Origin of the sequence: Leptolyngbya sp. AN02str, assembly GCF_050565595.1 — a bacterium.
Lineage (GTDB): Bacteria > Cyanobacteriota > Cyanobacteriia > Elainellales > Elainellaceae > Kaiparowitsia.
This window is the reverse complement of record NZ_JBNXVR010000028.1, coordinates 1-57,671: the sequence shown is the minus strand read 5'-3', so window position 1 is coordinate 57,671 and position 57,671 is coordinate 1. Positions and strand designations below refer to the sequence as shown.

The 57,671-nt window shown below is 52.8% G+C and carries 45 protein-coding genes and 2 tRNA genes (1 of these 47 running past the window's edge); 16 read left to right on the top strand and 31 right to left on the bottom strand.

From position 1 onward, the window contains the following. Positions 1–554 carry the 5' portion of a DUF4126 domain-containing protein gene (locus tag ACQ4M4_RS19280; protein WP_430686083.1) on the bottom strand. It extends 16 nt beyond the left edge of the window, so 554 of the gene's 570 nt are visible here — the first part of the coding sequence; the start codon lies at positions 552–554; its stop codon lies beyond the left edge, outside the window. 24 nt (positions 555–578) lie between these two features. Then, positions 579–872, bottom strand: coding sequence for a hypothetical protein (locus ACQ4M4_RS19275; RefSeq protein ID WP_430686082.1), 294 nt, complete (start codon positions 870–872; stop codon positions 579–581). A 9-nt stretch (positions 873–881) separates the two neighbouring features. On the opposite strand from ACQ4M4_RS19275, the gene ACQ4M4_RS19270 reads away from it, so the two are divergent. The 3 genes from ACQ4M4_RS19270 (at position 882) to ACQ4M4_RS19260 (ending at position 5,633) form a co-directional block, all read left to right on the top strand. Beyond that, positions 882–2,462: an adenylate/guanylate cyclase domain-containing protein gene (locus ACQ4M4_RS19270; RefSeq protein WP_430686081.1), complete on the top strand. Its 1,581-nt coding sequence runs from the start codon at positions 882–884 to the stop codon at positions 2,460–2,462. A gap of 255 nt (positions 2,463–2,717) precedes the next feature. Then, on the top strand, positions 2,718–3,356 hold the full coding sequence (locus tag ACQ4M4_RS19265; RefSeq protein WP_430686080.1) for a hypothetical protein: 639 nt from the start codon (positions 2,718–2,720) through the stop codon (positions 3,354–3,356). Positions 3,357–3,476: 120 nt separating this feature from the next. Then, positions 3,477–5,633 carry a thioredoxin domain-containing protein gene (locus ACQ4M4_RS19260; RefSeq protein ID WP_430686079.1) on the top strand — a complete coding sequence of 719 codons (2,157 nt, stop codon included), beginning with the start codon at positions 3,477–3,479 and terminating at the stop codon, positions 5,631–5,633. A gap of 220 nt (positions 5,634–5,853) precedes the next feature. Here the strand turns inward: ACQ4M4_RS19260 and ACQ4M4_RS19255 are convergent, their stop codons facing one another. The 9 genes from ACQ4M4_RS19255 to ACQ4M4_RS19215 all read right to left on the bottom strand — a co-directional run bounded on the left by ACQ4M4_RS19255 (position 5,854) and on the right by ACQ4M4_RS19215 (position 12,027). Next, a complete protein-coding gene (locus tag ACQ4M4_RS19255) occupies positions 5,854–7,500 on the bottom strand; it encodes an acetolactate synthase large subunit (protein WP_430686078.1) in 1,647 nt (548 codons plus the stop codon). 98 nt (positions 7,501–7,598) lie between these two features. Next, positions 7,599–8,990, bottom strand: a complete 1,392-nt coding sequence (locus tag ACQ4M4_RS19250) for an NAD-dependent succinate-semialdehyde dehydrogenase (protein WP_430686077.1) — start codon at positions 8,988–8,990, stop codon at positions 7,599–7,601. A 106-nt stretch (positions 8,991–9,096) separates the two neighbouring features. Then, positions 9,097–9,264: a hypothetical protein gene (locus ACQ4M4_RS19245; RefSeq protein WP_430686076.1), complete on the bottom strand. Its 168-nt coding sequence runs from the start codon at positions 9,262–9,264 to the stop codon at positions 9,097–9,099. A gap of 135 nt (positions 9,265–9,399) precedes the next feature. Next, positions 9,400–9,525, bottom strand: a complete 126-nt coding sequence (locus ACQ4M4_RS19240) for a hypothetical protein (RefSeq protein WP_430686075.1) — start codon at positions 9,523–9,525, stop codon at positions 9,400–9,402. Then, positions 9,501–9,572, bottom strand: a tRNA-Thr gene (locus ACQ4M4_RS19235). The genes ACQ4M4_RS19240 and ACQ4M4_RS19235 overlap by 25 nt, the downstream gene beginning before the upstream one ends. An 85-nt stretch (positions 9,573–9,657) precedes the next feature. Further along, positions 9,658–9,739 (bottom strand) — tRNA-Tyr (locus ACQ4M4_RS19230). A gap of 41 nt (positions 9,740–9,780) precedes the next feature. Next, positions 9,781–11,058 carry an aspartate aminotransferase family protein gene (locus ACQ4M4_RS19225; protein ID WP_430686074.1) on the bottom strand — a complete coding sequence of 426 codons (1,278 nt, stop codon included), beginning with the start codon at positions 11,056–11,058 and terminating at the stop codon, positions 9,781–9,783. Between the two features lie 313 nt (positions 11,059–11,371). After that, positions 11,372–11,560, bottom strand: coding sequence for a 30S ribosomal protein S21 (gene rpsU, locus ACQ4M4_RS19220; protein WP_430686073.1), 189 nt, complete (start codon positions 11,558–11,560; stop codon positions 11,372–11,374). A 143-nt stretch (positions 11,561–11,703) separates the two neighbouring features. After that, positions 11,704–12,027: an RNA recognition motif domain-containing protein gene (locus tag ACQ4M4_RS19215; RefSeq protein ID WP_430686072.1), complete on the bottom strand. Its 324-nt coding sequence runs from the start codon at positions 12,025–12,027 to the stop codon at positions 11,704–11,706. A gap of 447 nt (positions 12,028–12,474) precedes the next feature. Between ACQ4M4_RS19215 and ACQ4M4_RS19210 the strand changes: the two genes are divergently transcribed. Continuing rightward, positions 12,475–12,954, top strand: coding sequence for an SRPBCC family protein (locus ACQ4M4_RS19210; protein WP_430686071.1), 480 nt, complete (start codon positions 12,475–12,477; stop codon positions 12,952–12,954). Between the two features lie 32 nt (positions 12,955–12,986). Here ACQ4M4_RS19210 and ACQ4M4_RS19205 read toward each other — a convergent pair whose 3' ends face one another. Beyond that, on the bottom strand, positions 12,987–13,859 hold the full coding sequence (locus ACQ4M4_RS19205) for an S-methyl-5'-thioadenosine phosphorylase (RefSeq protein ID WP_430686070.1): 873 nt from the start codon (positions 13,857–13,859) through the stop codon (positions 12,987–12,989). A gap of 643 nt (positions 13,860–14,502) precedes the next feature. On the opposite strand from ACQ4M4_RS19205, the gene ACQ4M4_RS19200 reads away from it, so the two are divergent. Continuing rightward, entirely contained in the window at positions 14,503–14,967 is a 465-nt protein-coding gene (locus ACQ4M4_RS19200) for a phycobilisome protein (RefSeq protein ID WP_430686069.1), read from the top strand. Between the two features lie 419 nt (positions 14,968–15,386). Here ACQ4M4_RS19200 and ACQ4M4_RS19195 read toward each other — a convergent pair whose 3' ends face one another. From ACQ4M4_RS19195 to ACQ4M4_RS19180, 4 genes are all read right to left on the bottom strand, one after another. Next, complete coding sequence (locus tag ACQ4M4_RS19195; RefSeq protein ID WP_430686068.1) at positions 15,387–16,523, bottom strand: DegT/DnrJ/EryC1/StrS family aminotransferase; 1,137 nt, start codon at positions 16,521–16,523, stop codon at positions 15,387–15,389. Between the two features lie 244 nt (positions 16,524–16,767). Continuing rightward, positions 16,768–22,596 carry a PAS domain S-box protein gene (locus ACQ4M4_RS19190; RefSeq protein ID WP_430686067.1) on the bottom strand — a complete coding sequence of 1,943 codons (5,829 nt, stop codon included), beginning with the start codon at positions 22,594–22,596 and terminating at the stop codon, positions 16,768–16,770. 341 nt (positions 22,597–22,937) lie between these two features. Next, positions 22,938–23,573, bottom strand: a complete 636-nt coding sequence (locus tag ACQ4M4_RS19185; RefSeq protein WP_430686066.1) for a chorismate lyase — start codon at positions 23,571–23,573, stop codon at positions 22,938–22,940. Between the two features lie 79 nt (positions 23,574–23,652). After that, positions 23,653–24,615 carry an amino acid ABC transporter substrate-binding protein gene (locus ACQ4M4_RS19180; protein ID WP_430686065.1) on the bottom strand — a complete coding sequence of 321 codons (963 nt, stop codon included), beginning with the start codon at positions 24,613–24,615 and terminating at the stop codon, positions 23,653–23,655. 282 nt (positions 24,616–24,897) lie between these two features. Here ACQ4M4_RS19180 and ACQ4M4_RS19175 point away from each other — a divergent pair, with 282 nt between their 5' ends. Together ACQ4M4_RS19175 and ACQ4M4_RS19170 are read left to right on the top strand one after the other, a co-directional pair. Continuing rightward, positions 24,898–25,110 (top strand): hypothetical protein, encoded by a 213-nt coding sequence (locus tag ACQ4M4_RS19175; protein ID WP_430686064.1) that lies wholly within the window; start codon positions 24,898–24,900, stop codon positions 25,108–25,110. Positions 25,111–25,859: 749 nt separating this feature from the next. Continuing rightward, positions 25,860–26,795, top strand: coding sequence for an isopenicillin N synthase family dioxygenase (locus tag ACQ4M4_RS19170; protein WP_430686063.1), 936 nt, complete (start codon positions 25,860–25,862; stop codon positions 26,793–26,795). Between the two features lie 97 nt (positions 26,796–26,892). Here ACQ4M4_RS19170 and groL read toward each other — a convergent pair whose 3' ends face one another. From groL to mutS, 3 genes are all read right to left on the bottom strand, one after another. Continuing rightward, a complete protein-coding gene (gene groL / locus ACQ4M4_RS19165) occupies positions 26,893–28,530 on the bottom strand; it encodes a chaperonin GroEL (protein ID WP_430686062.1) in 1,638 nt (545 codons plus the stop codon). 113 nt (positions 28,531–28,643) lie between these two features. Beyond that, positions 28,644–28,955, bottom strand: a complete 312-nt coding sequence (gene groES / locus ACQ4M4_RS19160; protein WP_430686061.1) for a co-chaperone GroES — start codon at positions 28,953–28,955, stop codon at positions 28,644–28,646. Positions 28,956–29,359: 404 nt separating this feature from the next. Further along, the gene (gene mutS, locus ACQ4M4_RS19155) at positions 29,360–32,155 is read right to left on the bottom strand and encodes a DNA mismatch repair protein MutS (protein ID WP_430686060.1); all 2,796 of its coding nucleotides are present in this window, start codon (positions 32,153–32,155) and stop codon (positions 29,360–29,362) included. A 429-nt stretch (positions 32,156–32,584) separates the two neighbouring features. Between mutS and bicA the strand changes: the two genes are divergently transcribed. After that, positions 32,585–34,291, top strand: a complete 1,707-nt coding sequence (gene bicA, locus ACQ4M4_RS19150) for a bicarbonate transporter BicA (protein ID WP_430686059.1) — start codon at positions 32,585–32,587, stop codon at positions 34,289–34,291. A 170-nt stretch (positions 34,292–34,461) separates the two neighbouring features. On the opposite strand, the gene ACQ4M4_RS19145 is transcribed toward bicA, so the two are convergent. The 4 genes from ACQ4M4_RS19145 to ACQ4M4_RS19130 form a co-directional block, all read right to left on the bottom strand. After that, positions 34,462–35,139: an aminotransferase class IV gene (locus ACQ4M4_RS19145; protein ID WP_430686058.1), complete on the bottom strand. Its 678-nt coding sequence runs from the start codon at positions 35,137–35,139 to the stop codon at positions 34,462–34,464. Continuing rightward, positions 35,109–36,230, bottom strand: coding sequence for an aminodeoxychorismate synthase component I (gene pabB, locus ACQ4M4_RS19140; protein WP_430686057.1), 1,122 nt, complete (start codon positions 36,228–36,230; stop codon positions 35,109–35,111). Before pabB ends, ACQ4M4_RS19145 begins: the two co-directional genes overlap by 31 nt. 549 nt (positions 36,231–36,779) lie before the next feature. After that, positions 36,780–38,429, bottom strand: coding sequence for a Ppx/GppA phosphatase family protein (locus ACQ4M4_RS19135; RefSeq protein ID WP_430686056.1), 1,650 nt, complete (start codon positions 38,427–38,429; stop codon positions 36,780–36,782). A gap of 385 nt (positions 38,430–38,814) precedes the next feature. Then, positions 38,815–38,949 (bottom strand): hypothetical protein, encoded by a 135-nt coding sequence (locus ACQ4M4_RS19130; protein ID WP_430686055.1) that lies wholly within the window; start codon positions 38,947–38,949, stop codon positions 38,815–38,817. Between ACQ4M4_RS19130 and hslO the strand changes: the two genes are divergently transcribed. From hslO to ACQ4M4_RS19115, 3 genes are all read left to right on the top strand, one after another. Then, a complete protein-coding gene (hslO, locus tag ACQ4M4_RS19125) occupies positions 38,948–39,847 on the top strand; it encodes an Hsp33 family molecular chaperone HslO (RefSeq protein ID WP_430686054.1) in 900 nt (299 codons plus the stop codon). The genes ACQ4M4_RS19130 and hslO overlap by 2 nt on opposite strands. A 490-nt stretch (positions 39,848–40,337) precedes the next feature. Further along, the gene (locus ACQ4M4_RS19120; RefSeq protein ID WP_430686053.1) at positions 40,338–42,458 is read left to right on the top strand and encodes a hypothetical protein; all 2,121 of its coding nucleotides are present in this window, start codon (positions 40,338–40,340) and stop codon (positions 42,456–42,458) included. 18 nt (positions 42,459–42,476) lie between these two features. Next, complete coding sequence (locus tag ACQ4M4_RS19115) at positions 42,477–43,319, top strand: Tab2/Atab2 family RNA-binding protein (protein ID WP_430686052.1); 843 nt, start codon at positions 42,477–42,479, stop codon at positions 43,317–43,319. A gap of 133 nt (positions 43,320–43,452) precedes the next feature. Here the strand turns inward: ACQ4M4_RS19115 and ACQ4M4_RS19110 are convergent, their stop codons facing one another. The 3 genes from ACQ4M4_RS19110 to ACQ4M4_RS19100 all read right to left on the bottom strand — a co-directional run bounded on the left by ACQ4M4_RS19110 (position 43,453) and on the right by ACQ4M4_RS19100 (position 47,821). Further along, positions 43,453–45,630, bottom strand: coding sequence for a CHASE2 domain-containing protein (locus ACQ4M4_RS19110; RefSeq protein WP_430686051.1), 2,178 nt, complete (start codon positions 45,628–45,630; stop codon positions 43,453–43,455). 748 nt (positions 45,631–46,378) lie between these two features. Next, entirely contained in the window at positions 46,379–47,182 is an 804-nt protein-coding gene (locus tag ACQ4M4_RS19105) for a PD-(D/E)XK nuclease family protein (protein ID WP_430686050.1), read from the bottom strand. Between the two features lie 54 nt (positions 47,183–47,236). After that, positions 47,237–47,821 (bottom strand): PAP/fibrillin family protein, encoded by a 585-nt coding sequence (locus ACQ4M4_RS19100; protein WP_430686049.1) that lies wholly within the window; start codon positions 47,819–47,821, stop codon positions 47,237–47,239. Between the two features lie 312 nt (positions 47,822–48,133). Between ACQ4M4_RS19100 and ACQ4M4_RS19095 the strand changes: the two genes are divergently transcribed. Beyond that, the gene (locus tag ACQ4M4_RS19095; protein ID WP_430686048.1) at positions 48,134–48,367 is read left to right on the top strand and encodes a DUF3134 domain-containing protein; all 234 of its coding nucleotides are present in this window, start codon (positions 48,134–48,136) and stop codon (positions 48,365–48,367) included. A 301-nt stretch (positions 48,368–48,668) separates the two neighbouring features. After that, positions 48,669–49,766, top strand: coding sequence for a phospho-N-acetylmuramoyl-pentapeptide-transferase (mraY, locus tag ACQ4M4_RS19090; protein WP_430686047.1), 1,098 nt, complete (start codon positions 48,669–48,671; stop codon positions 49,764–49,766). A 651-nt stretch (positions 49,767–50,417) separates the two neighbouring features. Here the strand turns inward: mraY and rpsN are convergent. From rpsN to ACQ4M4_RS19070, 4 genes are all read right to left on the bottom strand, one after another. Continuing rightward, positions 50,418–50,720 carry a 30S ribosomal protein S14 gene (gene rpsN / locus ACQ4M4_RS19085; RefSeq protein ID WP_430686046.1) on the bottom strand — a complete coding sequence of 101 codons (303 nt, stop codon included), beginning with the start codon at positions 50,718–50,720 and terminating at the stop codon, positions 50,418–50,420. 99 nt (positions 50,721–50,819) lie between these two features. Then, positions 50,820–51,815 (bottom strand): heme o synthase, encoded by a 996-nt coding sequence (locus tag ACQ4M4_RS19080; protein WP_430686045.1) that lies wholly within the window; start codon positions 51,813–51,815, stop codon positions 50,820–50,822. Between the two features lie 73 nt (positions 51,816–51,888). After that, on the bottom strand, positions 51,889–52,869 hold the full coding sequence (locus ACQ4M4_RS19075; protein WP_430686044.1) for a COX15/CtaA family protein: 981 nt from the start codon (positions 52,867–52,869) through the stop codon (positions 51,889–51,891). Positions 52,870–53,321: 452 nt separating this feature from the next. Further along, complete coding sequence (locus ACQ4M4_RS19070) at positions 53,322–53,924, bottom strand: HD domain-containing protein (RefSeq protein WP_430686043.1); 603 nt, start codon at positions 53,922–53,924, stop codon at positions 53,322–53,324. A gap of 39 nt (positions 53,925–53,963) precedes the next feature. Between ACQ4M4_RS19070 and ACQ4M4_RS19065 the strand changes: the two genes are divergently transcribed. Further along, positions 53,964–54,392, top strand: a complete 429-nt coding sequence (locus ACQ4M4_RS19065; protein WP_430686042.1) for a DUF2358 domain-containing protein — start codon at positions 53,964–53,966, stop codon at positions 54,390–54,392. A gap of 604 nt (positions 54,393–54,996) precedes the next feature. Beyond that, entirely contained in the window at positions 54,997–55,320 is a 324-nt protein-coding gene (locus ACQ4M4_RS19060; protein WP_430686041.1) for an STAS domain-containing protein, read from the top strand. 366 nt (positions 55,321–55,686) lie between these two features. Here the strand turns inward: ACQ4M4_RS19060 and ACQ4M4_RS19055 are convergent, their stop codons facing one another. After that, positions 55,687–56,817, bottom strand: coding sequence for a PP2C family protein-serine/threonine phosphatase (locus ACQ4M4_RS19055; protein WP_430686040.1), 1,131 nt, complete (start codon positions 56,815–56,817; stop codon positions 55,687–55,689). Between the two features lie 140 nt (positions 56,818–56,957). On the opposite strand from ACQ4M4_RS19055, the gene ACQ4M4_RS19050 reads away from it, so the two are divergent. After that, positions 56,958–57,386, top strand: a complete 429-nt coding sequence (locus ACQ4M4_RS19050; protein ID WP_430686039.1) for an ATP-binding protein — start codon at positions 56,958–56,960, stop codon at positions 57,384–57,386. Positions 57,387–57,671 lie beyond the last annotated feature (285 nt).

Here is a 57,671-nt window from a genome sequence, read left to right as displayed (position 1 = left end):
CGCCGTCGCATGAGCTTGAGGATGAGCGATATGGCGTAGAAGAGAATGCCGATTACTAGAATTCCAGTGAGAATGGGGAGGGCGATCGCCAGCACCGACAGCACAACGGATGACAGCAACTCCATGGTAGATAGCAGTGGGTTGCCCAGCCCTCCGGTGGTGGCCGTGGAGGTGAGGCGAGCGGCATCGGTCATGCCCTGCACCAGCCCGGCAGCGGTTCCTCCTGCCAAGATGGAAGCGGTCCAATGGAGTAGGGGGCTCATTTCTCCGGTGACGGAGTAGGTGGTAATCACGCCTGCAATGACGGCGATCGGAGTGGCGATAATGTCGAGCAGTTCGTCAACCCATGGAATGTAGTAGGCGGCAACTTCAATGAGGGTGGCGGCACTAAACATGAAGAGGGCTGTTGGGGTGCCAATCCAAGCAAAGCTGGGAGCCAGTTCTAGGTTGCCGCTGCTGGCAGCGAGGCTCATCACCAAAAAGGGAACAAAGATGCGAAAGCCTACTGCTGCGCTAAGGCTAACGCCAAGCAACAAACTGAGCAAATTTTCCACGGGTTGTCCTCTAGCTGGTGAGCTTCATTGTATAGCGGGTGGTGTTTCAAATGTGTGGTTATTGGTTGTGGAAGGGGTGCGATGCACCCCTTCCACAACCAATAACCACACGTCTAGAACATCACCGAATCGGGAAATGGTAGGCTCGGTATAGGCTGAGCGATCGCGACTGATAAACGTTTCTCCTGTAGTAGCCACGGTGGTGTGAGTTGTGGGCTTGTTTTGCATGATTCGCATGACCGATACAATAGCCTCAGCTTCGCGTAAGCGTTTCTCAATCCAGATCGCTTCATTCCAGCGTTGTGCGCTCTTTGTCAACCTACTGCAATGACCCCTGTTTTTTCGACCCAAACGACTAGAGACGCACTCATCAACATTGAGCCTAAGTTGCGCCAGCTGTTGCCTGCCGAACTCTATGCTCGCGTGTGGGTACAGCCCCAACCCGAAACCCTGATGCAGGTTTTTCGGCACCTGTCTACGCTGCAACGCGCCCTTCAAGATTATGTGCCCCGCCAGGTTGCCGAGTCGCTGCCTCAAGCAGGCAGAATGCGCTTTTCGTGGCGAGAGGGGGCACTGCTGTTTACCGACCTGGCTGGGTTTACGCCTCTGCTTGAAGCCAATGCCTCCTATGGGAACCGAGGCGCGATCGCCTTGTTAAACGTTTTGAACCGCTACTTTTCCGACATGTTGGAAATTGTGAGTAAGTCGGGTGGCGAGCTGTTGGAATTTACCGGCGATGCCATGCTGGTGCAATTTTTGGCCGATGGACAGGATGGAGATGTGATTCAGGCGGTGCGAGCGGGGTTGCGAATGCAGCGCGCGATGGACCGCTTTCGCCATATTGATACGCCTCATGGCACCCTCTCTCTAGCAATGCGGGTTGGCATTCATGCAGGGCGATATTTGACGGGAGACGTAGGTTCTCCAAAACGCATGGCTCATATTTTATTGGGGAAAACGGTACAGCAAGCCAAACAAGCAGAGAGTTTGGCACTGGTTGGGCAGGTGTGCGTCACGCAACTGGTGGGCGATCGCCTGCGGTGCCAATTTGACCTAGAGCCCAGCCACAATGGCTACGCATTGGTTAAAGACAACTTAACCGCCGATGAACTCGGCGAGTACGACATTGCCCTACCTCGGCGGCGAACCTTTACTCCAGTTTTGTTTGACCGCAGCGTTACCGGGCTCATTAACGAAATTCAGTCTGCGCTGAACCACGCAGAAGTCTTGGCGAGCTATCTTCCCCGTCCTATTCTCAACTTGTTGATTGAAAGCACCGCATCTCGCAGCATCCCGCCCGAGTTTCCAGAGCCAGTGATTGTGTTTGTGAACTTGATGGGCATTCCTGAGGCCATTGATACAGCGATAGGCGACGAGGTGGAAGCCCTCGTTAGTTGTTTTTCGGATGCGTTTGCCCTGATTGATGCGATCGCCGAAGCCCAAGGTGCAATTCTGCAAAAGGTGACTTACCACTCGGTGGGATCAGATATGTTGCTGTACTTTGGGGCACTTAGCCAACGGCAAGACGATCCGATTCGAGCGGCGGAGGTGGCCCTTGCCATTCGCCAAGTTGTCTACCAGCTCACACCTCCGGTGGTGGATGGGCAACCCATTACGTTGGCCTGCCGAATTGGCATTGCGTCAGGAGCCGTCTTTAGTGCCGAAATTGGCGAACCACGGGGGCGGCGAGAGTTCAACATTTTGGGAGACCCGGTCAATACGGCGGCAAGGCTGATGACCCACGCTCAACCCAACGAGATTTTGCTCGCAGAGCCGATCTACCACGCGATCGCCCCCCAGTATGACTGCACAGCGCACGGGCCTGTTAGTTTGAAGGGCAAAGCGCGATCGCTCACCCTATTTGCCTTGGAACGTCGTCGTGTTGCTCCCTCCCAATCAAAGTCATAAGCCGTTCTACAAGCTCTATCAATATTTGCCCAAACCCACCTCAAAAACTCGCCCAGTTATCCGGAAAAGTTGCGTCAGAGTTTGCTATTGATAGAGAACAGAGGTCACTGAAGTAACATTTGCTGATCTCTCATCCCCGACAGAACTGACGCGCTTCGGGCAGGTCCTCGGGGATTTAGATAGTTTTTGTGACTTGCTCACGAACAATTATCGAATTGCGCCAGTCCTAAGCTAGTTTGAACATTGGTAGAAGCTGTGAAGAAAGTCATTATCTTGATTGGTTGGGTGATTGTGGGCGGAGTTGTGGGTGGCATGGCCGCCGCCGCTCTATCGGTTCGGCAAGCTACACGGGTGCCCAACTGGTACACCAGCCAAACCGAACAAACCAGCAGCCAACCCAATGCCGCAGAACTCGCCCCTTCGGCGATCGCCCTCGACAGCAGCCAAATTCAGGATATTGTGTCGAACGTGGTGACCAATAGCCCCATCAGTCCTGAGCTGCGCCAAACGGCAGAGCGCATTACCACCCGCATTGAAGATGGGCAGTTAAAGACAGGAACCGTCATCAATGTGTCGAGTCTGCCCCTTGAGCAGCTACAACCCGCCGAGCGTGAACGGGTTGAGCAAGTCCTCAGTCTGGTACCAGGCTTGGCCAATCGAGATGTATTTATTGGCATAGAGGGCAGCCCCAAGATCCAAAACGGGCAGGTGCAGCTCGATCGCGACATGGTGATCAAAGTTGGGAATTTGAGTCTGCCGCTGGCTATGGTGGCTCGACAGTTGGGGATGTCGATTGAGCAGCTAGAACAGCTGGTCAACCAAGAATTGCAGGCGCAAGGGTTGGATGTTGGCACCGTCGAAATTGTGGGCGATCGCCTGGTTATCCAGCAATAATTTCTCATCGTTCTACACCCCAATCTCAGTCCGTTTGGCCAAACGTCTTCCTCCTTTGGCCTTTCGCCTTTCTTAGAGCAAGACGGTAGACTCGAAACAAGTTGAGCTACCCCTAGCCCTATGACCAATCGTCTTGCCCATTCCCAAAGCCTGTACTTACAAAAGCACGCCGAAAATCCAATCGATTGGTGGCCATGGTGTGACGAGGCGATCGCCAAGGCTCGTACTGAGAATAAACCGATCTTTCTCTCGATTGGCTACTCTAGCTGCCACTGGTGCACCGTCATGGAGGGCGAGGCGTTTTCGGACGGGGCGATCGCTGAGTATATGAACGCCCAGTACATCCCCATTAAAGTGGATCGCGAAGAAAGACCCGATATTGACAGCATCTACATGCAGGCACTGCAGCTCATGACGGGGCAGGGAGGCTGGCCGCTCAACGTCTTTTTGGAACCCCAAGAGCTTGTGCCTTTCTACGGTGGCACCTACTTTCCCCAAGAGCCCCGCTATGGACGGCCAGGTTTTTTGCAGGTACTACAAGCACTCCGGCATTTTTACGATACCGAACGCGACAAACTGCAATCGGTTACGGGCGAAATTATGGAGCGGCTGCAGCAATCGGGCTCGGCACAGGATGACATAGAACTATCCGCCGAGCTCCTGCGAGGGGGGCTGGAATACAGCGCTGGCATTCTGTCAGCCAAGGCAGGTGGCCCCAGTTTTCCCATGATTCCCTACGCCAATGCAGCGGCCCACGGCATGCGGTTTGCGACCGAAGGCTCCCAGTTTGATGCAGTAGAGGCCAGTCGCCAGCGGGGGCTGAATCTGGCCTTGGGTGGCATTTTTGACCATGTGGCCGGAGGATTCCACCGCTACACGGTTGATCCGAGCTGGACAGTGCCCCATTTCGAGAAAATGCTCTATGACAACGGGCAAATTGTGGAGTTTTTAGCCAATCTGTGGGGTACAGGCATGGAGGAACCTGCTTTTCAACGAGCGATCGCCCAAACGGTACACTGGCTCACGCGCGAAATGATCGCAAAGGATGGCTACTTCTACGCCGCCCAGGATGCCGACAGCTTTGTCACCCCAGAGGATGCCGAACCCGAGGAAGGCGCATTCTACGTTTGGACTTATGCGGAACTCCAGAATTTGCTCAATCCCGACGAACTGGCCGAACTAGAAGCCCACTTCACGATTTCACAGGTAGGCAATTTTGAAGGGAAAAACGTGCTGCAACGGCGCAACGCAGGCGAATTGAGCGATCGCACCGAAGCCATCATTCGCAAATTATTTAAGGCACGCTACGGACTCCCCGATTTAGACACCTTTCCTCCAGCCCACAACAACGAAGTCGCCAAAAATTACAAATGGACAGGGCGCATTCCCGCCGTGACCGACACCAAAATGATTGTGGCGTGGAACAGCCTCATGATTTCGGGCTTGGCCCGCGCAGCCATGGCCCTACAAGAACGGAGTTACCTGAAACTGGCGATCGCCGCCGCCAACTTTATCTTGAACCATCAACAAGTCGATGGCCGCTTGCACCGACTCAACTACAACGGTCAAGCCAGTGTCATTGCCCAGTCCGAAGACTATGCCCTGTTGATCAAAGCGCTGCTGGATCTGCATCAAGCTTGCCTGATCGACAACATTGGTGCTTCTACCGACCACGATGCCGATGGCATTATCGGTCAAACCACCGATAGTCCCTATCTGGTCACCGCCCCCATCCACCCGCGCATTACCGCCAACTTTGCCTCATCGGCTTACTGGCTTAGCCACGCCATCAAGCTCCAAACCGAGTTCGACAAGCATTTGTGGAGCGCAGATCTGGGTGGCTACTTCAACACTGATGCCCGCGACGACCTGATGGTACGAGAACGCAGCGTCGATGATAACGCCCTCCCCTCCGCCAATGGAGTGGCGATCGCCAACCTGGTGCGCCTCTTCCTCCTCACCGAAGACCTAGACTACTTTGACCAAGCCGAGCAAGCCCTACAAGCCTTTAGTAGCGTGATGGCGCAATCACCTTCTACCTGCCCCAGCCTATTTACCGCCCTCGACTGGTTTCGCAACGCTACCCTCGTTCGCTCCACCCCCGAACACCTAGCGCCGCTGATCGGCCAGCACCTGCCCACCGCCATGCTCCGCCTAGACTTCAGTTTGCCAGAGGGCGCGATCGCCCTCGTCTGCCAGGGTCTAAGCTGCAAAGCCCCCGCCACCACCCCCGAGCACATGTTCCAACAAATCGAACAAAGCTGGCACCGCGCCTAAACATGATTTGTTTGAGCAGTGTGTAATACCAATTCTTCAAAATCAAACAACAGACTTGAATGAGGCATATCGCCCTCACCTCCCCAACCCTCCTCTCCCAAATCTGGGAGAGGAGAGATTCTGGGGGTCTGGGGGAGTCGAGTCCCCCAGAAAGCGGGGGACCGGGGGGAAGTCCCCCGGACAGAGTTTTGGTTAGAGACCGTTTTTTGAATAAGCAACCCTAGATCGCGCAGCTCAAATCCCCAGCCCGCTTACTAAACCGCAGGTTTTCGCTATAATCCACCGGACAATCAATCACCGCAGGCACCTCATCCAACAACGCTTGCTTCAAAATCGGCACAAAATCCGTACTCGACGTCACCCGATACCCCTTCAGTCCCATCGCCTCCGCCAGCTTCACAAAATCTGGATTGCTGAACTTAATAAACGACGACTCCTGAAACTGATTCATCTGCTTCCACTCAATCAAGCCATAGCCACCATCATTGAAAATGATGGTGACAAACGGCGTCCCAATTCGTAATGCCGTCTCCAACTCCTGATTGTTCATCATGAAGCCGCCATCGCCCGTAACCGCCACCACCTTACGATTCGGGGCCACCAGTTTCGCCGCGATCGCCCCCGGAATCGCAATTCCCATCGCCGCAAACCCATTCGAGATAATGCAGGTATTGGGGCGATCGCAGTGATAGTGCCGTGCCATCCACATCTTGTGAGCGCCCACGTCGGAAATCACAATATCCTCCGGCCCCATCACCTGTCGCAAATCGTAAATCAGCTTTTGCGGCTTAATCGGAAACCCATCATCGTGCGCATGCTCCTCATAATCAGTCTGGATATCCGCCCGCAAATGAATTGCGTAGGGATCAGACTTACCCTGGCGATCGCACCGCTGCAAAATTTCCGCCAGCGAATCCGAAATATCGCCCACCACCTCCGCCAAGGGAATGTAGCTACTATCCACCTCCGCCGGAGTCGCACTCACATGCACAATTGGAATGTCACCCGTAGGATTCCAGCGCTTAGGCGAATACTCAATCAAGTCATACCCAATCGCAATCACCAAATCCGTATGGTCAAACCCGCAGCTAATGTAATCCCGCTGCTGTAGCCCCACCGTCCACAGCGCCAGCGGATGCTGATAGGGAATCACCCCCTTGCCCATAAACGTATTCGCCACGGGAATATTCAGCGTCTCCGCAAACTGGGTCAACGCCTCACTGGCATGGGCACGAATTGCCCCATTTCCCACTAGAATGATCGGGCTCTTGGCCTGATTAATCGCTGCTGCCGCCCGCTCAATACTTTGGAACGACGCATACACCCGCTCCCGCGTATCCAACCGAAGAGGGCTTCCCTCCACCTTCATCGCCGCAATGTTTTCCGGCAGATCGATATGCACCGCACCCGGCTTTTCGCTTTGGGAAATTTTGAACGCCTTGCGCACAATTTCCGCCGTGTTGCTGGGGCGCACAATCTGCGCATTCCACTTGGTGACTGGGGCAAACATCGCCACCAAATCCAAATACTGGTGCGACTCAATATGCATGCGATCCGTGCCCACCTGGCCTGTAATGGCAACCAATGGTGCGCGATCGAGATTGGCATCCGCCACGCCCGTCATCAGGTTAGTCGCACCCGGCCCCAAGGTCGATAGACACACGCCTGCCTTGCCAGTCAGCCGACCATACACATCCGCCATAAAGGCCGCACCCTGCTCGTGCCGTGTGGTGATGAACTGGATGGAGGAGTGCTTGAGCGCTTGCAGCACATGCAGGTTTTCTTCACCCGGCAGCCCAAATACATACTCCACACCTTCATTTTCCAAACACTGCACCAGGAGTTGCGCCGTATTCAAATCACTCATACCCATACCTTTTTTGTTTGTACAGAAAGGAACCGGAAGCCATTGACTCTTGATCAGCTCTAGCCTTTAAGACTGGTTGAAGCGAACGCTGGAACCCGCTACTGAATCCACACGGTTTTGATGTTGACAAACTCGTGGATGCCTTCCTTGCCAAGTTCACGACCATAGCCCGATCGCTTGATGCCACCAAAGGGCAACCGGGGATCGGATTTGACCATGCTGTTAATGAACACACACCCTGCTTCCAAGTCGCGAATGAAGCGATCGCGCTCAGCATCCTCCCGAGTCCACGCACAGGAACCCAGGCCAAAAGGAATGTGGTTGGCAACGCGAATCGCCTCATCCACATCCGCTACTCGAAACAGCATAGCCACCGGGCCAAACAGCTCCTCTTGGGCGATCGGAGCCTCAAGGGGAATCTCCGCCACAATCGTTGGGGGATAGAAGTTACCCGCTTGCAAATTCGACGGCAGCGTTTGCTTCAATGCGTCCACATCACCGCCAATCAAGATCTTGCCGCCTGCGTCTACACAAGCCTGCACCTGCGGCTGGAGATCTTGCAGGATGGTAGGCGTCGCCAACGGCCCGATCTTCACCTCGGGATCGAGCGGATCGCCCACCTTCAGCGCGGCATACTTAGCCACCAGCTTTTGGGCAAACGCATCAAAGATGGAGTCCTGCACAATGAATCGCTTCGCCGCAATGCAAGACTGGCCGTTGTTGATCATGCGGGCAGTCGCCGCCATATTCACAGCCGCCTCCAGGTCGGCGCTCTCCATCACAATGAAGGGATCGCTACCGCCGAGCTCCAACACCGTTTTCTTGATGACAGAACCCGCCGTAGATGCCAAACTGGCTCCCGCAGGTTCGCTTCCCGTCAGCGTGGCCGCCTTCACCCGGTCATCCGTCAAAATTTGCTTCACCTTATCGGCTCCCACCAGCAGAGTCTGGAATGCTCCTTTTGGGAATCCGGCTTTTTCAAAGACCTCTGCGATCGCCAACGCACTCTGCGGCACATTCGACGCATGCTTCAGCAGGCCCACATTGCCTACCATCAGCGCTGGAGCCGCAAACCGAAACACCTGCCAGAACGGAAAGTTCCACGGCATCACCGCCAGCACAATCCCCAACGGTTGATAGCTCACATAGCTATGGCTTGCGTCGGTTTCCACCGTGGCCGGGGCCAGAAACTCCTCCGCATGTTCGGCATAGTAGCGGCACACCCAGGCCGACTTTTCCACCTCGGCGATCGCCGCTTGAATGGGTTTTCCCATTTCCACCGTCATCATGCGGCCATAGGCGTCTTTATTCGTCTCCAGCACATCGGCAGCGGCACTCAGCCATTGCGATCGCTGCGCCAACGGAATCGTACGGTAGGTTTCGTAAGTATGCTGCGACAGCTCAATAGTTTGGGCGATCGCAGCATCCGATAAAGGTTCAAAAGTTTGAATCGTTTCACCAGTTGCCGGGTTAATCGTCGCAATCCCCATATCAACACTCCTTGTTAAATCGACTGAGCTGCTGCGCAAAAGCCCCTCCACACCACGCCCAACAGCCACATCAGCCGTCGTGATCAACGTCCTCAATCGAGCCTCGTTACAAAACCACCATCAAACTCAACGCGGGCAGCACAGTCACATTTTGCAAATGGCCCAGAGTTGATGACGCAATACTGAACGGCACCGACGCTTGAGGACAACGGAACGGGTTGATGGCAACTGCATCTGGCACTGTAGATCTGGCACTGTAGAGACGCAGCAGCATACCATCCACTCTTTCTCAGTCTTCCAAGAAAAATCGGGTGCGGCTTGAGAACGTTGGAAATGTTGATAAAACGTGATGAATGGCAGAACTTAGGAAGTGTAGCCCAGCAATCTATCTTTCGCAGAATAAAGCTTCCTAAGCATCGTGCTTGATTGGCCGTGTGATGAAGCGCGATCGCCACAAAACAATGGGGCCAACGATGAACGCCAACCCCACAACATCGAATATTTTGAAAAAGCCCGTGATGAGGATTGAACTCATGACCTCACCCTTACCAAGGGTGTGCTCTACCACTGAGCTACACGGGCAAACGGTTTAGGGTTGCAATTTTAGACAAGAGTTAGACGAATCTAAAGCAGTCTAAAATTGCCGTAACCTAACCAATCGCGTGGATGGGCCGGGCTGGATTCGAACCAGCGTAGGCGTAGCCAGCGGATTTACAGTCCGCCCCCATTAACCACTCGGGCACCGACCCGTCCTTTCCACGATTATCAATCGTATCACAAGTGTCAGGATTTACAAGGACTTTTCCAAAGAAATTTGTTCTACTGCTTTGCGAACCGATGCCAGAGCTTGATTAACCTCGGCTTCCGTCACGATTAGAGGAGGCACAAACCGCACCACCTTAGGCCCAGCAGGCACCAGCAGCACACCTTCCGCCATTGCCGCTTTCACAATTTCGGGAGCCGTAATGTCCACATCGGCGCTCAGCTCCAAACCGTTGATCAAGCCCCAACCGCGCACATCCTGCACCAGTTTAGGATGATCCTGAGCGATCGCCCACAGTCCTTCACGCAGTTGCTCACCCCGGGCCTGCACATTCGCCAAAAACTCTGGTTGCTCGATCGTGCAGCATACGGCTAAGGCTACGCCACAGGCAAAGGGATTGCCACCATACGTACTGGCGTGATCGCCCGGTTCAAACACATCGCACTTGGCCTTGCACAGCATGGCCCCAATGGGAATGCCACCGCCCAGCCCCTTAGCCGAGGTGAAAATATCTGGCTCAATGCCCAGGTTCTCGTAGCCCCAAATTTTGCCGGAGCGGCCCATGCCCACCTGCACCTCGTCCATGATCAGCAGAATGCCTTTCTCGTCACAGATCTGCCGCACCCGCTGGAAATAGTCGCGATCGCCAGGACGAACGCCCCCCTCACCCTGCAAGCCTTCCAGCATAATGGCGGCAACCTGGCGCGTAGGAGCATCCAATGTGGCGATCGCTTCCTCTAGAGCGGCGATGTCGTTGTAGGGCACATATTGAAAGCCAGGAACCAACGGGCTAAACCCTTTTTGATACTTAGGCTGCCCCGTTGCCGTAATCGTCGCCAGGGTACGTCCATGAAAGCTAGCGTTGGCCGTGATGATAACCGGATGGTCAATCCCCAGCACAGTATGGCCGTACTTTCGCGCCAGCTTAATGGCTCCTTCGTTGGCCTCGGCTCCTGAGTTGCAGAAAAAGGCCTTATCCGCACAGGAATGCTCCACCAGCCATTGCGCCAGTTCGCCCTGTTCGCGGGTGTAGTACAGGTTAGATACGTGGTGCAGCTTGTTGATGTGCCGCGTCACCGCTTCGGCCATGACCGGGTGGGCGTGCCCCAAGGTGCAGGTGGCAATTCCCGCTACAAAATCCAGATACTCGCGCCCATTGCTATCCCACACGCGGCTGCCTTCGCCTCGCTCCAGCATTAGCGGAAAGCGCGCATAACTATGTACCACGTACGCATCAAACTCAGCCGAGGTAAACGATGGGGCATCCGTCGCCGTTGGGATTTGAACAAGCGTGTCTGGACTCACAGTAGCTCCTCAAAAAAATCATGAATTGGAAATCAGTTGAGTTGTCCGGCAATGCGATCGCGCATGATTGACCGCTTGGTTCCACGATCACCAAGCTCATTGTTGAGTGAATCACCAGGTACGGGAACCCTCAACCGGGTCAATTTTTGATGTGTTTTGATCTTAGGGCAGATTTTTGAGAGCAGCCCCTACTTCCGTCAAGAAACCACAACATGGCAAGACCAAACCTGCTTTTCACCCTGTAAAAAAGTGGGTCCAGCACATCATGCTGAACCCACTTTTCCAAATATTCCAACACATAGGGCGTTAAAAATTATTGGCTACTACGAAAACGACGCTTCTTACGCCGGGCGATCGCTTTCCGCTTTTCTTTTTGCAGAGGAGTTTCGAAATGACGATTTTTCTTCATATCAGCAAAAATATCAGCCCGTGCCACCTGACGCTTAAAGCGACGCAGCGCCGATTCAATTCCTTCGTTTTCGCCCAAAATCACTTGAGTCATGGCTTACTCCTTACTTACAAATGGCAACGCACAGTCTCGCATCCGCACTGTACACAAAATAAATGCAAAGGAGCTTTTAGCAGAGCAAGGCAGTTCCTCGATCTGCTAAAAGCTCCTATCTTTCAATCGGTTTCAGTGAAGCCTTAGAAGCGGCGATCGCGACCACCGCCACCACCATTGCCACCGCGACGATTGCCACCCCAACCGCCAGAAGCGGGGCGCTCTTCCCGTGGCTTGGCCTTGTTCACTCGCAGGTCACGACCCATCCACTCTGCGCCATCTAGCGCTTCAATCGCAGCAGATTCTTCTTCATCAGAGGACATTTCAATAAAGCCAAATCCACGCGGACGCCCTGTTTCGCGATCGGTTGGCAACTGAACACGCTTGACTGTGCCGTATTCAGAAAAGATATCCGTGATATCTTCAGCTGTCGCCTCATACGACAGGTTCCCAATGTAAATTGACATGGACAACTCCACCATTAAACGTTGTTCGAGAATCAATCGGGAGAGTTGTCTATCAACCAAGGGCAAGCGCAACTAAACACCGAATATGAAGTCTCAGGATTCTAATATAGCCCGGAATGAAGAGCAACGCAAAAAAACACAGCCCAAAACAAACCGTATGGAAACCTTACGGTTCACTACATCCTAACTCGTGATTTCACGGATGCCTGTGGGCAGGCTCAACCACGTCTAGCAATAAGGGGTGACGTTCTAGACGTGTGGTTGGTTGTGGAAGGGGGGCGATGCCCCCCTTCCACAACCAACCACACATTTGAAACACGATCCAATAAGGCTGCATTTAGATTTTCGAATGTTGAAGCCGTTGCCACCCACTGTCTCCACAAATTCATTGTGGTAATGCAGTATAGATCCTGCCCCTAAGATTTGCTGATAAACATAGGCATAGATATGTTTCATTTTGAGACAAATTGGATCTTTGCGGCATCGGCCGAGCGGTTATGGCAAGAACTCGTTGACCTGCCTAATTGGCCAACCTGGCTAGCAGATTTTAGAAGCGTGCAGGTGATTGAATCTCCAGTTGGTGCTGGATCTGGTATAGATTCTGAGATGAATGTTGGCACTCGTTATGCCATTACGTATCGAGGTAGCTTGCCTTACTCGTTTCGATTTGTGCTAGAGGCCACCTCATTCGAGGCGCCACACCGCATTGAACTGCGATCGACCGGAGATTTAATTGGAATGGGCACTTGGCAGATTGCCCGTACAGCAGAGGGCTGTACGGCAACATACATCTGGCAGGTTACGGTCGCCAATCTTTTCTTTCAGCGACTGATGGTTGTGCCCTGGTTGCGATCGCTTGCAGAGCAAAATCACCACCGCACAATGGATCGGGCCTACACGGCCCTCAAGCGGCGGCTTCAGGGCTAACCGTCTGGCTATCTCTCTCCATAGATGTGTCTCTACAGATACTTTTGCAGTAGCAGCGAGAGTTTTTCTTTGGTCGCGGTGGGAGCGTGGGCTAACGGGGTAAGAATGGCATACTTAAGTGCGCTATGGGCCTCCGATGGGGGTGGATTTTGGCTAAGGCGGCGCACCGTCTCGCGAATGACCCGCTGAGCATTCACCGCATTCTTCTGCAAGTTGCCAATCACCATTTCCACCGTCACGTTGTCGTGATCGGGATGCCAGCAGTCGTAGTCGGTCACGAGGGCTAGCGTGGCGTAGGCGATTTCGGCTTCGCGCGCCAGTTTTGCTTCAGGCAAGTTGGTCATGCCAATAATGGTGGCATCCCAGCTGCGGTACAAGTTAGACTCGGCCTTGGTGGAAAATGCAGGGCCTTCCATACAAACATAGGTACCGCCCCGATGCAGGGTTACATCGGGCAGGTCCAAAGAAGCGATCGCCTCTTCAAGGACAGCCGCCAAGTTTTTGCAAACGGGATCACCAAAGGCAATGTGAGCCACAATGCCTTCGCCAAAAAAGGTAGAGATGCGGTTTTTGGTGCGATCGATAAACTGATCGGGAACAACCATATCCAACGGCTTGGCTTCTGCCTTGAGCGAACCCACCGCCGACGCCGAGATTAGGTATTCCACCCCCAAACGCTTCATGGCGTAAATATTGGCTCGAAAGGGTAGCTCCGATGGCAAGTAGGTATGGTTTCGCCCATGGCGTGCCAAAAATGCAACGCGTGTTCCATCTAAGGTGCCCACGATCAGAGCATCAGAAGGCTTGCCAAAGGGAGTATCGACAACGATTTCCTCAATATCTGTCAGAGCATCCATTTTATAGAGGCCGCTGCCTCCGATAATGCCTATCTTGACTGCTGTCATGCTACGTCTGCGTGATGTGACGCCAGAATTTTACACCTACTAGCAAGTGCCACGTTGGTTTGATCCCGCATTTTTTGACAACCCGTGTCACTCAGGGGTTTACCCACACGAGAATTATCAATTTATATAGTGAGCGCTCTAACAGCCAGGAAACTAATGCCATGCCAGTCGTGACTGGCCAAGTCGTGGCTGAACAAATCGTGACTAGCCAAGCTTGTGATGATCCCTGCGTCAGCAATTTGAAGCTGACGCAATCCAACATTTTTTAACGTGAGTGATGGATAGGCAGAAGTGCCCATTTTTGCGTGCGCGTTGCGCACGCAAAAATGGGCACTTCTGAGTTTTTTTAGGGTTTTAGCCCGCAACAAGTCATCCAAACATCTCAGGGTTCTGCTTGACGTACGTGAGTTCTGGCAGCTCACGCACCAGCAACTAGGAAATATTTAAGTCTGGTAAGCGCTTTTGGGGCTGTCAAAATGTTGCGTTTTGTTACCAAAAATTTCCGCAGGTTTAGGGAGGCGACTCGACAGACAGCGGCTCCTAGGGCAAATTTCCTTAGTCCTACGGAGTGGTTGTATAAATGCTAACGCCTAATTTGTAGAAGTGTGTTACCCGCAATTTGTCAGGCTTCGGAGTTTTTTTGATGAACAGACTGCTAGAAGAGAGTATTCGCAACGCAGATGGGCGATATCTGAGCGATCGCGAACTTAGTCCGTTGGAGCATTACGCCCACAGTTATCACAATCGGCTGAACACCTATACATTGCTTCACCAAAATGCCGATCAGCTTGTGACGCGATCGCTCCAGCAAATGGGCGTTTCCGATCCCTACGTGACCCAGCATAAAACCACCTGCTTCCGCGACATGAGCTATGTGGTGCGCATGGTCGCGATCGCCCTGCTACGCGATGACGAAGATGGCTTTAAGCAAGAATTTGTCTTATGGATGCAAAACATTTTGGCTGCTCTCCATAAAGACGCACAATCGGCTAAAGCTTATCGCATTTTGCAAATCACCATTGCCAACGAGTTGCCCAGCGACAACGCCAAACTGGTGAACCACTACCTTAGCGAGTTTATTGCGGCTCTCAGCACGAACCGTCCTTAATCTCACCTCAGCAAACTCCCTTTCTCCCAAACTGCATCGTGAACCGGCTGCATGTGGACCTGACAGTTGGCCCTCGAGCCTGACACTCTTGGGCATGGCAGGTTCCACTGCACCCAATGCACAGATGGGAAATCAAGAGTTCGAATGCTGAGCCCTAGCCCCTTGAATTCCCGAATACATTTCCGAAACCCTGAGAAGCGAATGTTCTCAGGTGATCCCGAATCTGATTCACGTCAGATTCGGGAAAGGGCTGTGATGAAGGTGGCACGTCACAACCTTCATCACAGCCCTTGTTTGCATTTGCATTGTGCGTGCAAACAGGGGTATTTCGACTGATCCAGAACGCCTGGTGATGCCTCTTGGGGCAGTTCCCATGGTTGGGTTGAATCCGGCGAGGGGCGATCGCCAAGGGTGACGGGTTAATGGACGAGGCTGTCTTTAAGCGCGTAGAACACCTGCTCTTGCTGCTGAGCCGACAGCTCAGGGAACATGGGTAACGACAACACCTCGTAGGCCAACTGCTCCGCGACTGGAAACCTTCCTGCTGCATAGCCCAGCGACTGATACACGGATTGCAAATGCAGCGGAATCGGGTAATACACCATCGAGCTAACGCCCTGCTCTTGAAGTTTTTGACGAATGCGATCGCGCCATTCTCCTGAGCTGGTGCCCTCTGGCTGCGTAAGGCGAATGGTGTACTGGTTCCACACAGAAGTGCCCCCCGGCAAAGGTTTGGGGGTTACAACACCCGGCACCCGATTTAACAACTGTTGGTAGCGATCGGCCACGGCTTGGCGTTGGGCATTCCATGTATCTAGATACCGCAGCTTAATTTGCAAGATTGCGGCCTGCACCGCATCCAAGCGGCTGTTCATGCCAATTTCTTCGTGGTAGTAGCGAACACGGCTGCCATGTTCGCGCAAGATTCGAATCCGCGTGGCGATCGCAGCATCGTTTATGGTAACCGCCCCACCGTCACCACAAGCGCCCAAGTTCTTAGTCGGAAAGAAGCTAAAGCATCCCACATGACCAATGCTGCCCACCTTGGCATCCTTCCATTGGGCTCCGGTCGATTGGGCGCAGTCCTCAATGACCAGCAGGTTGTGCGCCTGGGCGATCGCCATCAATTGCGTCATATCCACCGGCTGGCCAAACAGGTGGACGGGCATAATCGCTCGGGTGCGAGGAGTAATTGCCGCCTGAACTTGTGCCAAATCCAGGTTGAACGTCTCCGGATCAACATCCACAAACACAGGAGTAGCCCGCACCATGCTGATGACTTCTGCCGTTGCGATGAAGGTAAACGGAGTAGTGATCACCTCATCGCCTTCGCCAATGTCATAAGCCCGCAGCGCTAAATACAGCGCATCTGTACCTGAATTGCACACCACACATTCAGACGTTCCAATGTAGTGGGCAAATGCTTGCTCAAACTGCTGATTGAGGGGACCGTTAATATACTGTCCTGAAGCCAACACAGCACAAACCGCTGCATTCACTTCGTCACCAATCGTTTGGAACTGTTGGGTTAAATCAAGAGGGGGAATCACGTTCACTCGCTTACACCGGAAAAATGAAAAGGGATGGGACCAAGAGACGCATGAGAGTGATCGCCAGCCAATTTATCAACGTTCACCCAATCCGATTGGGTTTGCAAAAACCAAGCAGAGTGGTGGCTGGCTACACTGTGTTCTATCTTCGCCTAAGTCTATGAAATGATGGAACCCTTATGACCGTTTAAGAAACGTTTGGGTCGCAAAATCACGCTGCCCTCAAGTCCCAGATCAAACCAGCGATCGCCTAACAATCGCGCTGTTCTAACAACTGAGTGGCCTCTTGAGCCGTCAATGGTTGGCTAAACAGATAGCCCTGCATTTCCTCACACTGGAGCGATCGCAACAGTTGCAGCTGATCCTCAGTCTCCACACCCTCAGCCACCACATTCAAGTTCAGGCCATGCCCCAGCGCCACAATGGCGGTAATGATCGCCATATCATCCGAATGCATCTTCAAATCTTGGACAAAAGAGCGATCGATCTTCAAAGCGTGCAAGGGAAACGTTTTGAGATAGCCCAAAGACGAATAACCTGTGCCAAAATCATCCATCGCAATGCGCACACCCATACTCCGCAAGTCTCGCAGCATTTGGGTCGTGAACTCGATATCTTTCATCGCTGCCGTTTCGGTAATTTCTAGCTCTAGGTGCTGGGGCAACATACCAGTTTTCTGCAAAATCGCCATAACTTGCTCCACCAGATCAGGCTGCTGAAACTGGCGGGCCGATAGGTTCACAGCAATACGCTGCGGAGCAATGCCCTGGCTCAGCCAATGCTGGTATTGCCAACAGGCGGTTTCTAGCACCCACTCACCAATGGGCACGATCAACCCGTTTTCTTCTGCCAAAGCAATAAATTCACTCGGCGGCACCAGGCCCAAGATGGGATGCTGCCAGCGAATGAGCGCCTCCATTTGGGTAATTTCGTTCGTTGTCATGTTGAACTGCGGCTGGTAGTGCAGCACAAACTCGTGATGCTCTAGCGCTTCGTGCAGACTGCTGTCGAGGGTAAGCCGCTCCGAAGCACGTTGATTCAGCACTGCGGTATAGAACTGGTAATTATTACGACCCTGATCTTTCGCCCGGTACAGGGCTGCATCGGCATTTTTCAGCAGCGTTTGGGCATCTTTGCCACTGTAGGGATAAATGGCAATGCCAATGCTACAGCTCACCCGCAAATCATGCCCTTCCAGATTGAACACTGGCTTCAGGGCAGCAGCAATGCGCTGAGCCACCTTAGCCGCATCCTCTGGCACTTTGAGCGAAGGCAGCAGCAGCGTAAACTCATCGCCACCCCAGCGAGCAATGGTGTCTTCTTCTCGCAGGCATTGATTCATCCGCTGGGTCGCCTGACGCAGCAGTTGGTCACCGACGGCATGGCCCAACGTATCATTAATGGTTTTAAAGTGGTCCAGATCCAGAAACAGCACAGCAAACATGTCGCTGCTGCGCTGCGCTTGGGCCAGAGTTTGGTTGAGGCGACAGTTGTACATCACCCGGTTGGGCAACCCCGTTAGCGAGTCGTGGTACGCCTGATGCCGCATTTTTTCTTCGGTTTGCTGGCGTTTAATTGCGCCACCCAGGCTAGCCGCACTGACAACAAGGATCGATTCTTCGCTGGCGGTCCAGGCGCGAGCGTGGGTGCAATCATCAAATCCAATAAAGCCCCACAGGTTCCCTTCCACAAAGATGGGCACCATAATGATGGACTGAATGCCATCCCGACTGAGCAGCTCTTGTTCTCGCGGGGGCATCTCCTGCACCACACTGCGAATTGATTGCCCCGTTTGAAAAGCTTGGTACCATCGCTTCAGGCCAAAGGCACTGTAGGGCTGATTTTGCCAGTGGGTTTGGGGAAGCGATGGGGCGACTCCGGCACGCACCCACTCGTACTTCATGCTCATGGCCATTTCCCGCGTGACGTGATGCGGATGGTTGGCATAGATGTACACGCGATCCACTTCGGCGGTTTCGCCCAAAATGGCCAGGGCTTTGGGAATCGCGGCATCTAATTCGGGGATGGTGAGCAGACAGTTGGTTGCAGAGGCGACTCCTTGGAGCAAGTTGTCGCGTTTGATTAATTCCGCTTCATCTTGCTTGCGGCGGGTAATGTCTTCAACGGTCCCTTCGTAGCCAATGAGCTGACCTTCGGGAGAGTAAAGCGCTCGCGCACACTCCGAAATCCAGATGATGCTGCCATCTTTGCGATAAATTTCGGATTCAAATCCCAGGACGGAGCCTTGATTTTGCATGAGCTGCACAAAGTCGAGGCGGCGTTGAGGATTGACATACAGTTGGTTTTGAATGTTTGTGAGGCTGTTAATCAGCTCATTGGGAGAATCGTAGCCATAAATGCGGGCCAGCATCGGGTTCACGATGAGATAGTGACCATCCACCGTGCTTTGGAAAATGCCCTCAACGGCGTTTTCAAAAATACCGCGATACTTGGCTTCAGCTTTTTGCAAGGCTTCTTCGGCGAGCTTTTGCTCAATGGCGATCGCAGCCAATCGAGTCGTCATATCGATCAGCTGGAAATCGGCTTCGACTGGAGTACGGCACTCTGGGCTGTACAGCGTCACACACCCCAACACCCGCCCCTGGGACGACAGGATAGGAGACGACCAGCATGCCCGCAAGCCTGATTGCAGCACGTGATTTCTAAAATGGTTGCATCGCGGATCGGTAGAAACATCGGAACAAATGATGGGCTGTGCATAGTACATCGCAGCGGCACAGGGACCACCATTGGGACCTAGCCTCAACTCATTAACAGATTGAAGGATGGCTGGAGACAAATTGGGAGCTGCCCCCAAGCGAATATGTACCCCATCGGCATCGAGCAATAGCACCGAGCCAATCATGCCTTCCCGTTGTGCTTCGATTGTGAGAATCAGCGCATTGAGCGTTTCGGACAGGGCACAGTCGCGGGCGATCATTTCCAGCACGGTGCGCTGTCCTGCTAGCAAATCGTCCGATCGCTTGCGCTCTGTTACATCTCGCGACACGGCAATAATTTCCGATACGGTGGAGTCGGCCATGTGGACGGCTTTACCCCGTGTTTCTAGCCAAATGTACTGCCCATTGCTGCGGCGAATACGATAGGTGAACAGCGCAAACTCGACTTCGGGCTGAGCCATGATGGCGGCGTGAGCCTGGCGCACCGATCGCAAATCATGGGGATGAACCAACTCTTCCGTAAAGCGTCCAATTAGGGCTTCGGGAGCATAGCCCAAGAGCGATCGCGACGCTGGCGACACATACAGGTATTCCCCATTGGGTTTGTAGCGAGAGATCAGATCAGTTGCATGCTCGGCCAATAGGCGATAGCGGCTTTCACTATGGCGCAGCGCCTCCATTGCCCGTTGGCGCTCCAGCGCAATGGAAATCGCCGCTGCCGCCGCCCGTAGCAAATCGATTTCAAACTGTTCCCAGGTGCGCGCTTCGATACAGTTATCAAAGCCAATAAATCCGTAAACCTCGTCATGCACCGACAGGGGCAACACCAAAATGGCTTGAATCCCATGGGATTGCAAAATGGCCTGCTCCGCCGTCGAAAGATCCGAAACTTTGCCCCCGTAAACCTCTCGCCGGGTCAGCGCAGCTTCCATCACCGGAGACGCAGTCGTTTCCAACAGGAGGTGAAAGGGAGACGGCTGCGGCTGCGGCTCCATCCCCACTGCACACCACGCCTGTCTACAGACAGTGAACACCTGCCCCACATCATCTCGGGTGTTTTCAAACAGATAGACGTGGCTGGCTCTCGCAACCTGGCCCAAGGCCGCCAGCACTTGGGGATAGACCATCGCCCACTGTTCAACGGTGAGCAGCCGTTGCTGCAAATCGACCAACACGCCTAAATACTCTTCTCGGCGGGCCAGGGCAGCCTCCGCACGACGACGCTCGGTAATATCTTCGTAGGTGCCCAATACGCCAATAACATTGCCATCCGTATCGTGAATGGGCACTTTGCTCACATCCTGCCAAACGTTACTGCCGTCGGGAAGCGCCTTTTCGCGCAGGAGGTGAAGTAGGGGTTGTTGGGTATCCATCACAAAGCGATCGCTCTCCTGGTAGCGTGCAGCCAGCGTTGCACCCCACAGGTCATAATCCGTTTTCCCCACAATTTGACTGGGATCGCTCAGCCCCGCGTTATTGGTCAGCAGACGATTGGCCCCTTGATAGACCAAATTCGTATCTTTCCAGAAAATGTATTGCGGAATGTTGTCCAAAATGAGGCGCAAAAACGCTTCTTTTTCTTGTAGAGCGCGTTCGTTTTCTTTGCGCTCGGTCATGTTGCGCACGCTCACAATAAAGGTGTCATTACTACAGGGGGCAATCCGGGCCTCGTAGTACTGCGATCGTTCTGCAACAATTAGTCGGTATTCAATAGTTTGAGCACGTTTGGTTTGGTAGGCTTTGGCCATGGCCTGTCGAGTTTCTGAGGCGATCGCTTCCGGCAGAACCGCTTCGATGGGTTGGCCAATAATATCGTGGGTGGGCAGCGGCAAGTCCGATTCTTGCTCTGCCTGAACATAGAGATAAACCCCGTTATCATCAACCAAAAACAGTAAATCCGGGATGGCTCGAAGAATATCCCGGTTGCGGGCCTCGCTTTGGCGCAGGGCGTCTTCGGTCTGCTTGCGTTCGGTAATGTCTTCCACCATGCCAAACGACGCCACAGCCTGATGATTGGCATCGCGAATGGCAGAGACCGTTAGGTGAGCCCACACCCATCGCCGATCCTTATGAATAAATCGCTTTTCGAGATGGAAAAAGTCTCGCTGCCCCGTCAACAGCTCTTGCATGAGTTGTTGGTCGGCTTGCATGTCGTCGGGATGGGTAACATCCATTACCGTGAGCGATCGCAACTCTGCCTGAGAGTATCCCAGCATGCGGCAAAACGATGGATTGCACTCCGTAAAATGGCCATCAACCGCCGTGAAGCCAATTCCCATGGCGGAATTTTGAAACAGGGTGCGAAACTGCACTTCGCTTGCCTGTAGGGCATCTTCCACCCGCTTGCGCTCGGTAATGTCGGTGATAAAGCCTTCTAGCCCTTCAATCTGGCCCGTCTCATCGTAAATGCCGTAGCCTTTCTCCCACATCCATTTGATCTCACCCTGCTTGGTGGTGATGCGGTACTCGGCCACATAGGGGCGGTGTTGGGCGATCGCCTCGTTAATCGCCGCCAACACCTGGGGCAAATCGTCGGGATGGGTAATGCTGGTGTAAGACTGCTGGCGATCGGGGCCAATCAACTCATGGCTGTGGTATCCCGTCAGGCTATAGCACCCCTGGCTTAAATACCGCATAGCCCAATCTTCTGTATTTGAGCCAATGAAGACAATACCGGGCATCGAATCGAGCAGGTTGGCCAGCCGCAGTTGCCCTTGCCACAGCGTGTGTTGCACCTGCTTAAGCTGGATGACCAAGCCTAAATGCGGGGCGATCGCCATCAGCACCTCAACCCAATGCGCCGCATCAACGGTTGGCCCATCCACCCCAAACATCAGCACCGCTACACAGGGCGTCTGCTGCATTTCCGGCGATTGTGCCGCCGTAGAAACCGCAGAGGAACTCACCACCGGGAGACCCACCACCGAACCCCGCTGCGCATCTCCCCCTGCCAGTTGGGCACTCGTTGGACCACTCGTTGGACAATCGGTTGAACAACCGGCAGGCACCCAAATCGGCTGCCCTAGCATCCACACCGTTTCGGCCAACTCTTGATGGCTAGCCCCTTCTGCGGAGATGGCGATCGCATCCGACTCTGGGTTCCCATCGCACCGACAGGACACCAGCCGTTGCAGTTGCGGCACAGAATCCTCCGATGGCAGCCACACTTCACCGCTCGTCCATTGGGTAAGTTGGCAAATCCGCTCAATCAACGTCGTCAACGACGCGACAAAGCTATCCGACTCTCCAAACGAGGCCATCAACCACTCCAGCGCATGCGCCGCCTGTGGGCTCAATCCATGGTACTGAGAACAATTTGGCAAATCTGCCAATGGCAAAGAAGCTGCAGCCGGATTGGCAGACAAGGCATACGGATCTGGACGGAAGGCTTCGGGCATCACACACGCAAGACTCGGTTCATTAGGTTATTCACAAAACAGCAATACACCCTGGTTAATCAGCAATCTGATTCATCTCGCTTAACCACGGCTTTTCATCGACCACAGCTCATCATGCTTGCATCGTTCAGCAGCATGGGTGTGCAGTCAAGTGCCCATCGCCCTGGCTAATCGTTTCTATCAGCCGCTTTTGATACTAATGAAAATCTCCAGGTCAGCCTGTATAAATTTTGGCTAACCTAATGCGTATTTCCCAAATATGTATAAAGTATAAAGCGTCAGTTTAAAGCTTCAGTCGGCAAATAGCCGAGCCGTTGACGAGTAGAGAAAGGGACTCTGCTCTAAATATTCCCGCTCTCATCTTGCTGTGTAACAGCAATCGGGCCGAGATATCGGGCTAAGTAGGGAGAGAAGACTTCGTAGATGAGCGTAATCGGACGGCCATGATGCCAAAACAGGTAGTGACGCCCCCAAAATGGGCCTGACTGGGCAAATGCCTGTTCCAAAACCCGATTGTGCCCGTGGTAAATTCCCTGCACATCGCGGTATAGCTCAGTTCGGAGGCGGGTGAGGTTGAGCCAAATGGGCAGCGATCGGTTTTGCAAATACTCATCAACATGGCTCGCTTCCCACCAAGAGGTGGCATAGGCCAAGCGTTGTCCCGAACCGGTACGCAACCATACCTGGCGGCGCAATCGCGGGCCTGGAACCACATCGAGCTGTTTAGGGGCATTATCGGCATGCATGCCAATCAATGACATATCGATAACATCGACCTCAGTCGGCTCACCCGTGAGGAGCTGCAAATGGCGGGTGGGAGAACCATCGCCTAGCAGCAACATTTGCCAAGCCGGAGCAAGCTGGTGATGGGGCAACCCCTGCTGCACCGCTACATCATTGCCTTGCCAAATGGGATTGAGAGCATGCCAAGTGGTTGACTTGTTTGCGAACTCGATGTTGCGAATAACTGAAGTCAATGGCGTTACAAAACTTTAACTGCTATTACTTAGCATGATATAGCAAAAGGCAAAGGTACGGGAGAGAACCAACCGCGCACTAGGGAGACGATTGCGGCACTGGATCTGGCTGCTGGGCTTGCCGAGCGGCCCTGGCAATCTGCTGCTGATAAAGCTCAAAAACGGGGCTGGGTTCGATGGGGACGTTCCCTTGCTGACCAAACCATTGGTCAAACAGGGGGCGGTGGGTGGCGTTGTTGTCGACGACTCCCTGCATGAGTTCTAGTAGGGTTTGGTTGACGAGCGATTGAAAATCGGGATCGTGTTTGGGCAGCAAGCAGGCATATTCTTCTCGGCTGTAGGGGGTTGTGGGAAAGACGCTGAATTCGCCGGAGTTGGGGAGCGATCGCCGCAGCCCTTCCAACAACACCCCATCACTAGCAAACGCATCAATTCGGCCTGAGTTCAACGCATTCACCCCAGCCATGAGGTTGGGCATTGAGACCAAACGAGCAAGGGGCAAACGCAAGCGCACAATGTCGGCATTGGTAGAGCCCGGAACTAACCCAACTCGAATATTAGGAGGGGATGAGGTCTGTCCCTGCTTCACTAAAAACTGGGTTCCTGTGACAAAGTAGCTTAGAGAAAAGGTGGCATATACCTGCCGGGTCGATGTGGCGCTAATTGCATCACATACGATATCGATTTGGCCTTCTTGTAACCGACGCATGCGATCGCGGCTTGAAGCTTCGGCAATTTCTAGGCGTACATTTTGCCCAGTTGTTTGAGCAAGGCGATCGCGAACAAGGTGCAAAATATCAATTGAATATCCCACCCAATTACCCTCTGCATCTTGGCTGGCAAAAGGCCCAGCACTGCTCGACGAGCCAGCCGTAAGAACTCCCGTTCTGCTAACTCGCTCCAATACCGATTCTGCATAGGCTGAGCTTGTTCCAGTTCCCAGCAACAGCATGACCCAAATCCAAAGATCAGGCCGAATCAAAAGCTTGCTCCATCTCCATCGAACACGCTTCATTTGGTTTAATTCTTGAACGATAACCATGCAGCAATTCCTGGCTTCAACATTTCTAACCTGTCGTATTGTGCCCTTCTTTCAGGCTCTTATAAAAACTTGATAAACCTGACCCAAGCCAGCATTGACCAACCCCGCTGAATGGAGGAGTCCTTCTGTTGCCTTCAACAAAGAACATCACCCTTTGTCTGAACAATTCGGCTGGATAGAAAAGTACTCCTTACGGTTCAACGCTATCCTAACTTCTGGAAGAGGAATTTAATAGCAGCAATCCGTAAGCTTATGTTTATAAGGAATTCTGGAGTTTACGAAATGACTACTCAGGATAACGACAATAAGCGTCAGGATCAGCAGAGCAAAGAAAGTACTGCAACATCCGGTGGGTATCAAACGCCAGTTGATGAAGCAATTCGCCAAACTGGGCCTGCTATCAAGGACGATGCACGACCCACTGCACGACCCGAGTCTCCCAGCAGTGATGATGGAGTCCCAGGTAGCCCCAATCAAGGCACTGAATCACGCTAGTTTGAGACTTCGCTTTGAGATGTGACAGAAACAGTGAACACCTAGCAAGTGAACCTGTCAAACTACTGTCGAACAATAGATGTCTTAACCCTTGAGTCGCATTCAGATTGATTTATGCTTTGGCCTATGTACACCGAAACAGTGTGCGTGGGCTTTTTTCAATGGAAAAACCTTCTATTCTTATGTCATTATTCGCCTCTATTGACAACAACAGCCGTTTTGGCTGAGGACGGCTTTAAAAGTGGCAAAGTCACGTTCAAAATTGCGCCTATCTTAACAACGTTAGCGACAGCTATATCTAACCAACTTAAACCAATTCAGTCTAGTAAATCTCTGTAAACTCATCGCCTAAATTCGCAGATTTCATAAACGTTAATTCATAGAGCCAAATAAATTAGAATAAATTAATTGAATAAGCAAAGCAGAATAGATAAATCGAATCTTTCAACGATAAGGCTTATTCTTACTTGCTCTTAGTCAAGGTTGAAATTGCTTTTCAGAAAATTTTCCAGAAATCATTAAACCTTTGAACGAGTTGTGGTACGTACCTTAAAATCATTAAAAATCAGGCTCTAAAATCCTGTACCGTCTGCTGTGCAGCTGGCAAAGGATTTTAGCAATTTATGTTTCATGAGGGTTGATTTCTTAAAGAGTGAAATACTATGAATGTGTTTTTGAATAACCTCAAAATTGGGATCTAAATCCTCTTAGCAGATTCTGCGATCGCCCCGTTTATATGGCCTAAGCTTATGGTGACTCAAACCATCCCTGTACTGGATTTGCAAGATTTTTTTAGTCTCTCCAAGACTCGTCAAGATACTTTTGTGTTGGAGTTGGGAAATGCTTTGCGCGATATTGGCTTTTTTGCTCTGACCAACCATTCAGTAGATAGCAGTGTGATTCAGGCTGCGTATACAGTAGCAACTCAATTTTTTGAGTTACCCGATGCTGTGAAACTTCGATATGAAGGCACAAAAACGCGTGGACAACGAGGCTACACTTGCTTTGGCAAGGAGCACGCCAAAGACCACCCGGTTCCAGATTTGAAGGAGTTTTGGCATTTGGGTCGGGCTGGTGCTGCTGAGCGCGATCGCCGCAATCTATACCCGGCCGAGATACCCGAGTTTCAGCCTGTGATGGATGAGTTGTTTCAGCAGTTAGAAGCATGTTCAGCGGTATTGCTAGAAGCGTGTGCGCTCTATCTGGATTTGCCCCGCACCTTCCTTAGCGACATGATTCGCGACGGCAACACATTACTACGCATCATCCACTATCCACCCATTCCCGCAGATGCCCCTGCTGCAAGCATTCGGGCGGCAGCCCATGAGGATATTAACTTCATTACGCTGCTGTGTGAGGCGACTGCACCGGGATTGGAGCTGAAGCAGCGCGATGGCAGCTGGCTGCCGATTCAGGCGCTACCGGGACAAATCATTGTAGACACGGGCGATATGCTGCAAAACCTGACGAACGGACTGCTGCGTAGCACGACCCACCGCGTTGCCAATCCTGACAATGATAAGGAACGCCGCTTTTCGATACCGTTCTTTGTGCATCCTCGTGCGGAAGTGGATTTGACGCCACTGGCTGGATGCGTGGACAAGACTGGTGGTGAAGCTCGCTACCCGTCCTGGACGGCAGGCGAGTATTTGACTCAGCGACTCAAGGAAATTGGATTGGCATAAAAAAACGATCGCCCTTCTTGCCGAAAAGCGATCGCTCATGATGTTCGTGATGGTTGCACTCAGGCGAACGATGTCACTCGCCTGAGTATCGACTGAATTAGTAGTCGAAGTCGCCGCCCATGCCAGCACCAGCACCAGCGCCAGCTGCTTCCTTGGGTTCGGGTTTGTCAACCACGATGCACTCGGTGGTTAGCACCATTCCGGCGATCGAAGCGGCGTTTTGCAGCGCGGAACGGGTCACCTTAGCAGGGTCCACGATACCAGCTTCAAACATGTCAACGAAGTTGCCCTTGGCAGCGTCGTAACCTACGTTGAAGTCCTTCTCTTTCACACGCTCAGCGATCACGGCACCGTTTTGGCCAGCGTTTTCGGCAATGCGCTTTAAGGGAGCAGCCAAGGCACGAGCCACGATTAGGGCACCGGTTAGCTCTTCAGCAGAGAGGTTGCCATTGGCCCACTCTTCCAACTGAGGACCGAGGTGTGCCAAGGTGGTACCGCCACCGGGAACGATCCCTTCTTCCACAGCCGCCTTGGTAGCGTTGATCGCGTCTTCCAGGCGCAGTTTGCGATCCTTCATTTCGGTTTCGGTTGCGGCACCCACTTTCACCACAGCCACACCGCCAGAGAGCTTGGCCAAGCGCTCTTGGAGTTTTTCCTTGTCGTAAGAAGAATCGGTTTCTTCGATTTGACGGCGGATTTGCTCGCAGCGAGCCTTCACCTGAGCTTCGTTGCCCTCGGCCACGATGGTGGTGGTGTCTTTGGTGATGGTAAGACGACGAGCCTTGCCTAGCATGTCGAGCTTGGTGTTGTCGAGCTTGAGGCCGGTGTCTTCGCTGATGACCTGACCACCCGTCAGCACCGCGATATCTTCCAGCATGGCCTTACGGCGATCGCCAAAGCCAGGAGCCTTCACAGCAGCCACGTTCAGCACACCGCGCAGCTTGTTCACCACCAGGGTTGCCAGGGCTTCTTTCTCAATGTCTTCTGCAATGATCAGCAGAGGACGACCCGAGCGAGCCACTTGCTCCAGCACGGGCACCAAGTCTTGTACCAGAGCGATCTTCTTGTCGGTGATCAGGATGAAAGGCTCATCCAACACGGCTTCCATGCGCTCGGTGTCGGTGGCGAAGTATGGAGAGATATAGCCCTTATCAAAGCGCATCCCCTCGGTGACTTCCAGTTCGGTAGTCATGGACTTGCCTTCTTCCAGCGAGATCACGCCTTCGCGACCCACTTTGTCCATGGCCTCGGCAATCATGGCACCCACTTCTTCGTCATTACCGGCAGAAATGGAGCCTACCTGAGCGATCGCCTTGGAATCTTCCACAGGACGAGCATGCTCGGCAATGCGCTCTACCAAGAAGGCCGTTCCCTTGTCGATACCGCGCTTCAGGGAGATGGCATTGGCACCAGCAGCCACGTTACGCAGACCTTCTTTCACCATGGCGTGAGCCAGCACGGTTGCGGTGGTGGTACCGTCGCCTGCTGCGTCGTTGGTCTTAGAAGCAGCCTGACGAATCAGCGAAACGCCGGTGTTTTCAATGTGGTCTTCCAGTTCAATTTCTTTGGCAATGGTGACCCCGTCATTCACAATTTGGGGAGCGCCGAACTTCTTCTCTAGCACAACGTTGCGGCCTTTGGGACCCAAAGTTACGGCAACGGCTTCTGCCAAAATGTCGATACCTTTTTCCAGAGCACGACGAGCATTTTCGTTGTAAATGATGCGCTTAGCCATAATGTCTCAGTGAAATTTAGATGTGGTGTTAGATGAAGCTTGAGATTTGAGGTTGGCGATTTTGGGTTTAGCCCTGAATTCAGACTCAAACATCCAAAATCGAACATCCAAAATTAGGAAACAACGGCCAAAATGTCCTTCTCAGACAGCAGCACGTACTCATCGGTACCCAGCTTAATGTCGGTTCCGGCGTACTTGGAGTACAGCACTTTGTCGCCGATCTTGATTTCTAGCTCTTGGCGGGAGCCATCATCGTTGCGACGGCCAGGGCCAACCTGCACCACTTCGCCAACCTGGGGCTTTTCTTTCGCCGAGTCGGGCAACAAGATGCCACCCGCGGTTTTTTCTTCAGACGCGCTCACTTTCACGAACACGCGATCGCCAAGTGGCTTCACCGTTGAAACACTCAGAGATACAGCAGCCATAACATCTCTCCAGATATGCTAAATAGTCTAGTTGGGAAAAACCGTAGAGCTGCAATTGGGAGAGCCGTGAACGGTTGCCAGTTGCAAAACTAGGAGACACTGCAACAGCACCCATTGGGTCAACCCATTGCGCTCGCGTGTGAACTTACAACCCGTAACTCACTCGCGAGGGAGTTAGCACTCTCAACTCCTGAGTGCTAATTTACCGGAGGGATGGATCAAACAGCAACTTTTTTGACGGTACGGTTTCCCGAACTGATGCATCGCCAAACCTGAACTGGAGAACGCGCGATCGCTACAACGCTTTTTCCATAAGGATTTCACACCTCCCTTAATGGTTTGGCTTTTGGGGCGTCTCCTCCATCTCATCACGTCAACCCAGGAAAGGCTGCTTGTTCTTTGGGTTATCCATGAAAAATATCGAGCTGTTCGGTTGGGGTTGCTTCTGCTAGGCGGTGCCGCTTTCGGGCTTTGGCAGAGCCGTGACCGTTGGTTTGTCCACTGTTGCGCAACCCTACGGCAATGCGGGAATGTTGCTCGATTTGGCTCATAACTTGCTTGGCACGATCAATCACAGACGGAGGCAAACCTGCCAGTCGCCCTGCTTCAATGCCGTAGGACTTATCAGCCCCACCAGGCCGCACTTGGTGGAGAAAGATAATCTGATCCGGCATTTCCTTGACGACCACCTGGTAGTTGGCAATATTCGGCAGAATGGAGGCCAGCTCGTTCAGCTCGTGGTAGTGGGTGGCAAAAATGGTGCGGGACTGCACCTCGGTCGCCAAATGTTCCGCAACCGCCCAGGCAATGGAAAGCCCGTCAAAAGTAGCGGTGCCGCGCCCAATCTCATCAAGCAAGACGAGCGATCGCGCCGTTGCGTGGTTCAGGATATTGGCGGTTTCGTTCATTTCCACCATGAAGGTGGATTGGCCCGTGGCTAGGTCATCCACCGCACCCACTCGCGTAAAGATGCGATCGCACACGCCCAACGTCGCCGACCGAGCCGGAACAAAACTACCCACTTGCGCCATAAGCTGAATCAGCCCAATCTGCCGCAGATAACAGCTTTTGCCGCTGGCGTTTGGCCCCGTCAAAATAATCAGGTCGGGAGAGCGATCGCCCTCCATTCCCTCTACGACCTCATCCGTCGCTCCATCTGTCGCCTCATCTATCGCTTTGCCAGTCGCGAGTGCATCGGCACTGCCCAATGCAGCCCCGTTCGGCACAAAGAACCCCGCCGGAAGCGACTGCTCCACCACCGGATGCCGCCCGTCTACAATCTCGATTTGGCGCGATTCGGTAATGGTAGGGCAGCCATAGTTTTGGTAGACGGCCACTTCCGCCATGGAGCACAACACATCGACGCTGGCGATCGCCCCAGCCACCGTTCGAATCGGCTCCGCAAAGCTAGACACCTCATCCCGCAATGTCGAGAAAACCTCATACTCCAGCTTGTTAATGGCTTCCCGCGCCGTCAGAATGGCGTTTTCTTTCTCCTTCAGGTCAAAGGTGATGTAGCGCTCCTCATTGGTGAGGGTTTGCTTGCGGGTGTAGCCCTCGGGCAAGGTGGTGGACTTGCTGCGCGAGATGCTGATGTAATAGCCAAATGCTTTGGTATAGCCCACCTTCAGGGTAGAAATGCCTGTGCGATCGCGCTCCCGACTTTCCAACTGAGCAATCCACTGCTGGTCGGCATCGAGCTGTTGACGCAGGCTATCGAGCTGGGGATGAATGCCATCACGAATGATATTGCCCTCGGTCAGATACAGCGGTGGATGCTCCACCAAATGGGCCTTAAGCCGATATCCCAACTGCTCCAGATCGGGCGGCACCGTTTGCAGCGCCGTCAAGAAGGGAGACTTGGCCTGGGCCACCAGTCGCGCCAAATCTGGTAGCCGTGTCAGAGAATCCGCCAGCGCCACCAAATCCCGCGCGTTGGCGGTGCCCGATCCGGCCCGGCCCGTCAGTCGTTCCAGGTCGTAGATTTGCTTCAGCAATTGCTGCAAGGTTTGGCGCAGATTGCCCTGGCTCACGAGTTCCTGTACCGTTTCCTGGCGATCGCGAATGCGGATCATGTCCAGCAGAGGTTGCAGCAGCCAGCGGCGCAAGGCCCGCCCACCCATCGCCGTCACGGTGCGATCCAGCGCCCACAGCAGCGATCCATGAAACGTACCGTCGCGCTGAGTTTGCGTAATTTCCAAATTCCGCCGCGTTTGGTGATCCAGCACCAGATATTCGCTCAGGGTGTAGGTACACAGCAGCTGCAGGGGCACCCTAGGAATTGGGGCATCCCGATGATGGCCCGTCACCCGTTCGGAGGTGTCTTCAATGTATTGCAGCAGCCCCCCCGCCGCCCGCACCGCCAGGGGCAACTGCTCGCAGCCCATGCCCTCTAGCGATCGCACCCGAAACCGTTCCAGCAGGCGCTGCCGAGCCTCGGCCTGAATGAACGGAGCCTGGGATCGCAACGTATAGCAAAACTGCGTCGGCAAACAGGCCGGCAGTTGATCTGAGCGATCGCCCGGACGCAGCAGCGATCCCAAGTCTGGTGCATTGGTCGGGATCAAAATTTCTGAAGGGTGCAACCGCAGCAGTTCCTGAGCCAATTGCTCCAAATCGGCGGACTGCGTGGTGAGAAATTCCCCTGTAGAGACATCGGCGATCGCTAAACCCCAATGATTTCCAGCAATTACCACCGCGGCTAAATAGTTGTTGCGACGGGCATTCAGCATGCCCTCTTCCAAAATAGTGCCAGGAGTAATGACTCGCGTCACCTCTCGCTGTACCAGGCGACCCTGCACATCGGCAGCATCTTCGGTTTGGTCGCAAATGGCAACAGCAAAGCCCCGCTCCACCAGCAGCGCACAATAGCGCTCCAGCGCATGGTGAGGAATGCCCGCTAGCGGAACACGGCCCACCTCTTTTCCTGCATCTTTACTGGTGAGTACTAGCTCTAGTTCCCGAGCAACCGTAATCGCATCCTGAAAAAAAGTTTCAAAAAAATCTCCCACCCGGTACAGCAGCAGCGCATGAGGATACTCATCCTTGAGGTCAGCATAGTGCCGCATCATGGGCGTGAGCAGGCTACGTTCCACGGCGCGGTGCTCAGCGTAGCGCACGTCGTGCTTGATCAACCGCTCAGGCAAGTCACCCAACAAATTGCCTTGCACATGGGAATCTGGCGCAGAAACGTCTGCCATAACAGGTCAGGTGTACTAGAACTTCAAGATTCTGTATTGACTCTATCGCACTTAAGCCAGGAGGATTGTATCAGCCTCAGCGAACCGTTTTCGCTTCAGCGTGGCAAAGTCGGGATCACTCCTACACAAAGGGAGCGATCGCCATCCGCATTCAACCCCTGTTAACAAACTGGTATCTACTGGTATTGATTCGGTTCAGGCCCACCTGTTCGCCCCTAAATGGGTCATCTTCCCTAAGGCTCAGCCCGCCTGAAGCCTGGGATCATTCAGTAGTAGAGCGATCGCCCATTGCTGACCCTGCCGAGTTAAGCCAGCCTGCCCAAGGTTTTTCTTGGGCGCAGCATAGATGAAACCAATTTCACATAGACTTTGCTTGATGATTTACTTAGGCTACATAGAATTTATCTCATATAAAGGCAAAATACTCCGATGCAGTTTCTAAACCATATTCATGGTCGCAACCTCAGGGGCGACATCTTTGGGGGCGTCACGGCAGCGATTGTCTCGCTGCCGTTGGCCTTAGCGTTTGGTGTGGCTTCTGGGGCAGGCCCAGTGGCTGGTTTGTATGGGGCAATTTGTGTTGGCTTTTTTGCCGCACTATTTGGTGGCACACCCACTCTCATTTCAGAACCCACTGGCCCTATGACTGTGGTCATGACGGCGATCGTTGCAGAGATGACCGCTAGCGATCCCCGAAATGGCTTAGCCATGGCCTTTACGGTGGTGATGCTGGCCGGAGTATTTCAAATTTTGTTTGGGGTATTCCGCCTGGGGAAGTACATCACCCTCATGCCCTATAGCGTGATTTCTGGCTTCATGTCAGGGATTGGCGTGATCCTCATCCTGCTCCAAGTAGCGCCATTTCTGGGGCAAACCAGTCCGAGTGGCGGTGTGTTAGGAACGCTGCGATCGCTCCCCACGCTCATCAGCAATACCAACCCAGCCGAGCTGACTTTGGGAGTGCTAACGGTGGCCATTATCTTTTTGATGCCCAAGCGAGCACGACGCATTGTTCCGCCTCAACTGGTGGCATTGGTCATCGGAACCGTGGTTTCTGTCTTTCTGTTCTCGGATGTTGATATCCGTCGGATTGGAGCCATTCCCATGCAGCTTCCTACGCTGCAAATGCCGACCTTTTCGGCTGGGCTGATGACCCGCATGCTCGTGGATGGGGTCATGCTGGGCATGTTGGGCTGTATTGATACGCTGTTAACAGCGGTGATTGCCGATAGCGTGACCCGCACTCAGCACAATTCCAACAAAGAGTTGATCGGCCAGGGAATTGCCAACCTAGTATCTGGGCTGTGTGGCGGCTTGCCTGGGGCTGGAGCCACGATGGGCACGGTGGTCAACATTCAGTCTGGAGCCAAAACCGCACTATCGGGCTTGACTCGCGCCATTTTGCTCTTGCTGGTGGTGCTGGTCGCTGCTCCGCTCACTCAAAGCATTCCCATGGCGGTTCTGGCCGGGATTGCCCTTAAAGTGGGGATTGACATTTTGGATTGGAGCTTCCTCAAGCGGGCACATCGGGTGTCGGTCAAGGGTACGGTCATTATGTACGGCGTAATGCTGTTGACCGTGCTGGTGGACTTGATTGTGGCAGTCGGCGTTGGGGTGTTTATTGCCAACATTCTCACGATTGAACGCCTGTCGAATCTGCAAGCTCAATCGGTGAAAACGATTACCGATGCGGATGATGCGATTTTGCTGAGCGATGAAGAGAAGGCCCTGCTGGATCGGGCCAACGGTCGCGTGCTGCTGTTTTACCTGAGCGGTCCCATGATTTTTGGTGTCGCCAAGGCGATCGCCCGTGAACACGCAGCAATGGAAGAGGCCGATGCACTGGTGCTGGATTTGAGCGATGTTCCTCTCTTGGGTGTTACCGCAACCCTTGCCATTGAGAACGTGATTCGAGATGCGCTCGATGCGAATCGCCAGGTGTACTTGGTGGGAGCGGTGGGACAAACTCGCCGCCGATTGGAGAAGCTGCGGTTAATGGAGCGCATCACTCCCGATCATTGGGTGAGCGATCGCCACGAGGCATTGCAAGCGGCAGTCGCCTATAGCCTGCAGCAGTCCGTTCACTCATCAAGCGTCGCCGAGGCACTGCCCTACGGTGAGCAGCCCGCAGTATAGCCCAGCCCACCCCTTACACGAAGGCTGTTGAAAGCATGAATGGTGGCGCGGCTGAGCTGCACCACCATTCATAATGAGGGAGGTCTACTATTCCCGTCGGCTGCGACGGTGCAGAAGCCAGGATGAATGCCTAAATTCCTGGCCGACCCGATTGAACCGCAATCCAGGTTTTAGGATAGTTGAAGCTGAATCGGCCACAGACCTCGCACGGAGTTCATCAGCCAGAGGCCCGATGCAGCTGACAACTCCTCGACAGTTATCACGGCTTCTTGAAGGGCTTCCGTTTCCAACAAAACTTCGCGGTAAATCCCTGGCAAAAGTCCACAGGTTAGGGCTGGCGTGAACCGCCTATGGCCCACCTCGACCAGCAAATTGCCAATACAAGATTCGGTGACTTCGCCCCGCTCGTTCCAAAGCAGCACGTCCTCACAATCAGACGTTTGGGCGATCGCCTGTTCGTATACGTGTCGCTGAGTCGTTTTGTAACGGAGCTGGGGGCAAGCCGAATCAATGGGAGCGATCGCCAGCCTGACTCGATAGGGACAAGGTAACGGCATCAAAGGTTGAGCCGTCACAGTAGCCCGACCTATGGCATCCACCACCAGGCGCACCCGCTGAGCCTTCGCATCAAACTCATCGCTGGCACGCATCAACGCCAACTGCACCGATTCCGGATCGATGGCATAGCCCAGATCTTTTGCAGAACGCATCAGCCGCTGAAGATGGCGATCGCCCCAGGCGTAGCCATCCTGGGGAGTCCACAGCAGCGTTTCCAGTAATGCGGGGAAATTGGGCATCACATTGGGGCTGCCATAGGTTAGAACAAGATCTTGGCCTTGGTCAGGCATTCTTCAAATTCGGTTCCCGTTTCAGAATCCCACACGATGCCGCTGCCCAAGCCGTATTCCGCCGTTTGCGCCCCATGATCCAGCAGCACTGTGCGAATCGCGACGTTAAACTGAGCGATCGCCCCCGGAGCCACATAGCCAATCGTCCCCGTGTAAATGTGGCGGGGTGTCGTTTCAAGCTGAGCAATGATTTGCATCGTACGAGCCTTGGGTGCCCCGGTGATCGAAGCAGCCGGAAACAACCCTTGAAATAACTCAACCAGGCCCGCATCTGTGGTACAGCGCACCGTACTGGTCATTTGCCATAACGTGGGATATTGCTCCACATCAAACAAGCTCGTAGTCTGCACACTGCCCACATGAGCGATGCGGTTCATGTCGTTTCGCATCATATCCACAATCATCACGTTTTCCGCACGGTTTTTTTCAGAATGGTGCAACCAATCGGCCTGATGGCGATCGCCCGGCCCCACACCCCGCGCCGCTGTCCCCTTCATGGGCCGAGAGATCAGTTCTTGGCCCCGCTGCTCAAAAAATAGCTCTGGCGAGGCAGAACATATCGTGAAGCGATCGCCCTGCACAAACGCACCATAACCATTGCCCTGAGCCGCAATCATCTGTTGAAACAAGGCCCAAGCATCGCCCGCAAAGCTAGCTCGTAACCGAAACGTGTAATTGACCTGATACGTATCCCCCCGGCGAATGCACTCTTTTACGGTGCGCAAAGCAGCGCTGTACTCTGCGTCGGAGATGGTGGGTTGCCATTGCAAAAGGGTGAGCGGTTGAGGGGAAGCTGCGATGTCAATCACTTCGGGCGCATTGAACAGGCCAAACCACAGCAGCGGAACTGGGCTAGAAGAAGCGGGCGATCGAACCTCCAGCGCCGAATCAAAAGCAGGAGCCGCCTCGTAGGTTACAAACCCCGCCGCATAGTGCCCCTGCTCAACCTGCTGCTGCACCTCAGCCAGCATCGGAACCACCTCTGACAGAGAGTGGGCCATTAAGATTTGGCGCGGTTGTCGAAACAACAGCCAGCACCGCTGCCGCGCATCGTACAAAATTAGGCGAGGAGAAGAATCGGATAGAAGCACAAATTCAACAATGCATGAGGGAAATTGAGCGACGCAGAACGAGTAGACAAACTGAAGTGGTTTAGGTTAGCCAACGGGCCTAAGCGCAGTGCCTCTTTCGCTCCAAATCCTTTCATTATGACTAGGACTTTGCCGTTCGGCGAGAGCCGCAAACCACAATTGCGATATCAGCTGCGACATCGGCCCACAGTTCCCTTGGGGCAAGGGTGCACCGGAGCGCAGCACAGCATCAGAACCATCCTTTTTGGGGTATTGGAGGTAGGGCTGTGGAGAGTGGCCTTTGCCCCAACCTCATCTCTTTCCCCAACCAATCAGTAATCAGCTATCGTCATAAAACCCTAAAACCCCGTGCCGCCCACACAGGGTCAGGACTTACGCAGTTGAATGATTTTTGGAGCGCTAAGCGCTCCAAAAATCATTCAACCCTCTGGTTTTTCGTATGAAGTGCGTAAGTCCTAAGGGTTTTAGAGTCTGGTTTTTCATGGGATCGAGGTAGCTATCAATCGATCAATGTGCGTATGTAAAACGCACATCAAAGATGACAGGTCACTAGCGCCCCGCAACCGCCTGTGGCTCAAGCTGGGTAACCAGCTTCAAGCCATACTCTGCTTCAAAACAGCCCTTCTTGTAGTCCAGGCTCCACAGTTCTAGCGAGCACTCATCGTTGGCGTGCTGGGGCACTAGGTGCAGGCATAGTTCTCCTTGGGAGGGCCGATGCTCGCAGGTAATGGACTGAATCGCGCCAATTTGCCGTCGGTCGAGCGCCACCGCCATCCGCAGCAGTGGACTGAGTTGCTCTACCATGCGGCGATGCTTTTTGCTATCGAGGCTGCGATAGGTGTCGTGCTTCTTTTTGGGGCAGCTTTTGCGGTGGTAGCGGGCCAGGTTGGCGATCGCCTCAATTTCCAGCTCCGTAAAGCCCAGCAGATCCCCATTGCGAATCAGGTAGTAGGAATGTTTGTGGTGGGCCGAATGGCTCACATAGTGGCCGCAGTTATGCAGCATGGTGGCAGCCCACAGCAGTTCGCGTTCCTCTTCGCCCCAGTCGTGCAGTTTGCCCCGCGTTTGGTCAAACAGACTGAGGGCATGGCGGGCAATCCGCTCGGCATAGGGCAGGTTGACCTGGTATTTACGCGCCGTTCGCAGCACGCTGCGCTCGCGAATTGAGCTTTGAAACCGCAGCCGATCTTCAATCAAACCGTGGGTTAGCATCCAATCCACCACCACGCCTTCTCGCAGCGATCGCTCGCAAATGGTGATAGCCTCCATGCCCAGTAGCGTCATCGCCTCTTGCAAAATGACCGCTCCCGCCAAAATGATCTCAGCCCGCCGCTCATTCATTCCCGGCAAATTGCAGCGATCGCTATAGTTCAGCCGCCGCAAATGGTTCACCATATCCCGCAGTTCGCGCAGCGTGAACTGGTAGCCATGCAAGGGATCGGGAATCGTACCGTGCTTCTCACGCGCTGTGAGCACGGCTAATGCCTCAATCGTGCCCGACGTTCCCACCATGCGCGGCACCTCCCCCGGACGCAGGTGCGATCGCAGTTCCTCCACAGGGCGTTCCAGCATTCCCCGCACATAGGCTTGCAGATAAGCAAACTCACTCGTACTAATGGGATCGGTCGTGACCAACTCAGCCGTCAAGCGCACGGCTCCCACCTTGGTACTGCTGAGGCTGCGGGGCTCGTGCCCATCTCCCAAAATTAACTCTGTCGAGCCGCCACCAATATCAATCATGGCGTGGGGTTGGCTATTGAACTCCACCCCCGACAGCACACCCAAATAGATGCGTCGCGCCTCTTCTTGCCCCGAAATCAGGTTAATCGTCAGCCCCAACTCTGCTTCAACCCGCTGCAAAAAGTCGCGACCGTTGGGGGCTTCGCGGGTTGCACTGGTGGCCACCGCCAAAATATCTTCTGCATTTAGACTGCGGGCAATTTCCTGGCAGCGGCGCAGCGCATTCATGGCACGCTCCATCGCGGCTGGGGTCAGGTTGCCCGTAGCGCGATCGCGATCGCCTAAACGTACCGTTGCCTTCTCTTTCGCAATAATGTTGAACGCGGGTAACGTTGGGTCAATTCGCACCACCACCATATGAATCGAATTGGTGCCCATATCAATAGCAGCCAAGATGCGCTCTTGGCTCATATGCGGCAGACTCAACAGATGCTCTCTGCTGTAGGTTGATGTAGTCATCCAGGGATAAACGGGTATGAAGGGTGCAAGCTAAACCAACATGCATCGCCCCTTGGGCCGAGGCAGGCATATGACGAGCCTGCGCACACCATGCCACTCTAGTGGGCACGCTGCCCCAAGGCCGCCACTTTTGAATTCAATGCCTCATTCAAGCTACAAAGCGAACAATCCGGATAACTGCCATAGGCCAGACATCGCCAACGCCAGCCAACCCGCCGTCAGAATAGCCTGTGAAAACACCTCGATTCTATATCTGCTTGGTATTTTTTGTGACATGCCTTGGGGTTTAGGTCAATAAGCCGCAAGGGGTAAGCCGCGAGCTATCCCGCCAGGAGTGCCGAGTCGAGAGCTGCAAGTCAAGCCTAGGGGGACCCGCTGCAAGCCCCTAATGTGTGGACTTCGGGCGTTTGTTGGAGAGCCGTACCTGCGGGTAGGGCGATCGCCACTCTTTTTCCACAAATCCCGCAACCCCACCCTCTAGAATAGAGAGATACATATTAAGAAGTGTGTAGGTTCTCATGGCGGATCAACTCATTCGAGCAACGGCAGCCGAGGGCGGCATTCGAGTCGTTGGCGCAATCACAACTCGCCTCACCGACGAAGCCAAGCAGCGACACAATCTCTCCTACGTTGCCGCCGCCGCTTTGGGGCGCACCATGACATCAGGACTTTTGCTCGCCTCCAGCATGAAGCGAGCCGGGTCGCGCGTTAACCTGCGGTTAGATGGCGATGGCCCACTCGGCGTTGTTTTTGCAGACGCTCGACTGGATGGCACCGTGCGCGGCTATGTGGGCAACCCCAGCATTGAGCTACCGCCCAATTCCAAGGGGAAGCTCGATGTGGGTGGTGCCGTTGGGCAGGGTTACCTGCATGTTGTGCGCGACGTTGGCTACGGCTACCCCTATTCCAGCACCGTGGAACTCGTCTCTGGCGAGATTGGTGATGACGTGGCTTACTACCTTGTGGCCTCGGAGCAAACGCCGTCGGCACTGGTTGTGGGGGTGTTTGTCGAGCCAGAAGGGGTCACGGCAGCAGGCGGCATTCTGATTCAGGTATTGCCCAAAGCAGCACGCGACGAAGCACTTGTAGAGTTGCTAGAGTCGCGGATTGCAGCCCTCAAAGGCTTTACTCCGTTGCTGCAAGCTGGCAAAACCTTGCCTCAAATGTTCAACGACTTGTTAGGCGATATGGGCCTAGAGCACCTCTCGGAAACGCAACTGCTCAAGTTTCAGTGTGGCTGCACGTTTGACCGAATGCTTGGGGCTCTCAAAATGCTGGGCCAAGACGAATTACGCGACATGATTCACCAAGACGAAGGTGCAGAGGCCATTTGCCACTTCTGCAATGAGGTTTATCGAGCCGACAGCAACCATCTGGAACAATTGATTGAGGAAATGAAGGCCGAAGCGTCGAGCTAAGTCGATCAATCTCTCTGGTGAATGTCAGTTTTGATGAGGGGCATTGCTGAGGGGTGCGCCCCACGCAGCTTTAAGAATCCCCCCTGTTGTGATAGGCAGTGCGCACCACAACAGGGGGGATTGGCGTATCCACAATGGATGTTAATGAATGCACATCCTTAAGGCTCCTGCATGACTGGTGGTGCAGCTGAGCTGAGCCACCAGTCATGATTCAAACCGCCATTCGTGCAGGGGGCCTATCATTTGTGCTTTTGCCGTGGCAGGTATTTTCAAAAAATGTTGGGAAAAATTATCCGATTTGGGCATTGGGGATTAGATTAGGATGACAGGATTGGCTGGACTCGGCACCCTTATCATTGGGGTAATTGGGTCAGCGGTCGAGGAAGGTCGGGATTGAGCGCGATCGCTCATCCTCATTCTCACAACCTCTCGCCGCCGCCATCCAGGTTCGTCTGTGTTTGAGGCAGGGTTGCCAAGGTGTAAGCGTGGTATGACCAACGAGCAAAACAGTTCTCGCCGTCGGGTTGCAAAGCGCGATATGCAGCCAACGGTTGCTAAGCCGCGCGTTCGCACTTCAGCGGCACCTTCTGCCCCCCGGCGCGATCGCACCGCTGAGGTGACAGTACAACCCCGTCCGGCCAAGCGTCGGAAACCTCGTCCTGCGGCACCTCAGCCTCCAGAGGCCGTTGCCGTTCACTGGCAGGGTGTTCCTTTTCCTGCAGAGCCAACACCCCCCGCCACACCGCCTCTGTCACCTCGTCTTCCGATTGGGACGCGGTTTGTCGGTTCGGTACGCAATACGCTAACCAGTTGGCAGTTTTGGCTGTTAATTGGATCAAGCTCGGTGTTAGGAGTGGGTTGGCTGAGTGCGGCTCTGCTGTTTAAGCTGCCATCTCTGCCCAACTGTCCATCCATTTTTTGGCCTACGGCATCGGCATCGCTGCGCATGTATTGCGCCCAGCTTGCCGCCAACAAGCAAACCGTCGATGATTTGCTAGAGGCGATTACTTTGGTGAATAGCCTGCCCGAGACCCATGCCATGCGGACGGAGATCGATCGCTCCATTGAGCAATGGTCGGAAGATATTTTGGCACTGGCGGATGACGCATTTCACCGAGGCGATTTGCAAGGGGCGATCGCCATCGCTCAACGAATTCCGGCCAACACCTCGGCCCACAGCCAGGTTGAGCAACGCATTAGCCAATGGCGTGACGTTTGGGAAAAAGCTGAGGCAATTTACGACGAAGCCGAGTCGGCCCTCTTCAACGACCAAAACCCACGCAAAGCTTTCGATCTGGGAGTGCAGTTAGTCACCATTGGCAACCGTTACTGGGAAACCACCAAATATCGAGAGTTACAGGATTTAATCACCGCATCTCGGCAGGATGGCAATCGACTCGCCCAAATTCGACGACTAGCACGGCGGGGCGGTTTAAACAATTTGCTAGAAGCGATCGAGATGGCTCGGCAAATTAAGTCCACCAGCCCAACCTATCCGGCAGTACAGCGATTGCTCGACAGTTTGGGGCGGGACTTAATCAAGCTGGCAGAGGAAGCGCTCCAGCAGCGTGACCTGGATGAGGCTCTGGCAATCGTGGGCAAAATTCCCGATGTGCCAACTCTACGCAACGATATTCAAGACTTTAAAACCTTGGCCCAAGCCCGTGCCCAAACCTGGGAGGGCAGTGCAGCAGATCTCGAATCAGCCATTATTCAGGCTCAGCGCATTCGGAGCGATCGCGCTTTATACGGCAAAGCACAAGAATGGATTAGCCGTTGGCAGCGCGAAATTCAGGATGTGACCACCCTCGATCGCGCCCGTAACATTGCCGCATTGGGCACCTTGGGTGATTTGCGCTCAGCGATCGCCGAGGCGCGTACCGTACCACTCCGAAACCCTCGAGGCAACGAGGCGCAAGATCTCATTCGGGAATGGACCACCGAAATTGAGACGACGGAAGATCGGCCCATTCTGCTGCAAGCTGATGCCTACGCCAGCGCAGGCGACTTGAATTCGGCGATCGCCGTTGCGCGGCAAATTCGGTCAGGTCGAGCGCTGCATGGCGAAGCCCAATCTCGCATTCGAGGGTGGACCAATCAGGTACAGCGGGCTCAAGATCAGCCCGTGCTTGAGCGAGCACGACAGTTGGCCTCGGCGGGAAATCTCCCCGATGCGATCGCCACCGCCGAACAAATTGGTTCAGGCCGCGTGCTCCATGACGATGCACAAGCCGAGCTGCGCACCTGGCGAGCCCAAGTCGAAGGGCAGCAGCGCATGCAGCAAGCCTACACTGCGGCCAGTGCAGGCACCACCACCGCCCTGCTAGACGCCATTCGGCTAGCCAGCCAAGTGCCCGCAGGCACCTCCAGCCGAGCCGATGCCGATCGCATGATTGGAAACTGGAGCCAGAGCTTATTGCAAGCAGCGGAAACACAGGCCGGGGTTGATTTAGCTGGGGCGATCGCCCTGGCAGAGCTGATTCCCCCCAACACCGCAGCCTACTCACAGGCCCAGGCCCAGCTCAGCACATGGCGGCAACTCCAGCAGCAAACCCTCGCTCCCACGCCTGACTATTCCATCGAAGGCACCATTCCTGATGCCGTTGAATAATCACAGCACACCGCATTCATGACTACATGGCAAGTCGATTTCTATCGCCGTCCCTTGCGAGACCAAGCAGACAACCCATTATGGGAGCTGGTGGTTGCCGAACCCCAAAGCCAGTTTGCAGCTTTTGCCTTTTGTTCTCAGCCCCAAGCCAACTCATCCTGGCTGACCGCTCAACTCCAGGCTTTTGGCAAATCAGAACTGCCAGAGCGGGTGCAGGTTTTTCGGCCTCAAGCCTTGAGCTTGATTGAGGCGGCGTGCAAGCCATTGGGCATTCCAGTCGAGGCCACACGCCACACCCCCGCACTCAAGCAGTTGCTCCAGGTGCGCACCACCGACTACTCCCAGATGAAGGAGTACACCCACGAAGCATACCAACCCCTGGCAATAGACCAGCCACCCCCTGTGCCCTTACCAGAGGGGCTGTGGGGCGATCGCTGGCGATTTGCCGCGATCGCCGCTGCCGATTTTGAACCCGCCTTTGCCCATAAGCCCATTCCCATTCGGGAGATGTCACCCGAGCGATCGCCCATGGAGCTAGGCTTAGCGTCCAGCACGCTCATTCCGGGTGTGGTGATTGATGGCGGCAGAGCGTCCATGCGGCTAGCTCGTTGGCTCCAGCAGCAGGCTCCAGCATGGCTCAGTTACATTCCTGGAGACCCCGATGGTCTAATTTTGGAAGCAGGCTTGAGCGATCGCTGGGTTCTTGCCACCTTTACCGATACCGAAGTGATAGCCGCCGCCCATACCTTTCGCGATCGCCAGCAAAAAGCCAACGGGCTGCACTTTCTACTCATTCAGCCCGATGATTCTGGCATCACCATTAGCGGGGTCTGGTTACTACAGCGCAGCCCAACCCCATAACCCGGGCATGGAACCCATCGCTTCAAGGCACAACTCCCCAAGCCTGGGCTCTTGCAAAACGTGAGTGATGGATAAGCAAAAATGGGCACTTCTGAGAGTGTAAAGCGCTGTGAATTCTAAAACAGCCTGAACCCTAGGCTTCCGCCTCGGTTTCGGGCTCAGCCATGGCTAGAGTTTGAGCGAAGGTGTAGCGATTTTTGCCGAGTTGCTTGGCCTCGTACATGGCCTTATCGGCCTGCTTGATCACCGATTCGGCATTGTCAGTATCCAGCGGATAAATGCTAATGCCAATACTCGTGGTCACCGGAATGACGTGTCCTTCTAGCAGAAATGGCTGCGTCAGCGTATCCAGCACCTTTTCCGCAACGGTGGCCGCATCCTGCGGTGAGTGAATCCCCGGCAGCATCACCACAAACTCATCGCCACCGTAGCGGGCCACGGTGTCGCTGCTGCGCAGGCAGTGCCCCAGGCGTTGGGCTACGGCATTGAGGAGCAAGTTCCCCACATCATGACCAAACGTGTCGTTTACCCGCTTAAACTCGTCCAAATCTAAAAAGCACACGGCTACGAGTTGATTGCGATCTTTGGCCCAGTGGATGGATTGGTTGAGGCGATCGAGGAAGAGTTCTCGATTGGGCAGGCCCGTTAGTCCGTCGTGATAGGCCAGATAGCGGAGCTGATGCTCAGTTTGGCGCAGTTCTGCATTGGAGCGAACCAGCTCATCAGTTTGGCGGCGCAGCTCTTCTTCAATGCGCTTGCGGTGGGTAATGTCGCGCATGACCCCCACCAAAAACCGATTGCCTGCTGCATCGCGATGGAGCGATCGCTTCGTGGCAATTTGAAACGTGGTGCCAGCCGCGTTAGTAATCTCTTCTTCGACTTCAGACTCAAACCCAGTCGTAAAGGTGAGATCATCCTGCTCCCAAAAGCGAGTGGCCTGCTCAGCCGGAAATAGCTGAAAGTCGGTCTTCTCAATTAACTGGGATTTGGGATAGCCCATAAAGCGGCAAAATGCTTCGTTCAGCACGATCCATCGATGATTTTGATCTTTCACAAAGATGGGATCGGGAATGGTATTAATCACCGAGCTTAAAAATTCCTTCGACTTTTTCAGCTCTTCTTCCAAATAGGCCACATACAGCGTGATGGCGATCGCCGAGCCCCCCAACCCCAACAACGAGGGAACCAGGGGAATCCACCAACCCAGCGACAGCGCGATCGCACAGGTGCCCAGCAGGCCCATACCGCTGGCCACCACCAGCACACCTGTTTTGACCGGACGACGGCTACGCCAGCTTAAGACGGCTCCTGCTAGCGTCCACAGCCCAATCCATACCCCTTCAACCCAGTTCGCCAGTACCCAAATGGGCGATCGCCCATCCATGGCCCCACTAATGAGCTGACTGATGAAGTGGGCATGTAACTCCACGCCAGAAATGGCGATCGCACTGCCTCGAATGCTACCGCTATGGGAAGTGTAGAAAAAATCTTTGAGGCTGGCCGCTGTCGAGCCGATCAGCACCACGCGATCGCGCAGCACGCTCAGATCCGTTTGACCATCTAGAATGTCGCGGACAGAGAGCTGAGCAAACGAGCCATTCGAGTTACGGGGATTCGACAAAATTTGGTAGCCCCCCGCATCGGCCCGCACATAGCCACCTGCATTATGCGTCAAACGGGGAAGAATCTGTTGTCCTAACTTGATATGGGCCGGATTCCCCGGGGCTGGCTCAACAGTAATGCCTTCTTTTGCCAGGTATACCATCGCAAGCTGTAAGGCAAAACTGCGCCGAACTTCGCCATTGTAGTTCCAAAACAAAATAGAGCGGCGAACGCGACTATCGGCATCCACCACCACATTGTTAAACCCAATTTGGCCCTTTTCAGCCAAAATCGCTGGTGGCCGCACGCCAACGCTTTGGCCGTCTTCTAGCTTTTCAATTCCAACCAAGTTTGGGGTTGTGGCAAACAGTTGCTGTAGCTCTGCACTGCCTTCCTTGACAGGAATTTCTCGATAAATATCCAGCCCGATCGCCCTCGGTTCCTGGTCGGCAACGCGCTGCAAAATATTGGCCATGACCTGATCGGACAAAGGCCATTCTTGAAATCGCTGAATATCTAAATCGTCAATGGTAATGATGGCAATGCGCGGATCGACCGGTTCTTCTGGGCGCAAACGCATGAGTTGGTCAAAGGCAGCCAGTTCAAGGGGCTGCAACACACCCAACGAGCGCACCGTAAAAACACACCCAACGGCGGCGATCGCAGTCAACCAAACACCGCGGGTTCTCCACAGTGTTTTCCGAATCATACGAAACCAGATGGGTTTAGGCGACATTCCTGAAGATAACAAGCGTAAGGGAATTCAACAGCTCAACCAAAAGGGAAAGAACAGCAGTCTTACAGAATGAAGTACGCCATTAACTGCTGGCCTAAGCACCAACAGCACCCCACCATTTATGAGTTCGTCCTGGCCTCCTGGGAAGTTGGAGCGATCGCTCCCAAACCACCTTGGCCAACCAACCCAGTAAAAACAACAATGAACAGGAATTACCCCTAGCGTACCCACTTAGATTTAGAAATTAGCGCCCGTTGGGATCTCCATAAATTCACCAGAGAGCCACCCTCAAGCACTTTACCAATCCTTTGCAAAACCCCGCATCTCACTTCAGTTATCTCCTCCATAGCTATCTCCTCAATGTTTCAATCATTCACCTTCGCTCTACCGCATCAGCCAAGCCGCTCCTATTAACCTCAAGGTTATCTACAGCAGGCTCCAGTATTCCTCAGCTCGTCTTCTTTATCCATCTATCCATCCCTTTGGTTCTCAACCCTAAAGGCACCCTAGCTGGAACCTTCCCACAATTTTTTCGGGACATACACTCCACAGGGTAGACACCTCCCAATGCTCGTAAGGATGGAGAATTCACGTCAGCTTCGGTTGAGCGCTTTTCGGCAATTTTACGTGTGCAGTGTGCCTACAAAATTGGTGCTTTGGCTTATCTAAATCTGGTGTTCATCCAGACTGGGTTTGGTTGGAAAGGAGAAAGAGTCTGTTACTACAGCGAAACTTCTTCGATCGCCGCTACATCAGGAATCAGATCAATCGACGAGCGCGACGGCTGAATGTTGCGCTGGCATCGTGTTCCAAACGAGCAGTTGGGGCAAAGTCCTTCTTCTTCTGGCACCTGTGGAAATGGGATACCCGCCTCGTAATCGTGCAGCCATTGGGTGAGCTGGTTCAGCAATTGGGCGATCGCCTCCCTGGTGGCCTCATGCTGAGCTGCGGAATAGGGAAATGTCAGCGATTGAGGCTGAGGTGTGCCTTCCTGGGTTTCGGCCCGAACAAACCAATAAGTTAGCGAAATCTGATCTGGCGCATAGTTAGTCGTCTCCGCCAAGATGAACGGATATAAGCGAGTCTGCCAGTTTTGGGCAAGCCAGCGTAAATCTTTGGGCTTGGGATAGGTTTTCCAATCCAAAATTTCGGCTGTTGTTTCTCGGGCAATCAACAAATCGTAGACAGCCGTGAGTAAGTAGCCTTGAACATTGCATGTGCGGCGATGTTCGCTATATCGGCCAATTCCAGGCTGTACCGCAAAGAGATCGGGATTCGTTTGCACAAACTGCTGCACCGTTGGCAGCAGAGCCGCATCATCTGATTCCGCTGGGGTGTCGATGGCCTGCAAGGGCAATCCTAGTTCTCGCTGTTGCATCATGACGTGAAAGCGATTGCCCCACTCCAGTGCCGCCTGCTGCTCTCGCGTCATCGGGTGCATGAGCTGGTCTAGGTAGGCATGTTGGAATCGGCGAGGGCAGGCTTCCAATAATGTGAGGTGGGACTGGGAAAGCTGGTTGAGCATGGGCGATCGCACCGTGGGGTTACAGGATCAGCAATAGGGGTGCATCAAAACAACCTACACCTTGGCCAGCACAAACACGTTGCCCTCATTGCCTCGACCAATTCTCAGGTTGTCGTCTAAATAGGTGACATCTAGCCATCCCTGTTGGCGATCGCTGCTAATTTGAAAATCAATGGGCGGAAACCGCTTGCCCGAATCCAACAGGGCAATGAATTGGGTCGGCGATTGATAGCCCAAAATTCGCTGTAAGCCAAGCACTCCACGCTCAAAGCGCACATTGGCCCGCTTTTCGCTCACAATGTCGAGTTTTGCCGACACGCTGACAATGCCCTCTAAATACGGCACGCCAATCACCTCGGCAATGTTAAAGATTTGCGCGGTTTTACTCCGAATCAATTGATAAATCTGCCCCAGCTGAAAGAAAGGAACGCGATCAATTTGCAACAGCTCGTTGCTGGTCGTGAATAACAGTCGCCAATTGCCGTCAAGTTTGTCGAGCGCTTCAAGCGGGCGTGGGGTCGGGTTGTACTCTTCCAGCCGAGCGATCGCCGAAAGAATCGTCTGGTTGTCTAGTTCAGTCGCGAGCAATCCACGGTTCTTGCCTGCGATCGCCTCTAGCAGTTGTTCCTTCCACAGCATGGTCATCCTCGCCCTTCGCGCGTCGTACTCATCTCCATGGTAGGAATATTTCGCCAATTCACCGCATTCTAAATCACGTGAGTTATGGATAAGCTGAAGTGCCCATTTTTGCGTGCGCATTGCGTCGCGCAAACCTTAGAAAAGCCCTGAACCGAAACTGACGTTAAATCTGGTGGAATCGATTCTGGTGAAAGCGATATGGAGAAGAGTTGGATGCAGCATCTCAACAACTGTTGATACACTAGAAGACTGTTCGGCAACCCGTGTTTGCGAACCGCTTGCGACAGATCTATTTCTTTCAGGTTGAAAACTATGCACAATCCCGCTTTGCGTGAAGAGCCTCGCAACAAGCCCGCATCCGTGATTCCGCTACAAACAGATGCATCAATTTTGGATTGGCTAGAAGGCACTGGGCGGCTCTTGGCCCGTGAGTCCAGCGATCCAGATTTCTTTGACAACGAGCAAGAAATTAGCGATTTGATGGCAGGGGACGATAACGACTTTGATATTGATGACGACGACGACGCTCTTGAGCTAGACGACTAAGAGCGACTCCCAAAGGCACAACGGTTGCTAGGGATTGATTTTCGGATTCTTGATTTTCGGTTTCGGATTCCTTTACAAGGGTTGGAGCAGGCTTGTTAGGCTCCAACCCTTGCGTGTAGATGGGCTTTTTGCTTTGCTCTGACAGGCGATCGCCCCCATTTTTTTCAAATCGATAGGTATAAATCCCAAGATTTGTGTTCCATTTCCTTGTTTACGTGTAAGAATTCGTATTTAATTCTGAAAGGTTGGTTTTAACCTTGGAGTTAATAAAAGCCTGTGGTGTGGAGTGTGAGTTTTTATAGTGGATGCCAAGTTTTCTTCTAGTGATGGAATCAATCTGACGGGAAGAATACTATTTCTCAGCTTGACCGGCATTCTTGCCGTTTCAGCCTTCCTGCTAGATTTGGGTGCAGGCCGCTCGTTTTTATCCAACGCAAATTTAACGTTGCCGTTTTTGCTGTCTGCGTTTGCGACCTGGGCAGCAGGCCTTAAGGTGATCCCCATCTTGCGATCGCTCAAAGCAGGCCAAGTGATTCGTGAAGATGGTCCACAAGCGCATCTAAAGAAGGCAGGCACCCCAACAATGGGTGGCATCTTCGTGGTTCCTGTGGGCGTCGCGATCGCGCTCTTGATGACTGGTTTCACCCCGAATGTGCTGGCCGTCTCTCTACTCACCCTTTCCTATGGGTTTATTGGCTGGCTGGATGACTGGCAAATTCTCCGCCGCCGCTCCAACAAGGGGATTACTCCAAAACAAAAGCTCGCTCTACAAGTCGGCTTTGGCGGATTGTTTTGTCTTTGGGCACTCTTTAACAACCAATCGGTCGATATTACCAATGTTCTTCTACCCTTTGGGTTGATGCTGCCGTTGGGTCTATTGTTTTGGGCGATCGCTTGGTTCACCCTCGTCGCCGAAAGCAATGCCTCCAACTTGACCGATGGGTTAGATGGGTTAGCTGGAGGAACCGGGGCGATCGCATTGCTAGCTTTGGGCGCTGTGCTTGCCCCTAACCATCCTGAGCTGATGGTCTTTTGTGCCAGCCTCAGTGGCAGCTTTCTCGGCTTTCTGGGGCACAACCACAACCCGGCTCGGGTTTTTATGGGTGATACAGGCTCATTGGCGTTAGGTGGTGCCCTGGCCGCAACTGCCATCCTCACTCAGTCTCTATTCATTTTGCTCATTCTCAGCCTTATCTTCCTGGCCGAAACAGTATCCGTTATCGCTCAGGTAGGCTACTACAAAGCCACAAAAGATGAAAAGGGCATCGGCAAGCGCTTGTTCAAGATGGCTCCACTGCATCACCACCTTGAGCTAAGCGGATGGACAGAAACCCGCGTTGTAGGCTGGTTTTACGGTATCGCGGGCATTCTTGCTCTGCTTTGCCTAGTCGTGTTTTAGACTCTACACTTCTATCTATTCCGAAACACCAATCAGACTTTTTTTGAGTAACAGCAGCTATCATCAAGCCGCTGTTATTTTTTATGGATATAGCGGTCGTCAGCCTCGTTAGGACAGGGACGGTTTTGAGGGCAGCAAGACCCAACTTCAAACCTATCTTCATCGTTTGCCCAGCTCCGCTGCACAACGATTCATGCTTCAAACAGCCATGCGTGCGGGAGGTCCACCACAAAAGCAGTAGAGTCAAGGGCAACCTCCCAACCATTTGCTCAATTTCTCCAGGGAATAGCCTCCTTACCTCGTTGGGGTACTGTGCAGGCTCGTGAGAGCTTGATCGTGCAAATCTGCCAAATTCTGGCTCACTCACCTCAGGTCCTTCTAAGGCTTCGCCAATCTCTTTCTACTCCCCAAGCTCTTTCTCCACAGAGCGAAATCACTTTATCCTTCAAGCAGACTCATCGTCGCTCACCAGCGATCGAGCACTTTGATGCCCCGCCCAACATAACCCTATGAAAAAATTCCCCAGAAACAGCAGCCTCTGGGGAACTTAATTAAATAAAGCTGAATTATTGAAGATGAAGCGGTTAATTCAGCATCAGCTACTAAGCCTGAGTACCAACCCCGGTGCTTGCAAACACAGGATGATCAGCACTACCAGCTAGACTTCACCACACCAGGCAGCAAACCTTGGTGAGCCATTTCGCGAATGGCATGGCGAGATAAACCGAAATCGCGGTAGTAGCCACGAGGACGCCCGGTCATCCAGCAACGGTTGCGGTGACGACTTGGAGCGCTATTGCGGGGCAACCGCTGAATTTGGCGATGGATCTCTAACTTCTCTTCTTGAGACTCGGCCTTGGCGAACTGTTCCTTCAGCTCTTGCCGCTTCTCGTAATATTTGTTGATTAGCTTTTCGCGGCGCTTTTCGCGCTCGATCATGCTCTTTTTGGCCATAGATTGATATTCAGACTCAATGCAGCGTTTTCTATTCTAGCGAGTAATCGTGCTTTTAGGAAAGCATTTCAGCAAATTTAGATCTGGCTTGGCTCCTTTTTAGGACAAGAAGACTTGGCTAATGAAGGAGAAGTCAAGCATACTGTCTAGGTTTTGGGCGATCGCACTGCTGAACCGATGGGTTAGGGGTAGGCTATCCACCGCCATGCCAGCACAAAGCAGCATCATGTAAAAGATGGAGTACTTAAAGAGCGATCGCGCCGCCGATTGGTCAGAGGGGTTCTCCAACAAAGCCCAGGCTTTTGCCAGGAAGAAGCCACCCAGCACCAGTGCAAAAACCGTATAAACCAAGCCCATCACATGAATTGGAAAGACCAGCAGCAGTGTCAACGGAATCAGTAGCAGCGTGTAAATCCAGATTTGCTTGGCCGTCACCACCTCGCCCGATACCACGGGCAGCATGGGTACACCCACCTTGGCATAATCTTGGCGAATCATCAGGGCCAATGCCCAAAAGTGAGGTGGGGTCCAAAAGAAGATGATGGCAAATAGAATCCACGCGGCCCAGCTAAGTTCGCCTGTTACTGCAGCCCAGCCAACCAGAGGTGGAATGGCACCCGCCGCTCCACCAATCACAATATTTTGTGTACTGTGTCGCTTGAGCCAGTGCGTGTACACCAAAACATAGGTCACAATGCCAGCCATCGCTAAGCAAGCGCTCAGCAAATTGGCAAACACGGTCAACAGAGAGAAAGAAGCTAGCGCCAGCGCGATCGCAAACAGTAGCGCATCCCGAGGCTGAATTCGACCCGAGGGCAAAGGTCGATGGCGGGTGCGCTCCATTTCGTAATCAATATCTCGATCGTAGAGACAGTTAATTGTATTCGCAGAGGCCGCTGCCAAAAACCCGCTCAGCAGCGTAACAAACAATAGAACGGGGTCAACCTCGCCTTGGCCCGCAATCCACATGCTGCCCGCCGTTGTAATCAACAGCAGTACGATAATCCGGGGCTTGGTGAGCTGCCAGTAGCTCTGGATAATTTGGCCTAAATTTTCGTGATGACGAACGACAGGGGGATATAGAGTTTCGGTCATTACAAAAGCTTTCCTAAATCAAGCGTTAAAAAGCAATAAAAGCGACATGGGCGGCTGTAGAATCAACGCCTGGTCAGACCGGAAGTGCAGAGGAGGGCGCCGACCCTTGAGAGGAGGGTTCAGGCGGAACAAGCGGTGCGGCGACCAATCCAATGCGGCGATCGCGCACCCCTATAGCGGTAAAGCAGACCAAAGTACCCAGCAAGCCAGCGCCAATCATTTGATGGGTAACGGTCAGCAGCTCAACCTGCAAATGCAAACGGAACGTAGCCACACCTAGCCCAATCTGCAGCGCTAACAGCACCAACGCCGTGCTGGACAGGCGACGCAACAAGGGATGCAACGCAGGAGTGCGCCACGCCAGCAGACCCATCACCACAACCCCCAAGCTGGCAGGAACAACGCCTAAGACATGCGTGTTGACCACGGTGCACAACTGCTCACCCCCCAAACACTGATGCAGGGCCCAGCGAGAACCGATCAATCCACCCGACAAACTCTGCAAATAGATGAGAACCGCAGCGCCCAGACTAAACCAGGGCAGTTTGCCAGCGGTGCCGGTGCCTCGATAGGGCAACAGCAACATTGCCATAGAGAGTAAGGTGGCAAAAAACAGAAGCGCGGTGCCTAAATGCGCTGTTACGATATCAAACCGCAGCAGTTCTGTCACCGTTAGCCCGCCCAGCAGTCCCTGCATCAAAATCAAACCGAGCGCAAACATTGCGGCCCAAGGTGTCCAGGCTGGCAGCAACCGACGCTGCCACACGGTCAACCCCACCAAACCCAGCGTCAAACAACCGATCAGGGCAGCATCCAACCGATGAAACCATTCCAAGAAGACCTGAAGGTTCATTTGCTGGCCGGGAAAGAGAGTGCCGTAACACAAAGGCCAATCAGGACACGCCAGCCCAGCATTCATTACCCGAGTTGCGCTACCGACGGCCATGAGTAGCCATGTTGCGATCGCCAACTTCCACAACAACCGCCGAACTCGCGTTGTCGCTTGAGCAACAGCATCAACCGCAGGCTCGGAAGCAAGTGTTGGTTGTGCCATCGTCTTGTTTGTCATAACCCTGGCTCTCCGCTCGATCTCAAATTCCAACTTTCTAGTAACGGTGCTTCACATTCACTGAAGTCACCACTCCTAATTCGCTTCGTCTTGCTTCTACTTTAGTCAGTCAAACCCAGAAACCGCCGAAGGTTTAGCTATTTCTTAGGAATGTGCAATGTTCAGCAGAAAATGGCAACCTATTATTTTTCGGCGGAATAACATGCTTAGCTGTATTCAGCAATACGGAGAGTTTCCGATTCAAAATCTAGGCTCCTTTGCAGGCTACGCCTCCTCAATTCAGCAGGGAACTCCAGGGTTCGGGCATCGTTCGAAGGGCAGAATATCTTGATGACGTTGAACTCCGCGCTGTAATTCGCAGACAAATCCCGGACGCAGCACGTAGCTACGCCCAACCCGCGACCGCCATCTCAACTCAAGTGATGTTTAGCAATACCTCAGCCCAGCAAATACCCTTTGGCGATCGCTTGGTCAACAATCTCTAGCACATAGCCCCAAAGGCTGGGTGCCCCCACCTCAACCGCCTTCATCCGTTGCAGAACACGATCGCGCGTAACGCCATACAACCGCCACGTGCCACCCTCGGTGTGGTAGTTATGCAATAGCGGCTGCAAACAGTCCAATGCCCTTGCAAACTGTGCCTCTGGCGTCTCAGCCGCTTCAAACTCATCCCACAAAGCCCGAAATTCATGGGTAATATTGTCTGGCAGCAAACCAAAGATCCGCTCCGCCGCCAACTGCTCGCGCTCAGCTTTATCTTCATTGGCCGCCACATCGTAACAAAACGTGTCGCCCGCATCGATTTCCACCACATCGTGCACCAACACCAACCGAATCACCCGAGCAATATCTATCGGCTGTGGTGCATACTCTGCCAGGGCGATCGCCATCATTGCCAAATGCCATGAATGCTCTGCACTGTTCTCGCGCCGAGAACCATCAAGCAATAGCGTTCGCCGAATAATATGCTTCAGTCGGTCAATCTCCAAAATAAAGCTGATCTGTTGATTAAGCCGCTCTACTTGCATTGCTGACTGCATTCAAATACCACCCACTTTATTCATACTCAACAAATCGACATGCAAACTTTTTCAACCGACCACATCCTACACACTCTCGAACAGGAGCTACCATTCCTCTTTCAAAAAGACTTAACCTACGAAATTTATTCACCAGGTATTATTTTTCAGGACCCAATTAATCGATTTCAAGGACAGCAAGCCTATCGACTTATTTTTTGGGCATTACGCTTTCATCGCCGATTATTTTTCACCCATCTCACATTCAACGTCCATCACATTCGGCCCAGCGACGCCAACATCCTAGTCGCCACATGGACACTAGAAGGGTCACTGCGCCTGCCTTGGCATCCCAAAATCCACTTTACGGGAAGCTCCACTTACACAATTCATCAAGGCTTAATCACCACTCATACTGATATATGGGATACTAAGCCTCAAGTCATTCTCGCTCAGCTCTTCAAGCCAGCCCTCAAACAAGAGAAATAAGCTGAATTTCAATTTTTGAAATCTTAAAAGTCCTATCTAAAAACAATTCATCACTTTTCTCACCAATATTTCTCTCAATAACTCAAATGAATATTGCCCCTACGAAAAAACAACAAATTTACCCAAATATAAAAAAATAGTTTGATCAAATTATGTGCTCAATCGATGCACCCTAATCTTTAGGCTTCAACTAAGCGAAATGCTTATCAAGTACTTCATCCGATACTTTTCTTCGTATCGTAAAACACATAAAACATCCCGAATCTACCAGTTTTCATTTTTGACAATTTAACTACTTTTATTCAAATCTTCATTATTTTGAGGATTGAGGCCCCATAGAATATGGAAATCCTCATAGAAACTTCACAACAAAAATTTATTGAGTAAAAACACGGATGTTCACTTCAATAGATGTAAGCTAGAGATTGCAAATTTCGGTGATTTATCTCATGTCGCTTCACCCAGAGGTGTGTCAGCTTATGTTAGGAATCAGTTCTTAAAGAGCATCTGCTATTTCATTTCTTATATTTGTTCGCATCGCTCGCCGATTTTTCTGCGTAATAGACGATTCAATTTGTTCACTGAAACGTACGGTTCACCAGACATGATTTCAAACATTCAAGTCGTTCAACCTGTTGGAGTATTAGACGGGACACAAGTTAGTCAGTTTCGCCAACAAATCGACGAGGCTGTCAAGACTGGTGCTTCTACTGTTCTAGTTGATCTAGAAAAGGTTAGTTTTATGGATAGCTCTGGTTTGGGAGCAATCGTCAGCGCATTTAAAGCAATGCGATCGCAAGGTGGCAGCTTGTGTGTGTGTTCCTTAAATGAGCAAATCAGAATTCTTTTTGAACTCACCAGCATGGATCGCGTATTAGATATTTTCTCAAATCGCGATGAGTTTGAGCAGGCTCGCTTTTCAAGCTAGCTATCTTTCAGCACGGTGAGGCACTCATTTCTTTACTGTTTTCTCTTAACTAGTCAGCAGCTTTTGCGTTTTTTGTATTGTCCCCACTCATTCGTATTATCGCTACTCAAAAGTCTTACTAAAAGCACTTTAATGAAGTGCTTTTTTAATGAGCAAATTCAACGTGATACGGGTCGTAGCATTACTCATCCAAGCTCTGCCAAAGCCTATCGCCAAAAGTTTTTGGCTTGCACTAAGCAGATTGTTTCAGGTCAGCAAGATCGCGATTTGGTCATAAAATAGACAATTCGCTTTCAAGAACTTCAGCAATTTAAGCTTAAGCTTGGATAAAACCCTCCGATTTTCAGTAGATTGATTTGAAAATCTCTAATCAAACTGAATGCGTAAGAGCGATAGATCATCACCAAAGGTATGGGTTCCTGTTAGCGTACGAATTCTGTCTAAAAGTTCGTCCAAACTTAGCGCATTTTTGGCATCCCTTAACACTTCAACAAATTGGTTGAAGCCCCATCCATTGGCTATTTCTTGAGCAGGAACATCGTAAATGCCATCGCTAAAAATATAAAGAGTGCTATTCAACGGGATATCGCACCGGGCACTAAAGTAGCTTTCATCAGGCATCATGCCAATGGGCATTCCTGGAGTTTTGAGCTGTTCAACTTGCACTCCAGAGGGGGTTTCGGTGACCAAAACGGCTGGAGGATGGCCAGCAGTAGAATAAATCAACTGACGCTTGACTCGGTTGTAGACGCCGTACCAAATCGTAAAATATTTATCGTTTTGGTCGTCCATTTGAAAGGTTTCGTTGAGGGCACGCAGGACGGTATTGGGCTGATAAAAGTTGACACTGGGTAAAGATTGCGATCGCAACAAATTGAGGATTGTAATAGACGGCAACGCAGCCCCCAAGCCATGGCCCGAAACATCAAGCAAATACACCGTTAAATAGTCTGGATCGAGCCAATAGTAATCGTAGCAATCTCCGCCCAGCTGGCTCGACGGAATGAAGCGGGAATCAATTTTTAAGTTACCGCTCAACGGCTCCGGTAGAATGGAGCGCACGTAGGAGGCCGCCTCGGTTAGCTCTTTCTCCAAGAGCTGCTTTTGAGCTTGTAGATCTTCACTCAATTGATGCAGCCGCAAACCTGCACGCACCCGAGCCTGCAACTCTAAAATTTCAATTGGCTTGGCCAAAAAATCATCTGCCCCATTGTCCAAGCCCTTCACACGGTCTTCGACCCCACCCCGGGCAGTCAACAAAATAAAAAAGGTCGTGGAGAGTTTGGGGCTCGCTTTGATTTGGCGGCAAACCTCTAACCCATCAATGCGAGGCATCACCCAATCGCAAATAACTAAGTCAGGTCGTATTTGATGTGCAAGTTCTAAACCTTCTGCACCATCAGATGCGACGTTTACCTCGTATCCCTCTTCTTTCAATGCCTTCATCAAAATGATTTGCATTGTGGGATCATCATCAATAATTAGAATTTGAGGCATTTGCAAAGGAAAAACGATAGCGTTGGCTCAATTTTGAAAGTCGGAGAATAAATCAGGGAAAAATGGACTCAGTCCTGCCTAAATTATGGGTTCGTCACCTCATCTCGGTCTGATATCGCTGTTCACTAAGGGTAATCGCGTTGAAATTACTGGAAAGTAAACGACTTCAGGTCAGAACAGATCTCGGTGCATTAAATCAAGTTCTAGCTTGGTTTGATGGATTTGCCCACACTTTTATTCCTCAAACGGTCTGGCTGCAGTGTCAACTCGTACTTGCCGAGGGGTTTACCAACGCAGTACGCCACGCCCATAAATTTCAGCCACCAGACACCGACATTGAGATCGAAGTTCAAATTCTGGAAACCTGTTTAGAGATCAAAATTTGGGATCGTGGGCCTAACAATGAGTTGGGAACTGTCTTGAAAGGTCTCTCACAGGAGATGGATCAAGAAGCCGAGGGGGGGCGTGGCCTGAAGCTGATGAAGAAAGTAGCAGATGAATTGAGCTATTTTCGTGATGACAGCCAGCGCAATTGTCTCTTAATTGTGAAAAATTACGCAAGACCTTAACCCAAATTGAAGCAGAAGACACTGAAGTGCGATCGCTCAAGGCTTCAGTTCTTCCATGCTTGCTGAGGTGTTGACTCAGTCTTTGCAGATTTGTGGATGCGTGTTGCAGGGTTGAGCCCGCTGGGGTCACCCGCAGGCTGGGCAAGAGGTTTCTTTCACAGCCGATATTCCGCAGGTTGCTGGGAATTAATTAAGCAGGTAGTAACGGCAGTAAGGTAGGCCCAAAAGTTGGATGATTTTAGAGCGCTCATCCATCAGATTACTGACCTGCTGAGCTTGCCCGAT

Coding starts and splice junctions, on each gene's coding strand:
- ACQ4M4_RS19105 (WP_430686050.1), bottom strand. CDS start 47,182: ATGCTCAACCAGCTTTCCCAGTCCCACCTCACATTATTGGAAGCCTGC.
- ACQ4M4_RS19055 (WP_430686040.1), bottom strand. CDS start 56,817: ATGCCTCAAATTCTAATTATTGATGATGATCCCACAATGCAAATCATT.
- ACQ4M4_RS19145 (WP_430686058.1), bottom strand. CDS start 35,139: ATGCCTGACCAAGGCCAAGATCTTGTTCTAACCTATGGCAGCCCCAAT.
- ACQ4M4_RS19170 (WP_430686063.1), top strand. CDS start 25,860: ATGGTGACTCAAACCATCCCTGTACTGGATTTGCAAGATTTTTTTAGT.
- ACQ4M4_RS19180 (WP_430686065.1), bottom strand. CDS start 24,615: ATGGTTATCGTTCAAGAATTAAACCAAATGAAGCGTGTTCGATGGAGA.
- ACQ4M4_RS19120 (WP_430686053.1), top strand. CDS start 40,338: ATGACCAACGAGCAAAACAGTTCTCGCCGTCGGGTTGCAAAGCGCGAT.
- ACQ4M4_RS19245 (WP_430686076.1), bottom strand. CDS start 9,264: ATGCTGCTGCGTCTCTACAGTGCCAGATCTACAGTGCCAGATGCAGTT.
- groES (WP_430686061.1), bottom strand. CDS start 28,955: ATGGCTGCTGTATCTCTGAGTGTTTCAACGGTGAAGCCACTTGGCGAT.
- ACQ4M4_RS19095 (WP_430686048.1), top strand. CDS start 48,134: ATGCACAATCCCGCTTTGCGTGAAGAGCCTCGCAACAAGCCCGCATCC.
- ACQ4M4_RS19115 (WP_430686052.1), top strand. CDS start 42,477: ATGACTACATGGCAAGTCGATTTCTATCGCCGTCCCTTGCGAGACCAA.
- hslO (WP_430686054.1), top strand. CDS start 38,948: ATGGCGGATCAACTCATTCGAGCAACGGCAGCCGAGGGCGGCATTCGA.
- ACQ4M4_RS19130 (WP_430686055.1), bottom strand. CDS start 38,949: ATGAGAACCTACACACTTCTTAATATGTATCTCTCTATTCTAGAGGGT.
- rpsU (WP_430686073.1), bottom strand. CDS start 11,560: ATGACTCAAGTGATTTTGGGCGAAAACGAAGGAATTGAATCGGCGCTG.
- ACQ4M4_RS19135 (WP_430686056.1), bottom strand. CDS start 38,429: ATGACTACATCAACCTACAGCAGAGAGCATCTGTTGAGTCTGCCGCAT.
- ACQ4M4_RS19250 (WP_430686077.1), bottom strand. CDS start 8,990: ATGGGGATTGCGACGATTAACCCGGCAACTGGTGAAACGATTCAAACT.
- ACQ4M4_RS19210 (WP_430686071.1), top strand. CDS start 12,475: ATGTTTCATTTTGAGACAAATTGGATCTTTGCGGCATCGGCCGAGCGG.
- ACQ4M4_RS19070 (WP_430686043.1), bottom strand. CDS start 53,924: ATGCAGTCAGCAATGCAAGTAGAGCGGCTTAATCAACAGATCAGCTTT.
- rpsN (WP_430686046.1), bottom strand. CDS start 50,720: ATGGCCAAAAAGAGCATGATCGAGCGCGAAAAGCGCCGCGAAAAGCTA.
- ACQ4M4_RS19190 (WP_430686067.1), bottom strand. CDS start 22,596: ATGCCCGAAGCCTTCCGTCCAGATCCGTATGCCTTGTCTGCCAATCCG.
- ACQ4M4_RS19240 (WP_430686075.1), bottom strand. CDS start 9,525: ATGAGTTCAATCCTCATCACGGGCTTTTTCAAAATATTCGATGTTGTG.
- bicA (WP_430686059.1), top strand. CDS start 32,585: ATGCAGTTTCTAAACCATATTCATGGTCGCAACCTCAGGGGCGACATC.
- ACQ4M4_RS19080 (WP_430686045.1), bottom strand. CDS start 51,815: ATGACCGAAACTCTATATCCCCCTGTCGTTCGTCATCACGAAAATTTA.
- ACQ4M4_RS19175 (WP_430686064.1), top strand. CDS start 24,898: ATGACTACTCAGGATAACGACAATAAGCGTCAGGATCAGCAGAGCAAA.
- ACQ4M4_RS19060 (WP_430686041.1), top strand. CDS start 54,997: ATGATTTCAAACATTCAAGTCGTTCAACCTGTTGGAGTATTAGACGGG.
- ACQ4M4_RS19200 (WP_430686069.1), top strand. CDS start 14,503: ATGAACAGACTGCTAGAAGAGAGTATTCGCAACGCAGATGGGCGATAT.
- ACQ4M4_RS19215 (WP_430686072.1), bottom strand. CDS start 12,027: ATGTCAATTTACATTGGGAACCTGTCGTATGAGGCGACAGCTGAAGAT.
- ACQ4M4_RS19260 (WP_430686079.1), top strand. CDS start 3,477: ATGACCAATCGTCTTGCCCATTCCCAAAGCCTGTACTTACAAAAGCAC.
- ACQ4M4_RS19065 (WP_430686042.1), top strand. CDS start 53,964: ATGCAAACTTTTTCAACCGACCACATCCTACACACTCTCGAACAGGAG.
- ACQ4M4_RS19270 (WP_430686081.1), top strand. CDS start 882: ATGACCCCTGTTTTTTCGACCCAAACGACTAGAGACGCACTCATCAAC.
- ACQ4M4_RS19075 (WP_430686044.1), bottom strand. CDS start 52,869: ATGGCACAACCAACACTTGCTTCCGAGCCTGCGGTTGATGCTGTTGCT.
- mutS (WP_430686060.1), bottom strand. CDS start 32,155: ATGGCAGACGTTTCTGCGCCAGATTCCCATGTGCAAGGCAATTTGTTG.
- ACQ4M4_RS19205 (WP_430686070.1), bottom strand. CDS start 13,859: ATGACAGCAGTCAAGATAGGCATTATCGGAGGCAGCGGCCTCTATAAA.
- ACQ4M4_RS19100 (WP_430686049.1), bottom strand. CDS start 47,821: ATGCTGTGGAAGGAACAACTGCTAGAGGCGATCGCAGGCAAGAACCGT.
- ACQ4M4_RS19110 (WP_430686051.1), bottom strand. CDS start 45,630: ATGATTCGGAAAACACTGTGGAGAACCCGCGGTGTTTGGTTGACTGCG.
- ACQ4M4_RS19255 (WP_430686078.1), bottom strand. CDS start 7,500: ATGAGTGATTTGAATACGGCGCAACTCCTGGTGCAGTGTTTGGAAAAT.
- groL (WP_430686062.1), bottom strand. CDS start 28,530: ATGGCTAAGCGCATCATTTACAACGAAAATGCTCGTCGTGCTCTGGAA.